This window comes from Sinomonas notoginsengisoli (assembly GCF_021554725.1).
Taxonomy (GTDB): Bacteria; Actinomycetota; Actinomycetes; order Actinomycetales; family Micrococcaceae; genus Sinomonas; species Sinomonas notoginsengisoli.
Genome location: NZ_JAIZDP010000009.1, coordinates 1 through 56752 on the forward strand (window position 1 = coordinate 1; position 56752 = coordinate 56752).

51 protein-coding genes (1 of these 51 cut by a window edge) are annotated in these 56752 nt (G+C 69.7%); 12 read left to right on the forward strand and 39 right to left on the reverse strand.

All coding sequences use genetic code 11. The features are described 5' to 3' along the window. Window positions 1–613 (forward strand): recombinase family protein (locus LF262_RS13470; RefSeq protein WP_235780915.1); only part of this gene is annotated, 613 nt, incomplete at its 5' end. Window positions 614–1192: 579 nt separating this feature from the next. Here the strand turns inward: LF262_RS13470 and bfr are convergent. Beyond that, the gene (bfr, locus tag LF262_RS13475; RefSeq protein ID WP_235780916.1) at window positions 1193–1681 is read right to left on the reverse strand and encodes a bacterioferritin; all 489 of its coding nucleotides are present in this window, start codon (window positions 1679–1681) and stop codon (window positions 1193–1195) included. Beyond that, window positions 1668–1871 (reverse strand): (2Fe-2S)-binding protein, encoded by a 204-nt coding sequence (locus LF262_RS13480; RefSeq protein WP_235780917.1) that lies wholly within the window; start codon window positions 1869–1871, stop codon window positions 1668–1670. Before LF262_RS13480 ends, bfr begins: the two co-directional genes overlap by 14 nt. Before the next feature lie 518 nt (window positions 1872–2389). Here LF262_RS13480 and LF262_RS13485 point away from each other — a divergent pair. Next, a complete protein-coding gene (locus LF262_RS13485; protein WP_235780918.1) occupies window positions 2390–3034 on the forward strand; it encodes a hypothetical protein in 645 nt (214 codons plus the stop codon). A gap of 61 nt (window positions 3035–3095) precedes the next feature. Here LF262_RS13485 and LF262_RS13490 read toward each other — a convergent pair whose 3' ends face one another. After that, window positions 3096–4367: an MFS transporter gene (locus tag LF262_RS13490; protein ID WP_235780919.1), complete on the reverse strand. Its 1272-nt coding sequence runs from the start codon at window positions 4365–4367 to the stop codon at window positions 3096–3098. A gap of 150 nt (window positions 4368–4517) precedes the next feature. On the opposite strand from LF262_RS13490, the gene efeO reads away from it, so the two are divergent. Beyond that, window positions 4518–5441, forward strand: a complete 924-nt coding sequence (efeO, locus tag LF262_RS13495; protein ID WP_235780920.1) for an iron uptake system protein EfeO — start codon at window positions 4518–4520, stop codon at window positions 5439–5441. Then, the gene (gene efeB, locus LF262_RS13500; RefSeq protein ID WP_235780921.1) at window positions 5438–6727 is read left to right on the forward strand and encodes an iron uptake transporter deferrochelatase/peroxidase subunit; all 1290 of its coding nucleotides are present in this window, start codon (window positions 5438–5440) and stop codon (window positions 6725–6727) included. The genes efeO and efeB overlap by 4 nt, the downstream gene beginning before the upstream one ends. Before the next feature lie 146 nt (window positions 6728–6873). Here efeB and LF262_RS13505 read toward each other — a convergent pair whose 3' ends face one another. From LF262_RS13505 to LF262_RS13520, 4 genes are read right to left on the reverse strand one after another with little or no spacing between them, the layout of a single operon-like run. Further along, entirely contained in the window at window positions 6874–7866 is a 993-nt protein-coding gene (locus LF262_RS13505) for a ketopantoate reductase family protein (protein WP_235780922.1), read from the reverse strand. 3 nt (window positions 7867–7869) lie between these two features. After that, window positions 7870–8754: a zinc metalloprotease HtpX gene (gene htpX / locus LF262_RS13510; RefSeq protein ID WP_235780923.1), complete on the reverse strand. Its 885-nt coding sequence runs from the start codon at window positions 8752–8754 to the stop codon at window positions 7870–7872. Window positions 8755–8790: 36 nt separating this feature from the next. Next, window positions 8791–9561, reverse strand: a complete 771-nt coding sequence (locus LF262_RS13515; protein WP_235780924.1) for an esterase/lipase family protein — start codon at window positions 9559–9561, stop codon at window positions 8791–8793. Next, on the reverse strand, window positions 9558–10307 hold the full coding sequence (locus LF262_RS13520) for an alpha/beta fold hydrolase (protein ID WP_235780925.1): 750 nt from the start codon (window positions 10305–10307) through the stop codon (window positions 9558–9560). Before LF262_RS13520 ends, LF262_RS13515 begins: the two co-directional genes overlap by 4 nt. A gap of 92 nt (window positions 10308–10399) precedes the next feature. Between LF262_RS13520 and LF262_RS13525 the strand changes: the two genes are divergently transcribed. Together LF262_RS13525 and LF262_RS13530 are read left to right on the forward strand one after the other, a co-directional pair. Then, a complete protein-coding gene (locus LF262_RS13525) occupies window positions 10400–10852 on the forward strand; it encodes a Fur family transcriptional regulator (protein ID WP_235780926.1) in 453 nt (150 codons plus the stop codon). A 67-nt stretch (window positions 10853–10919) separates the two neighbouring features. Continuing rightward, window positions 10920–12368, forward strand: a complete 1449-nt coding sequence (locus tag LF262_RS13530) for a catalase (RefSeq protein ID WP_235780927.1) — start codon at window positions 10920–10922, stop codon at window positions 12366–12368. A 115-nt stretch (window positions 12369–12483) separates the two neighbouring features. Here LF262_RS13530 and LF262_RS13535 read toward each other — a convergent pair whose 3' ends face one another. The 3 genes from LF262_RS13535 to LF262_RS13545 form a co-directional block, all read right to left on the reverse strand. Beyond that, complete coding sequence (locus tag LF262_RS13535) at window positions 12484–13077, reverse strand: TetR/AcrR family transcriptional regulator (RefSeq protein ID WP_235780928.1); 594 nt, start codon at window positions 13075–13077, stop codon at window positions 12484–12486. A 72-nt stretch (window positions 13078–13149) separates the two neighbouring features. Further along, window positions 13150–14685, reverse strand: coding sequence for an APC family permease (locus tag LF262_RS13540; protein WP_235780929.1), 1536 nt, complete (start codon window positions 14683–14685; stop codon window positions 13150–13152). A gap of 177 nt (window positions 14686–14862) precedes the next feature. Then, window positions 14863–16509, reverse strand: coding sequence for an FAD-dependent oxidoreductase (locus LF262_RS13545; RefSeq protein WP_372462781.1), 1647 nt, complete (start codon window positions 16507–16509; stop codon window positions 14863–14865). Between LF262_RS13545 and LF262_RS13550 the strand changes: the two genes are divergently transcribed. Beyond that, the gene (locus LF262_RS13550) at window positions 16454–17242 is read left to right on the forward strand and encodes an ABC transporter permease (RefSeq protein ID WP_235780931.1); all 789 of its coding nucleotides are present in this window, start codon (window positions 16454–16456) and stop codon (window positions 17240–17242) included. The genes LF262_RS13545 and LF262_RS13550 overlap by 56 nt on opposite strands. A 2-nt stretch (window positions 17243–17244) precedes the next feature. Next, the gene (gene rarD / locus LF262_RS13555; RefSeq protein WP_235780932.1) at window positions 17245–18231 is read left to right on the forward strand and encodes an EamA family transporter RarD; all 987 of its coding nucleotides are present in this window, start codon (window positions 17245–17247) and stop codon (window positions 18229–18231) included. 144 nt (window positions 18232–18375) lie between these two features. Here the strand turns inward: rarD and LF262_RS13560 are convergent, their stop codons facing one another. From LF262_RS13560 to gabT, 5 genes are all read right to left on the reverse strand, one after another. Beyond that, window positions 18376–19338, reverse strand: a complete 963-nt coding sequence (locus LF262_RS13560) for a type IV toxin-antitoxin system AbiEi family antitoxin domain-containing protein (RefSeq protein WP_235780933.1) — start codon at window positions 19336–19338, stop codon at window positions 18376–18378. A gap of 178 nt (window positions 19339–19516) precedes the next feature. Continuing rightward, window positions 19517–20254: a hypothetical protein gene (locus LF262_RS13565; RefSeq protein ID WP_235780934.1), complete on the reverse strand. Its 738-nt coding sequence runs from the start codon at window positions 20252–20254 to the stop codon at window positions 19517–19519. Window positions 20255–20350: 96 nt separating this feature from the next. Next, a complete protein-coding gene (locus tag LF262_RS13570) occupies window positions 20351–20512 on the reverse strand; it encodes a hypothetical protein (RefSeq protein ID WP_235780935.1) in 162 nt (53 codons plus the stop codon). Between the two features lie 276 nt (window positions 20513–20788). Next, window positions 20789–21679, reverse strand: a complete 891-nt coding sequence (locus tag LF262_RS13575) for a universal stress protein (protein WP_308190539.1) — start codon at window positions 21677–21679, stop codon at window positions 20789–20791. A gap of 113 nt (window positions 21680–21792) precedes the next feature. After that, window positions 21793–23154: a 4-aminobutyrate--2-oxoglutarate transaminase gene (gene gabT, locus LF262_RS13580; RefSeq protein WP_235780936.1), complete on the reverse strand. Its 1362-nt coding sequence runs from the start codon at window positions 23152–23154 to the stop codon at window positions 21793–21795. A gap of 122 nt (window positions 23155–23276) precedes the next feature. Between gabT and LF262_RS13585 the strand changes: the two genes are divergently transcribed. Further along, a complete protein-coding gene (locus tag LF262_RS13585) occupies window positions 23277–24710 on the forward strand; it encodes a PucR family transcriptional regulator (protein WP_235780937.1) in 1434 nt (477 codons plus the stop codon). Window positions 24711–24771: 61 nt separating this feature from the next. On the opposite strand, the gene LF262_RS13590 is transcribed toward LF262_RS13585, so the two are convergent. The 14 genes from LF262_RS13590 to LF262_RS13655 form a co-directional block, all read right to left on the reverse strand. Next, entirely contained in the window at window positions 24772–26217 is a 1446-nt protein-coding gene (locus LF262_RS13590; RefSeq protein WP_235780938.1) for an FAD-dependent oxidoreductase, read from the reverse strand. A 33-nt stretch (window positions 26218–26250) separates the two neighbouring features. Then, the gene (cobA, locus tag LF262_RS13595; protein WP_235780939.1) at window positions 26251–27546 is read right to left on the reverse strand and encodes a uroporphyrinogen-III C-methyltransferase; all 1296 of its coding nucleotides are present in this window, start codon (window positions 27544–27546) and stop codon (window positions 26251–26253) included. Then, window positions 27543–28523, reverse strand: coding sequence for an ABC transporter permease (locus LF262_RS13600; protein ID WP_235780940.1), 981 nt, complete (start codon window positions 28521–28523; stop codon window positions 27543–27545). Before LF262_RS13600 ends, cobA begins: the two co-directional genes overlap by 4 nt. After that, window positions 28513–29238, reverse strand: a complete 726-nt coding sequence (locus LF262_RS13605) for an ABC transporter ATP-binding protein (protein ID WP_235780941.1) — start codon at window positions 29236–29238, stop codon at window positions 28513–28515. Before LF262_RS13605 ends, LF262_RS13600 begins: the two co-directional genes overlap by 11 nt. Continuing rightward, on the reverse strand, window positions 29235–30452 hold the full coding sequence (locus tag LF262_RS13610) for an ABC transporter substrate-binding protein (RefSeq protein WP_235780942.1): 1218 nt from the start codon (window positions 30450–30452) through the stop codon (window positions 29235–29237). The genes LF262_RS13605 and LF262_RS13610 overlap by 4 nt, the downstream gene beginning before the upstream one ends. Window positions 30453–30789: 337 nt before the next feature. Next, window positions 30790–31728 carry a homocysteine S-methyltransferase gene (gene mmuM / locus LF262_RS13615; protein ID WP_235780943.1) on the reverse strand — a complete coding sequence of 313 codons (939 nt, stop codon included), beginning with the start codon at window positions 31726–31728 and terminating at the stop codon, window positions 30790–30792. Window positions 31729–32015: 287 nt separating this feature from the next. After that, window positions 32016–34220, reverse strand: coding sequence for a catalase/peroxidase HPI (gene katG, locus LF262_RS13620; RefSeq protein ID WP_235781003.1), 2205 nt, complete (start codon window positions 34218–34220; stop codon window positions 32016–32018). A 208-nt stretch (window positions 34221–34428) separates the two neighbouring features. Then, the gene (locus LF262_RS13625; protein WP_235780944.1) at window positions 34429–35055 is read right to left on the reverse strand and encodes a dihydrofolate reductase family protein; all 627 of its coding nucleotides are present in this window, start codon (window positions 35053–35055) and stop codon (window positions 34429–34431) included. A gap of 126 nt (window positions 35056–35181) precedes the next feature. Then, window positions 35182–36564, reverse strand: coding sequence for a sulfate adenylyltransferase subunit 1 (locus LF262_RS13630; RefSeq protein WP_235780945.1), 1383 nt, complete (start codon window positions 36562–36564; stop codon window positions 35182–35184). Continuing rightward, on the reverse strand, window positions 36564–37508 hold the full coding sequence (gene cysD, locus LF262_RS13635) for a sulfate adenylyltransferase subunit CysD (protein WP_235780946.1): 945 nt from the start codon (window positions 37506–37508) through the stop codon (window positions 36564–36566). Before cysD ends, LF262_RS13630 begins: the two co-directional genes overlap by 1 nt. Continuing rightward, entirely contained in the window at window positions 37505–38239 is a 735-nt protein-coding gene (locus LF262_RS13640; RefSeq protein ID WP_235781004.1) for a phosphoadenylyl-sulfate reductase, read from the reverse strand. Before LF262_RS13640 ends, cysD begins: the two co-directional genes overlap by 4 nt. Window positions 38240–38250: 11 nt before the next feature. Beyond that, window positions 38251–39999: a nitrite/sulfite reductase gene (locus LF262_RS13645; protein ID WP_235780947.1), complete on the reverse strand. Its 1749-nt coding sequence runs from the start codon at window positions 39997–39999 to the stop codon at window positions 38251–38253. 159 nt (window positions 40000–40158) lie between these two features. Then, on the reverse strand, window positions 40159–41373 hold the full coding sequence (locus LF262_RS13650) for an MFS transporter (protein WP_235780948.1): 1215 nt from the start codon (window positions 41371–41373) through the stop codon (window positions 40159–40161). A gap of 7 nt (window positions 41374–41380) precedes the next feature. Next, complete coding sequence (locus tag LF262_RS13655; RefSeq protein ID WP_235780949.1) at window positions 41381–42139, reverse strand: sirohydrochlorin chelatase; 759 nt, start codon at window positions 42137–42139, stop codon at window positions 41381–41383. 70 nt (window positions 42140–42209) lie between these two features. Between LF262_RS13655 and LF262_RS13660 the strand changes: the two genes are divergently transcribed. Both LF262_RS13660 and LF262_RS13665 read left to right on the forward strand, forming a co-directional pair. Further along, window positions 42210–42647: an SMI1/KNR4 family protein gene (locus tag LF262_RS13660; RefSeq protein WP_235780950.1), complete on the forward strand. Its 438-nt coding sequence runs from the start codon at window positions 42210–42212 to the stop codon at window positions 42645–42647. Between the two features lie 276 nt (window positions 42648–42923). After that, window positions 42924–43847, forward strand: a complete 924-nt coding sequence (locus LF262_RS13665) for a hypothetical protein (RefSeq protein WP_235780951.1) — start codon at window positions 42924–42926, stop codon at window positions 43845–43847. 129 nt (window positions 43848–43976) lie between these two features. On the opposite strand, the gene LF262_RS13670 is transcribed toward LF262_RS13665, so the two are convergent. From LF262_RS13670 to LF262_RS13680, 3 genes are read right to left on the reverse strand one after another with little or no spacing between them, the layout of a single operon-like run. Further along, complete coding sequence (locus LF262_RS13670; RefSeq protein ID WP_235780952.1) at window positions 43977–45080, reverse strand: polyprenyl synthetase family protein; 1104 nt, start codon at window positions 45078–45080, stop codon at window positions 43977–43979. Between the two features lie 10 nt (window positions 45081–45090). Next, window positions 45091–46422, reverse strand: a complete 1332-nt coding sequence (locus LF262_RS13675; RefSeq protein ID WP_235780953.1) for a geranylgeranyl reductase family protein — start codon at window positions 46420–46422, stop codon at window positions 45091–45093. An 8-nt stretch (window positions 46423–46430) separates the two neighbouring features. Continuing rightward, complete coding sequence (locus LF262_RS13680) at window positions 46431–47213, reverse strand: demethylmenaquinone methyltransferase (RefSeq protein WP_372462782.1); 783 nt, start codon at window positions 47211–47213, stop codon at window positions 46431–46433. A gap of 50 nt (window positions 47214–47263) precedes the next feature. Here LF262_RS13680 and LF262_RS13685 point away from each other — a divergent pair, with 50 nt between their 5' ends. Beyond that, window positions 47264–48583: an isochorismate synthase gene (locus LF262_RS13685; protein WP_235780954.1), complete on the forward strand. Its 1320-nt coding sequence runs from the start codon at window positions 47264–47266 to the stop codon at window positions 48581–48583. A gap of 109 nt (window positions 48584–48692) precedes the next feature. Here LF262_RS13685 and LF262_RS13690 read toward each other — a convergent pair whose 3' ends face one another. The 7 genes from LF262_RS13690 to LF262_RS13720 all read right to left on the reverse strand — a co-directional run. Further along, a complete protein-coding gene (locus LF262_RS13690) occupies window positions 48693–49499 on the reverse strand; it encodes an amino acid ABC transporter ATP-binding protein (protein WP_235780955.1) in 807 nt (268 codons plus the stop codon). Next, window positions 49496–50494 carry an amino acid ABC transporter permease gene (locus LF262_RS13695; protein WP_235780956.1) on the reverse strand — a complete coding sequence of 333 codons (999 nt, stop codon included), beginning with the start codon at window positions 50492–50494 and terminating at the stop codon, window positions 49496–49498. The genes LF262_RS13690 and LF262_RS13695 overlap by 4 nt, the downstream gene beginning before the upstream one ends. A 5-nt stretch (window positions 50495–50499) precedes the next feature. After that, a complete protein-coding gene (locus LF262_RS13700) occupies window positions 50500–51441 on the reverse strand; it encodes an ABC transporter substrate-binding protein (RefSeq protein ID WP_235780957.1) in 942 nt (313 codons plus the stop codon). A 185-nt stretch (window positions 51442–51626) separates the two neighbouring features. Next, window positions 51627–53321, reverse strand: a complete 1695-nt coding sequence (gene menD, locus LF262_RS13705) for a 2-succinyl-5-enolpyruvyl-6-hydroxy-3-cyclohexene-1-carboxylic-acid synthase (protein ID WP_235780958.1) — start codon at window positions 53319–53321, stop codon at window positions 51627–51629. Window positions 53322–53359: 38 nt separating this feature from the next. Then, window positions 53360–55411 (reverse strand): PhoX family protein, encoded by a 2052-nt coding sequence (locus LF262_RS13710; RefSeq protein ID WP_235781006.1) that lies wholly within the window; start codon window positions 55409–55411, stop codon window positions 53360–53362. 165 nt (window positions 55412–55576) lie between these two features. Next, a complete protein-coding gene (locus tag LF262_RS13715) occupies window positions 55577–56608 on the reverse strand; it encodes an o-succinylbenzoate synthase (protein WP_235780959.1) in 1032 nt (343 codons plus the stop codon). Then, on the reverse strand, window positions 56605–56752 hold the 3' portion of the coding sequence (locus LF262_RS13720; RefSeq protein ID WP_235780960.1) for a M50 family metallopeptidase. It continues 596 nt past the right edge of the window; the window shows 148 of its 744 coding nt (coding positions 597–744); its start codon lies off the right edge, out of view — the gene reads right to left on this strand; the stop codon is at window positions 56605–56607. Before LF262_RS13720 ends, LF262_RS13715 begins: the two co-directional genes overlap by 4 nt.

A 56752-nucleotide genomic window follows, 5' to 3' on the forward strand; every position in this document is an offset into this window, starting at 1 on the left:
ACTTGGACCTTTGACGGGACGGACGGCAAGGATGACACGGCTTGGATACGCGCGGGTGAGCTCGGCGGAACAGGACGCCGCCCTACAGATCCGAGACCTCGAGGCAGCGGGATGTGAGCGCATCTATCGCGATCACGGCGTCAGCGGGACCCGGGCCAGCCGACCGGAACTCGACAGGATGCTCGACCGCCTCAGCCGGGGCGACGAGGTCGTCGTGTGGAAGCTGGACCGACTCGGGCGCAACACCCGCAACCTGCTCGAGCTGCTTGACACTTTCAAAGCCAAAGGCATCAAATTCCGCTCGCTACGCGACGGGATCACCACCGACCCCGACACCGACCTCGGCAGCGCCATGGCGCAGGCCATGATCACCATCATCTCCGCCTTCGCGCAGCTCGAACGCGACCAGCTCTCCGAACGGACAAGGGCCGGCATGGCCGTCGCCGCGGCCAACGGTCGCCGGGCGGGGCGCCGCGAAGTCACCGCCAATGATCTCAAGGTCAGACGGGCCCACGAGCTTAAAGCACAAGGGCTCAAGCCGGCAGACATAGGAAGAGTCATCGGCGCCGGGCGGGCCACCGTCTACCGCTACCTCAAGTTGGAACCCGGCTGACGGGGCCAGCAAATGGGCCACGGTCCGGGCCGCGCGCGCCTGCGCGGTCCGCTCCGTCCATGAGGCGCCACACGATGCCTCTCCGGACTCTGGTGCCCCTCGCGCAGGAACGTGTGCGTCAAAGAGGCAGGCAGCCTCGGACCCTGGTTCTCCGTACCTGACCACCGGAACCTGCACCCTCGTGGCACCTACCCTTCCCCTGTTAGTACTGAAGAAGGTGGGCTCGGCCACCGACGGACAGGACCATTGCGGCTCTGGAGGTTGGCCATGGCGTTGAAAGCGTCCTCGAGCCGATGCTGTGGCTGCGCAGGCGCCTGAACTCTAGCGGGTGCGGGCCCAGGCACTTACCGATCTCTTACCCACCCCCGTCCCCGGCGACCGCGCCCGGCTGGTGGGATGCGCGGCATGAGGCCGTCCTAGAAGACGAGGACCTGCTGCCGATTCCCTCGACTTCGCCCGTACGCGCCGCCCACCCAGTGCCCGGTCCTAAGCCAAAGGACGGTGACGACCGCGCCGCGCTGGGCCGAGTAGCTCAAGCCCCGCGACCTCGCCCGTAAGGCCGAGTCAGGGCACACAGGGTCAGCCTGGACCGTCGCCGGCGGTCATTTGCTGTGCCAGGTACTGCGGGAGGCCGACCCGCTCGATGGCATCGAGTTGGCTCTCGAACCAGTCGGCGTGCTTCTCCTCGTCGAGCACCATCGCCTCGAACACCGCGGCGGTGCCGTGGTCGCCGAGCTGATGGCACTCTTCGGCGGCCGCGTTGAACTGGGCGACCGCGGCCCTCTCGGAGTCACGGCCCAGCGCGAGCATCTCCTCGGCGCTCTGCCCGCTCTGGATCGCATTGAGCCGCTGGAGGTTGGGGTGTCCATCGAAAAGCAGGATGCGGCTGATGAGCGCGTCGGCATCCTTCATCTCGTCGATGGACAGGTCGTAGAACACCTTGCCCAGCTTGGGGAGCCCCCAGTTGTCGAGCATCCTGGCATGCAGGAAGTAGGTGTTGGTGACAGTGAGCTCGAGGGTGAGCGCATCGTTGAGCATCTCTTCGATCCGGGGACTAACAGGCTGCACCTTCCACCTCCATGAGCGAGTCGACCGACTCCTTATGCTGGCACAGCAGCCGTTTCACGGTAAAGACGCAGGAGCCGCAGTCTTGCCCGGCTCCGGTGGCGCGGCACACCTGCCCGAGCGTGCGCGCGCCGTCGGCACAGACACGGCGTACGTCGTCGTCGCTGACGACTCCGCAGTGGCAGACGATCACCCGAATACCTCCTCACGGGCCGCGCCGTGCTGACGCAACCCGGGGAGGCGCGCGGCGGGGGCGGCGGGCACAGGCATGGGCAACCTCGGGCTGTGCAGAGGGCAGGGGCCCGAAGGGCTTCGGGCAAGGTGAGCCTAACCTAAGAGGAAATAGGATGCAAAAATCTTTCGCAATCGGCCCTAAGCGAGACGGTTCACGATCCGGTCCTGCTGAAGGGCTCTGGGTCAATGTGTCAAGGCCAACCACTTGAGTGACAGAAACTGTCACTCAGATGGCGAGCGGAGGCTGAGCCGCCGGACACCCCATGGATCGGCCGGTTATTCGTTCTCAACTTGCGCGTAATTCCGGGGTTGTTGGCTGTCTGGTCGGGAGCGCGGATCGTGCGCGGGTGTGATTGGTGCGCTGGTGGCTCCTCTGGCCGGCCTCGGCGAGGAGCACACAGATGACAGGTTGGCCTTCTCGGCCACTTCGCGGACTAGCCGGGGCTGGCGTACACGTGCGGATGCTAGCCTCCGCGCGTGTACATCGGACACTACGCTGCAGCTGCGGCCTTGCTCGCACTAGCCCCCGAGACCCCCGTCCTCCCCGTCGCCGTCGCGGTGGCCTGGCCTGACATCGTCTGGTCGGCCCTTGTGGCCGCCGGGGTCGAGGAGGTCCGCGTCGATCCGAAGAACCCGCTCCAGAGTACTATTCGGTTCACGTCGTACCCCTTCTCGCACTCCCTGCTGCTCTCAGGTGCACTCACACTCCTTCCGGCGCTTGGCTTCGGGCTCGCTTACGGGAACCCGTGGGTCGGGGTCGCGTTCTGGCTGGGCGCTGTCTCGCACTGGCTCCTCGACGTCCCGGTCCACCTCAAGGATCTGCCGGTGCTCGGACGTCTGCGCGGCGGCAAGGACCGGTTCGTGGGCTGGGGACTCTGGTCGCGACCCCGCCTCGCCTTCGTCGTCGAGTACGCGCTCTTCGCCCTCGTGGCGCTCGCGACGGCGCCCCGCTCGGCCCTCATTGGGCTGCTCGCCGGCGCCCTGTTGCTCCACGCGCTCAACGCCAATTCCTTCTTCGGCTTCACCAAGGCCAATCCGACCGGCACCCCACGCCGCTATGCCGCGCTCGCCTTCGGCGGCTTCGTCGCGGCCATCGCCTGGTTCACCCTCGCCTGGCAGTAGTGCGCAGGACGCCCCGCGGCCGGCCCATGCGCGAGGTGCGCGACCGGCGTCGTGCGCACCGCTACGGCTTGGGGTGCTCGGCGTCGTAACGGGCGAATCCCGGCTGGGCCGCGTGCAGCACCCAGACGAGGGCGATGCATGCCAGCGCACCGACAACGATCGCCGTGCCCTCCCCCAGCCAGGACGCCATGCCGCCGGAGAACACGTCTCCGAGGCGAGGGCCGCCGCCCACCACCACCGTGAAGACGCCCTGGAGTCGGCCGCGCATGGAATCCGGGGTGGCGGCCTGGAGGATCGTGGATCGCAAGGCCGCACTCACCGAGTCCGCCGCACCGGCGGACACCATGCAGAGGATGGCGGGAAGGATCCACCACGTGCCGCCCTCGGGCGAGGTCCGGCCAGCGGCAAGCACCACGAGACCGAACGCGAGGATACTCGCACCCCACGCCACCACAGACCACTGCACGCCCCGCCCCTGCCACCTCAGACGCGCCACGGGTCCGGAGAACAGGCCTCCGAGGAAGGTTCCCGCCGCGATTCCCGCCAGCAGGGCGCCCGCCGTCGCGGCCCCGCCGCCGAGCGCGAGCACCGCCACCGCAGGCAGGACGGCCCGGGGCATCGCGAACACCATGGCGCACATGTCGATGAGGAACGTCATGCGGATGTTCGGCCTGGTCCCGAGGAACCCGAAGCCTTCCGCAACCGAGCGGATCCCAGCCTTGCGCACCTCCCCCTCCGGCGGCAGTGACGGGAGGCGGAACAGCGCCCACATCGCCACCGTGAAGCTCACCACGTCCAAGGTGTAGGTCCAGCCATAGCCGACCGTCGCGACGAGCGCGCCGGCCAGCAGCGGCCCGGCGGCGCCTCCGAGGCCGAACGTGATCATATTCAGCGCGTTCGCCGCTGCGAGCTTCTCGGAGCGGATGAGCCTGGGGATGATGGCGCTGCGCGCCGGCATGTTGATGCCCGTACCGAGCGCCTGAATCCCGACCAGGACGTAGATGAGCGCCACGTTGTCAAGGCGCAGCCAGGCCTGGAGGGCAATGAGGGCGCTCGTGCCCCAGAGGAGCCACGAGGAGGCGATGGCGACGGTGCGCCGATCGTGCGCATCGACGATCGCGCCGCCGTACAGGCCGGCGACCACGAACGGGACGAGCGCCACGAGCCCAAGCAGGCCCACCTGGAAGCTCGAGCGCGTGAGGTCGTAGATCTGCAGGCTGACCGCGGTGACCGTCAGCTGGGATCCGAGGATGTTCAGCAGCTGGCCGACCCATATCCGCCGGAACTCGGGGCTCTCGGTCAACGGCGTCGTATCGGCCAGATAGTTGCGCACCGCAACAGCCTAGTGCGGCGCGCTCCGAGCCTCGGAGGGAATTCGTTACGCAACGTTTGCGTAATCCACGGCTTGCCCAGTACGTTCTGACTTAGGCAAGCCTCACCAAACCTTTCCTCGGCACTCTGCGCCCCGACCCTTAGGACCACCATGCCCTCCAACGCCCAGCCCACCGCGCGCCGTCGTCAGCTCCGTCCCACGCGACGCGTCCTGCAGGCGGCCGCCCTCGCGGCCGCCCTCACCGCTCCGCTCGCCCTCTCGGCGTGCGGCGCGCCCTCACCCGCAGCGCCGGCCGCCGCCCCGACGAAGTCGATCGACGCCGAGACCGCCGCGCTGCTCGAGAAGGGCGAGGGCACCTTCACGGCCTTCATCAAGAGCGAGTCGGACAAACTGCTGGAGGGCACCAAGGCCTTTGCAGCCGAGTTCGAAGAGGGCGACGTCGAGAAGGCGCGCACGCTCTACGCGAGCACGCGCATGCACTGGGAGCGGATCGAGCCCGCGGCCGAGAAGTTCAAGGAGTTCGACGCCAAGCTCGACACCCGGGAGGCGGACCTCGAGAAGGGCGAGGAGTGGACCGGCTGGCACCGTGCCGAAAAGGACCTCTTCCCGCCAGCCGGCTACACGGCCATGACCAAGGACGAGCGCGAGAAGATTGCCGACGCGCTCGTCGAGGACACCGAGGGGCTCCACAAGAACATCGAGACCGTGAAGTTCGAGTTCGAAGAGCTCGGTGCCGGCGCCAAGGAACTCCTCGACGAGGTGGCACGCGGCAAGGTCACGGGCGAGGAGGAGGCCTTCTCGCACACGGACCTGTGGGACTTCAAGGCCAACGTGGATGGCGCGAAGGCGGCCTACGAGGCGCTCAAGCCAGGCGTGGCGCGCACGGACGCGGCCCTCGTGACGGACCTTGACGCCAAGTTCGCCGCCGTCGAAGCCGGCCTCGCGCTGCACGCGAGTGGCGACGGCTACGTCGCGTACACCGACCTCACCCCGGAGCAGGTCAAGACGCTTGCCGCCCTCGTGGACGCGCTCGGAGAGCCGCTCTCGAAGCTCACGGCCGCAACCTCCGCATGAGCGGGACACTCACCGAGCCGCGCACGACGCCGCCCCTCACCCGCCGCGGACTCCTCACCGCGGGGGGTGCCGCGGGCGCGGCAGGCGTCGCGCTCGGCTGGGTCGGGCACGGTGCGGCCCAGGCCGCGCCGGCACCGTTGGCGGAGGACACCGTCCCGTTCCACGGGGAGCACCAGGCCGGAATCGTCACCCCCGCGCAGGACCGGCTGCATTTCGCGGCGTTCGACGTGGTGACCGATGACCGCGCGGCCCTCATACGGCTCCTGGCGGACTGGACCGCGGCCGCCGAGGCCCTGACCTCGGGGAGGGAGGCCGGGAGCACCGGTGCCCTGGGCGGACATCCCGCGGCGGCGCCTGAGGACACAGGTGAGGCACTCGGCCTGTCCGCCGCCCGGCTCACCCTGACCTTCGGCTTCGGCCCCAGCCTGTTCAGCAAGGACGGCGCGCCACGCTTCGGCCTCGACGGGCGCCGCCCAGCGGCCCTCATCGACCTGCCGCGCTTTCCCGGCGACGCCCTCGAACCGGCCCGCACCGGCGGCGACATCATGGTCCAGGCCTGCGCGGACGATCCCCAAGTGGCTGTGCACGCGATCCGCAACCTCGCACGCATCGGATTCGGCACGGTTCGGGTCCGCTGGTCCCAGCTCGGCTTCGGCCGCACGTCCTCGACGTCGCGCGCGCAGGAGACGCCGCGCAACCTCTTCGGCTTCAAGGACGGCACCGCGAACCTCATGGCCGAGGACACCGGCCTCCTCGCCGATCATGTGTGGACGGGCCGCGGCACCGCGCCCGGCGAGGCCTGGATGGAGGGCGGCACATATCTCGTGGCCCGCCGCATCCGCATGCACGTCGAGATCTGGGACCGCACGAGCCTGGGCGAGCAGGAGGCCGTCATCGGCCGGACCAAGGGCGAGGGCGGTCCGCTCTCGGGCGGCGGCGAGTTCGCTGCTCCCGACTTCGGAGCAAAGGGGACCAACGGGCGTCCCGCGATCGCCGCAGGCTCGCACGTGCGGCTCGCGCACGCGGACCAGAACAAGGGAGTGCGGATGCTCCGCCGGGGCTACAACTACACGGATGGGAGCGACGGGCTCGGGCACCTCGACGCGGGGCTGTTCTTCCTCGCGTTCGTCAAGGACCCCCGCACCCACTACGTCCCAATGCAGAGGGCCATGGCCAAATCGGACCAGCTCGCGGTCGAGTACCTCAAGCACACCGGCTCAGGCCTCTTCGCCGTGCCGCCCGGCATCAGGGCCGGGGGCTTCGTCGGCGAGGGACTATTCGCCTGACCCAAGCGGCGCGGTGGCGACGCACGACGACGGTCTGACGGCGCCGTCGTGCGCCTCACCTGACCTCTCGGCCACCAGAGGTGGGCGCCACCGGAGGTGGGCGCCACCGGAGGTGGGCGCCACAGAGGTGGGCGCCCAGAGGTGGGTCAGCCCATGCGTGCCGCCACCTGGCCCGGAGCGTAGTAGCGGTGACTGTGCTCAACCTCATGGACGAGCTTGACCAAGCCTTCGTTGACCGGCGCTTCGAGCCCGACCTCGCGGGCACGTGCCACGAGGGCGCCGTTGAGGTAGTCGATCTCGGTGGGCAGCCCGCGCTGGACGCTCTGGAGGGTCGATCCGAGCACCGCCTCGCGTCCGAGCCGACGCCCCATGATCCGAAGCAGCACCGAGCCGACCGGGCGGGGAGCAGAGCCGAGGACGCCGAGGAGGGACGGCGGCATGCCATCGAGCGCCCCGAACTCCACACCTTGCGCCCGGCCGACGGCAATCGCCTCGCGGATACTCTCGAGCACGATGCGTCGCAGTGCCGGATCGGCCAGCGTCGTCTGGACGCTCAGGCCAGTAATCGCCGGCATCGCATTGATCTGGTTGACCACGAGCTTGGTCCACTGGTGCCCTGCGAAGTTCCTGACCGCCTGGGCGGGGATGCCCTGATTGAGGAGGCTCGCGGCGTCGACCGCCTCCTGGCGGGGTGCGCCCTGCCCCTCCCCGAAGTACAGCGGCCCAGGCACCAGGACGCGCACCGCCCCGGGTGTGGGACAGTCGGCGCTGAAGAAGGCGATCGCGCCGATGGTCGGTGCACCGGGGTGGAGGCGGGAGGCCCGCTCGGCACCATCGAGGCCGTTCTGGACGACCACGAGCGGCACCCCTTGGAGGGAGCTGGCATTCACGTGGAGCGCCTCCTCCTCGTCCTGGGCCTTGACACACAGGAGGGCGAGGTCGGGTGGGCCCATGAGGCGCTCGCCGACGGGCACTTGCGCGAGGTGGCTGCCCCACGCCCCGGTGAGTCGGAGCCCACCGTTCTGGATCGCGGCGAGCCGGTCGCCACGGGCCGTGGCCTCGACGGCGTGGCCGGCCCGTTCCATGAGCGCCGCAATGGTCCCGCCGATCGCGCCGGCCCCGATGATCCCGATCCTCATGCGTCAGCGGCCCAGCTCACGGCCCGCCATTGCTTCGAGACGCGCGATTCGGTCGGGCATCGGCGGATGGGTGGCGAACAGCCGAGTCAGGCCCGCACCGCCCCTGAACGGATTGGCGATCATGAGGTGTGAGGTGTTGACGAGCTTCTGGTTGTCCGCCGGAAGCGGTGCCCGGCGCACACCCCCGTCGATCTTGTCCAGGGCGGAGGCGAGCGCAAGCGGATCTCCCGTGAGCTGGGATCCGTCCTCGTCGGCGTCATACTCGCGTGTGCGGGAGATCGCGAGCTGGATGAGTGATGCCGCGAACGGCGCCAGCAGGCTCAGCGCCAGCAGCGCGAACGGGTTGGCGTTGCGGTCACGGTCGTCGCCGCCGCCGAAGAACATCGTGAACTGGGCCACCGAGGTGATGACGCCTGCCACCGCCGCGGCGATCGATGAGGTCAGGATGTCACGGTTGTAGACGTGCATGAGCTCGTGGCCGAGGACGCCGCGCAGCTCCCGCGCATCGAGCAGGCCGAGGATTCCCTCGGTGCAGCACACCGCCGCGTTCTGGGGATTGCGTCCCGTGGCGAACGCATTCGGGGACTCTGTCGGCGAGATGTAGATGCGTGGCATCGGCTGACCCGCGCGCTGGGAGAGCTCCCGCACAATCTGGTACAGCCCGGGGGCCTCGGCCTCGCTCACCGGGTACGCCTGCATGGAGCGCAGGGCGATCTTGTCGCTGTTCCAGTAACTGTAGAACGTCATGGCGAGACCGAGCGCGGCGAAAATCCAGATCGGTGTCCCGCTGTGCGACCAGAGGCCCACCAGGCCGCCAAGACCCAGCAGGACCGCCCAGAGCACGCCGAAGAGGACCGCCGTCTTGAGCCCGTTGTAGTGGTTGTGCACTGTGAACCTCCTGCAGTCTCAACGATCCAGCATCGGTCAACGTTTCCACCCATCGAGAACCGCGGCGAGGAGGTCCAGGAAGGCGGGGTGGCCGAGCAGGCGGAAGTGCCCCACGACCGGCACCGAGACGTTCCGCGCGCCCTCGAGCTCGGTGCCCCGCGTCACGATCGGATCGAACTCCGCCGACACGGACACGATCCGGGCATTGACCGACCGCTCTGCCGCGAGCGCAGCGAGTGCCGGGAGCGCGGGGTTGAAGGCCCTCAAGGCGGGAGTCAGGGCGAAGCGCGAGTAGGGGTGGCCGGCGAACGGGGTCGAGGCGGTGACCATCCCGGCAGCGAGGTCCGGGAAGGAGACCATGAGCTCCTTGCCAATGAGGCCGCCCTTCGAGTGGGCGACGACCAGGGCGTCTGATACCCCCAGCTCCCGAAGCCGCGCCGCGACAAGCTCCACCGACTCGTGCAGGGGCCGCAGGTTCCAGCCAAGCTCCTCCACCACGGCGACCTGGTGCCCGCGCCCCTCGAGCCACCGTCGCAGGGGGTCCAGGAACGCTGCCGGCTCGTAGATCCCCGGGATGAGCACGACGGCGGGCGCCTGGCCCCCGCGGGGAGGCTCCGACGTCGTGCGCACCGTGGGCGTGCCCGCCGGCCCCTCGGCAATGCGCCTGCCACGCCGCGCCCTGAGGGCCGCCACCTGCCGCGCGGCGGCGTAGGCGGCGTCGAGCGCAACGCCCCAAGCGATCCAGCCGGCCCTTCGCACCCTGTGCAGCGGCGGCTTCCGGGCCGACGAGCCGTCCCCCGCGCTCACCGTAGGGCCACCCGTTCTGCCTCGGCCCGCAGGCAGGCCGCCACGGCGGCCGCCCCCCTGTACATAAGCACGTGCGCTTGGGAGGGGACGGAACAGGAGCGGGCAGCAGGAGCGGCCCGGACGAGCCGCTCGATCCACCGCTGCGGACTGATGCGGTCCCGGGCACCCCTCATGAGGAGCACTGGCGCGGTGACGAGCGGGAGTCTCTCTTCGATGCGGTGGGCCATCATGGCGGGCACCGTGGTGAGGTACCAGCGCTGGCCGCACCGGGCGTAGTCGCGCAGGATGGTCGCTGCCACCACGGGAGGCTCGGTCGCGGTGTCCCAGGCCAGCCGGAGCCCCTGGCGCACGGCGCTGTGGGCGGTCTCGTCCACCGTGGGGCCGAGGAGGGCAAGCAGCGGGATGCCGGGTCTCTGGAGGGCCATCTCGACGACCACCTGTGCCCCCATCGAGTGCCCAACGAGGATCGGGGACACCACGCCGAGTTGGTCGAGGGCGGCCCAGACGCAGGACGCGAAGTCCTCGATGGAGAGCGCACGCGTCGGCTTGGGGCTGCGTCCGAAGCCGGGCAGCTCGACAGCGTGCACCCGGTCGCGAAGCGCCAGCTCCTCCGCGAGGGGGCGGAAGTAGGCCGGCGATACGCCGATGCCGTGGACGAGGACATAGTCCCGCGGCCCGTCGCCTCCCGACCAGACCCGCACCCTGTGGCCATCGGCAATCAGGGCGCGCTCCTCGAACCCCCTCATGAGCTTCCCCTTCCGATCGAGCCCAGCTTACGAGGTCCAAGCTTAGGCTCGCCTTATTGTGACTCCCTAAAAATAAGTGCTGTAATGGGGCCATGGAAGCGAGCATCGAGCACAGCGGCTGGGCCTCGGCCCTGCGCGCCCACGGCCGCCGGGTGACCAAGCAGCGCCTCGCTGTACTGGCCGCTGTCGAGGCTCACCCGCATTCCTCCGCGGACGCCATCCTGTCCGCCGCGCGGGAGGAGCTCCCGGACATCACCCCGCAGTCCGTGTACGTGGTCCTCGGGGACCTCACCGACCTCGGGATGCTGCGCCGGTTCGAACCGCCGCACTCCCCCGCCCTCTACGAGACGCGGGTCGGGGACAACCATCACCATGCGGTTTGCTCGGTCTGCGGGCGCGTCGAGGACGTCGACTGCGCCGTAGGCCACGCCCCCTGCCTGACGCCGAGCGCGACGCACGGCATGACGATCATGATCGCCGACGTCACGTACGTGGGCGTCTGCGCGGAGTGCGCCGCGCAGGGCGCGCCCACGCCGGCCGCCTGAGGCCGCCCCACACCTTCCCTCCCACGAAACCAGTACGGCGCAGTACGCGCGGAACAGAAGGAGAGACATGACGGTCAACTACTCGACCACCCAGTCCGGCGCCCCGGTCGCCTCGGATGCGCACGCCCAGTCAGTGGGCGCCGACGGCGCGATCATCCTCACGGACCACTACCTGGTCGAGAAGCTCGCGCAGTTCAACCGCGAGCGCGTCCCCGAGCGTGTGGTGCACGCCAAGGGCGGCGGCGCGTTCGGCGTCTTCAAGACCACCGAGGACGTCTCGAAGTACACCAAGGCCGCGCTCTTCCAGCCGGACGTCGAGACCGAGATGCTCATCCGCTTCTCGTCGGTTGCCGGTGAGAACGGCTCGCCCGACACGTGGCGTGACCCGCGCGGCTTCGCCATGAAGTTCTACACCACCGAGGGCAATTACGACCTCGTGGGCAACAACACCCCGGTGTTCTTCATCCGCGACGGCATTAAGTTCCCCGACTTCATCCACTCCCAGAAGCGCCTCCCGGGCAGCCACCTCCGTGACGCCGACATGCAGTGGGACTTCTGGACCCTCTCCCCCGAGTCCGCCCACCAGGTCACGTGGCTCATGGGCCCCCGCGGCCTCCCGAAGACGTGGCGCAACATGCAGGGCTACGGCTCCCACACCTACCAGTGGATCAACGCAGAGGGCGAGCGCTTCTGGGTCAAGTACCACTTCCACACCAACCAGGGCGTAGAGAGCCTCACCGATGAGGAAGCCGAGCAGCTCGCGGGGGAGAACGCGGACTACTACATCCAGGACCTCTACGAGAACATCGCCGAGGGCAACTTCCCAAGCTGGGACCTCTTCGTCCAGGTGATGCCGTACGAGGAGGCCAAGACCTACCGCTACAACCCCTTCGACCTGACGAAGACGTGGTCCAAGAAGGACTACCCCCTCATCAAGGTCGGCACGATGGAGCTCAACCGCAACCCGGAGAACTACTTCGCCCAGATCGAGCAAGCCGCGTTCGCGCCGTCGAACTTCATCCCGGGCATTGCCGGCTCGCCGGACAAGATGCTCCAGGCGCGCATCTTCTCCTACGCGGACGCGCACCGCTACCGCGTGGGCACCAACCACGCGCAGCTGCCGGTGAACGCACCGAAGAACAAGGTCCGCAACTACAGCCAGGACGGTTCGGGCCGCATCTCCTTCAACTCGGCCTCCACCCCGGTGTACGCGCCGAACTCATTCGGCGGCCCCGCCGCGGTCGAGCCCGCGGCAGGGGTGAGTGGCGGCTGGGAGAACGACGGCGAGCTCACCCTCGCCGCTCACTCCCTCCACGCGGAGGACGGCGACTTCGTCCAGCCGGGCATCCTCTACCGCGAGGTGTTCGACGACGCCGACCGGGCCCGCATCCTGGCAACCCTCGCGGGTGCCGTCGGTGCCGTGAAGCGGGAGGATATCAAGGAGCGCGCTATCCAGTACTGGACGAACGTCGACGCCGACCTCGGCGCGAAGCTGCGCGCAGAGCTCGGCAAGTAAGGGCATATGGCGCAGTAGCTCCTGCGGAGTGGTCATTCGACCCAGAGGGCGAAGGCCCGGTGCACACGCACCGGGCCTTCGCCCTCGGTTGCCTCCAGGTGCACGGGGACCAGCGCTATCCTGCGAGGTGGGCGCCCTCGAGCTGGCCCGCGAAGGCCGCCGCGAGAAGGTCGAACGAGCCCATTACGGCCGGCCTGTCGCCGGTGATGACGAAGTCGTAGAGCAGGCCCATGATCGCCGCCACGTACAGTCGTGCGAGGGAGGCGGATCGCTTCGGTGGGACACCCCGTCCGCGCAGCCACCTCGCCAGGAAGCCACGCCAGTGCTCGAAGCTCTCGACGCCCGCTCCCCGTGGACGCTCCGCGACCACGTCCTGGACGGAGGCCTCGAACTCGAGGCGCTGGAGGTGTCGCCCCCTGTTGTCGAGGCACAGCTCGAAGGCCCTGCGGGCCCACACGAGGAAGTCCTCCGGCGCTGCGGACGCCGGACTGCCGGACTCGAGCGGCTCGTAGCGGCGCATGATACCCCGGATGATCTCGGTGACTAGCTGCTCGCGATTGCCGAAGTGGTAGACGAGAACGTAGCTGCTGATGCCGAGGCCATCCGCGAGGCTGCGGAAGGTCAGCTCCGCCAGCGTCGAGTCAAGGAGAAAGTCGAGGATCTGCTCAAGCAGCTCATGCTTTCTTTCGGGCCTCGGTGGTCTCGCCATAGCCCTATCTTAGACTCGGTCCATCATCTTTTTGACAAGACTTGCAATATCCTAGAGCAATTGGGCAAACACTCAGGTTCGGCCAAGGTCACTCACAGTCAGCTCTTCGTCCCGGCGAGGGCTTCGGCGGTGAGTGGCAAAGCGCTCGTTGAGGCGCGAGTGGCGCTGCCCGTAGGCGAAGTAGATGATGAGGCCCACCACGAGCCAGCCGGCGAAGTAGATCCAGGTCCCCACGGCGAGGTTGGTCATGAGGTAGAGGCAGAGGACAGCCGAGACGATCGGGGTCACCTTGCCGAATGGCACCCGGAACGCCGGCTTGAGGTCCGGCCGCTTCCTGCGCAGGGCGATGATCCCGAGGCTCACGACGACGAACGCCGAAAGCGTGCCGATGTTGATCATCTCCTCGAGGACGTCCACCTTGGTGAGGCCGGCGACCAGCGCGACGAGGATGCCGCAGAGGATCTGGAGACGCGCCGGAGTGGACCGCTTCTCGCTCGTGACCGAGAGAGCGCGCGGGAGCAGGCCGTCGCGGCTCATGGCGAGGACCACGCGCGCGAAGCCCATGAGGAGCACCATGATCACGGTGGTGAGCCCCACGAGGGACCCGAAGGCAATGACCTTGGCGGCGTCCGTGTTGCCCACCGCCTCGAACGCGGTGGTGAGTGTGGGCTGCTCCGCGGCGGCCAGGGTCGTGTACGGGACCATGCCCGTCAGCGCGAGGGAGACAAGGATGTAGAGGAGCGTCACCACGGCGAGTCCGGCGAAGATGCCGCGCGGGAGAGTCTTCTGAGGGTTCTTGACCTCCTCGGCGCTCGTGGCCACGACATCGAAGCCGATGAATGCGAAGAACACGAGGGCCGCGCCGGCGAACACGCCGTACAGGCCGTACTGCGCAGGTGCCGCCCCGGTCGCGAACGCGAAGAGTGACTGCTTGAGGACGGCGGACGAGTCAGCGGCGGGCGCGGGGACGGCGTTCGGGACGAACGGAGCGAAGTTCTCCGCCTTGATGTAGAACAAGCCGACCACGATCACGAAGAGGACCACGGCGATCTTGATCACCGTGAAGACGTTGCCCACGCGGGCCGAGAGCTTGGTCCCGAGCACGAGGAGCACCGTGAAGATCGAGACGATGAGGAAGGGGCCCCACACGAGCTCGACCGGGCCCAGCTGGATGCTCGGCGGGATGTCCACGCCCACGAGGGAGAATACCTTGCTCAGGTACAGGCCCCAGTACTTCGCGACGACCGCGCCGGCGGTGAACAGCTCGAGGATGAGGTTCCACCCGATGATCCAGGCGAGCAGCTCGCCCATGGTGGCGTAGGTGAACACGTAGGCGGAGCCTGCCACGGGGATGGCAGTGGCGAATTCGGCGTAGCACATGATCGCGAGGGCGCAGGCCACGGCGGCGATCGCGAAGGAGACCGTCACCGCCGGTCCGGCGAAGCTCGCGGCAGCCTTGGCGCCGACCGAGAAGATCCCCGCGCCGACCGCAACCGCGACCCCCATGATCATCAGGTCCCAGGTGCTCAAGGAACGCTTGAGGCGCCGGCCGGGTTCATGGGTTTCGGCGATCGTCGCTTCGATCGGTTTCGTGCGGAGGATCTTCATCCGGCACTCCTTGGCATTCTGGGGATCAACAAACTTTTCCACTGTACGGGTCCAACCTGTGAGACCTTCAGAAGATCTCGCGATGTGAGACAGCTCCAGCTCGCGGCATGCCTCGGCGGCATCACCCAACGTCCAGGGGCGGCTTGGCCCCGACCCCGCCCCGAACGCTCGGCTGCGTCAGCCGGCGTCTGGGGACTGGGCCTTGCGCGAGATCCGGACCATGTCCTCGCGCGGCACGACCTTGACGCGTTCGCGTTTGACCCGCTCGTCGTCGCGTAGCTCGCCCTCGCCCCGCTCGCCGTCGTCGACGTCCGGACCGCCGGTCGCGTCCGCGCCGTCCCCGCTCCATGCCTCGCCCAGCGCCCGCTCATGGGCGTCGAGCTCCTGCCAGCCCTCCCAGGTGGTGTACTCGACACCACGTTGGGCCAGGAGGTCGATGACGGCACTCTCGCTCGGGTTCTCGGCCGGGGTCAGCGAGTCACGGTCCTCGAGGAGGCAGCCGATCGTCTCGAGCGCATCACCCTTCGTGTGGCCGATGAGACCCACAGGGCCACGCTTGATCCAACCTGTCGTGTAGAGGCCGGGCATCGGGGTGCCGTCCTCGTCGAGCACCCTGCCACCCTCGTTGGGGATGACACCGCGGCGCGCATCGTACTGGATCTCCGCGAGCTCCGAGCCGCGGTAGCCGATGGCCCGATAGACCGCCTGGACGGGATAGTCCTCGAACTGGCCCGTCCCAAGGACGTTGCCCGTGCCGTCGAGCTCCATGCGCTCGAACCGGATGCCGGCCACCTTGCCCGGCGTCTCCGGCGAGTCGTAGATCTCCACCGGGCTCTGGAGGAAGTGCAGGTGGAGCCGGCGCGACGCCCCGGTGTCCTGGTCCTCCGCTATCCAGTTCGCGAGCGTGTTGACCATGGTCTTGACCTGGTTGTTGGTCTTGATTGCCTCGTCGGAGGCGTCGTCGAACTCGAAGTCCTCCGGGTACAGGACGATGTCCACGTCCCGGGCGTGCGAGAGCTCACGCAGTTCCAGCGGGGTGAACTTCACCTGCGCCGGGCCGCGGCGGCCGAACACATGCACGTCCGTGACAGGGCTCGCCTTGAGCGTCCTGTACACGTTGTCCGGGATTTCAGTGACCAGGAGGTCATCGGCGTGCTTCGACAACATCCGCGCCACGTCGAGGGCCACATTGCCGTTGCCGATCACCGCTACCTCCTTCGCCTCCAGCGGCCAGTCCCGGGGCACATCCGGGTGCCCGTCGTACCACGAGACGAAGTCGGCGCCGCCGAACGAGCCGTCGAGGCCCACTCCGGGGATGTCCAGGGGCGCGTCCTTGAGGGCACCCGTGGCGAAGATCACGGCGTCGTAGAAGCCGCGGATATCCGCCAGGGTGAGATCCCGGCCATAGACCACGTTCCCGATGAAGCGGATGTCGCCGCGGTCCAGGACGCGGTGCAGGGCGTTCACGATGCCCTTGATCCGGGGGTGGTCCGGCGCCACGCCATAGCGGATGAGCCCGTAGGGTGCCGGGTACTGATCGAAGAGGTCGATGCTCACCTCGACGTCCCCGCCCTTGACCTCGTTGGACTTGGTCAGGATGTCCGCGGCGTAGATCCCCGCTGGACCGGCACCGATGATCGCAATGCGCAGCGCACGCTTCTGGGGAGCGCGTTGCGCAGACGAGGCGGCGGTGGCTTCGGACACTTCGGATTCCTTCCGGTGGTCGGCGCGCGGTTGGGGGCGCGCACAGCCTCCTATTGTAGTTCTCGTGCAGACCTCGACGCTTCTGGGACTCGGACCCGGCGTCGCCGTTGCCGTTGTCATCTTTGCCGTGCTCGCCGCCGCAGTCCACCGCTGGGCCCTCGACGGCGGGTGGCTCCCCCCGCTCACGGCAAGCCTCCGAGCCGTGGGACAGCTCGGCGTCGTCGCCCTTCTCGTGTCCCAGCTCGGCCGGGACCCCTGGCTCGCGCTGGCGTTCGTGGCCCTTATGTTCGCGATCGCCACTGCCACGACAGGGCGGCGGGTGGATCCACAACGGTGGTGGTGGGCGGCGTTGCCGATTGCCGTCGGAGTCCTTCCGGCCTCAGCGGTGCTCCTGGCCACCGGTGTGCTCCCGTTCTCCGGCCTCGCGCTGATTTCCCTCGTGGGCCAGCAAGTGGGCGGGGCCATGACGACGGCGAGCCTCGCCGGCCGCCGAGTCGCCGCCGAGATCGCTGGCCGGCGCGGGGAGGTTGAGGCCGCGGTGGCCCTCGGGTTCGAATGGCCCGGCGCACGGCTGCTCGTGGCCCGGCACACCGCTCGCGAGTCCCTGGTGCCGCCTTTGGACCAGACCCGGACGGTGGGGATGGTGACGCTGCCCGGGGCGTTCGTGGGGATGGTCCTGGGCGGCGCAGGCCCCGTTGACGCGGCAATCGTGCAGCTCGTAGTGCTCGCCTCCCTCCTGGCCGTTGACGCCCTCGCTGCTGCGGCGGCGCTGTGGCTGTGCACCTTCCGAGGGTGGGGACGTCCCGTGCCAGCGGAATACATGCGACGGCCGCGCAGGTTGCTAGGTTCGTGACCGTGAAAGCCGATGCCTCCGCCGTGACCCGTGCCGCTCCCCCGGCCACAGCCGGCCTCCTCTACGGGATCGGCGCCTACGGCCTCTGGGGCCTCCTCCCCCTCTACTTCCTCACGCTCGCGCCTGCTGGGCCAGTCGAGATCGTCGCGGACCGCGTGGTCTTCTCCCTCGTGGTGTGCGTGGTGCTCATCGCCGCAACCCGAGCATGGCACGCCCTTCGCGACGTGCTCCGCGACCGGCGTGCCTTCAGTGCACTCGCCCTCGCGGGCGCGCTCATCGCAGTCAACTGGCTGACGTACACCTTCGCCGTGCTGTCCGGGCACACGATCGAGGCCGCGCTCGGATACTTCATCAACCCGCTCGTATCCGTGCTCCTCGGGGTGCTCGTGCTCAAGGAGCGGCTCCGTCCGCTCCAGTGGGCAGCGGTCGGGACCGGGGCGATCGCCGTCGTCGTGCTCACCGTCGCGTACGGGCAGGTGCCGTGGATCGCCCTGGCCCTCGCGTTCAGCTTCGGCTTCTACGGGCTCGTCAAGAACCGGATGGGGGCGAAGGTCGACGCCGTCACGAGCCTCACCGTGGAGACCATCGTGCTCACGCCCGTCGCGCTCGGCGTCATGGTGTGGCTCGGTGTGGCCAGCACCTTGACCCTGACCGGGCACGGCGCTGGGCATTTCTGGCTCCTTGCCGCAAGCGGCATCATCACGGCCGTACCCCTGCTGTTCTTCGGGGCCGCTGCACGGCGCCTGCCGATGACCACGATCGGGCTCCTGCAGTACATGGCACCGCTGCTGCAGTTCGTCTTCGCCGTCACGGTCCTCGGAGAGCAGATGGCGCCCGAGCGGTGGGCGGGCTTCGGCATGGTGTGGCTTGCCCTGGCCGTCCTGACGGCGGACATGCTGCTCGTTGCGCGTCGCCGCCGTTCTCGGCTTCGCGCCGCGGGCCTCGAGGCGGGGACGGCCGAGGCCGCGGAGCCCCACAGCCGGCGCTGAGACCGCCGGAGCCGGCGTTCGGCGGCATGGCAGGCCTCCGGCTGCACAGCAGGCGCTCGGCAGCATAGCAGGCGCTGGTGCGGGCCTGTTATGCCGTTTGGGGCCTGTTGTGCTCCGCAGATTAGCGGGACTTGACCGAGCGCACTATGCAGAAAGCTTCCGTGCCCGGGCGAATGCGGTTTCGAGTTTCGCAACGATGACGCCCGGGGTCATCAGCTCCGGCCAGCGCGTACGCACCATCGTCCAGCCATCGTCCATCAGCGCCACCTCGCGCTGCCGTTCGAGGAGCAGAGCCTCTGACGTTGGACGGTAGTCGAAGTACTTGGCAACTCCGTCGAACTCCAGAATGACCAAGAGCTCCGGCCAGGCGAAGTCCGCCCGGAACAGTCCATGCCGCGTGGGGATCTCGTACTGGAGGACCGGAGAAGGAATGCCGGACGCTGCGAGTGCCAAGCGCGTCCGCGTCTCCCCGGGAGACTCGGACTTCCCGTCCAGGACCGGGAGGAGGTCCTCCACTCTGCGGTATCCGCGCATCGCCCCTGTGCGCTCGGCGGCGGCGCGGACCCCCGCGAGAGTCGCTCCACGCCGGAGGGCGCTGTCTCCAACGATGGCAGCCCCTTCAAGGCTCAGCGTGCGTGCGCAGTCGGCGACTGTGCGTTCGATCCCCACCACGTTCGCGATCCGGCCGGGCGAGAGTCTCATGTGGACGAGATCGCAGCCCGGGACGATGAACGAATGCGCCCGCACGTCACTTCCATGGCTCGACTTCGATCCTGAGTAGGGGACCGTGACATGGACCTGCGGCCCGGCATTCCACGTCGTCAGGCGATGGATCCGGGCCGCTGAGGCGTGGCTGTAGACCGCTGTGCCGTTGGTCGAGAGCCAGTGGGCCTCGATCCTCAGCCGATCCTGCTCCCACGGCTTGAACCCGAACCAGACCGAGCTGCGGACGTACACGCCGCGCCGCAGCCGGACGAGCTCGCGGCGCTGCACGGCCTCGGTGAGGACTCGGTGGTCGATGCCGCGCGCCGCGAGTTCCCGAGTCGATGCGACAGTCGCGTCGGGCCATCGCGCCTCGAAGAAAGTGGTCAGCCGGGGTGCGTTCATGGTTGGAGTCTTGCGCCTCGAAGGGTGCCCGTCGCTGCGCTGTCACGCCATGTGGATACCCGGCAGCGAGCCGTCACTCCTCCTGGCAGGCCCGTACCGGCATGACAGGCGTTGGTGCGGGCCTGTTGTGCCGTTGCGGGCCTGTTGTGCGCGCGGCTCCGCATGCGCGGGCCGGAGCCTAGCCTCCCGCGCCGTCCTCCGGAGCCACGGGCCCCTCGGGAGGCCGGGGTGCCCCGAGCCGGCCGAACAGCACCGCTGCCGCCATGGTATTCCCCACCAAGTAAGCCGCGCAGGCGGCCAGGCCCACGAGGGCGATGAGCAGCACGGAGCCGCCCGAGACGTACGTGATAAGCGCCGCCAGCGCGCCCGCCACCATCGCGTTGAAGCACGTGAGGAAGAACGCGGTGCTGGAGATCGCGTGCAGAGGGATCGGCCGGCTCCGTCCCAGGAAGTAGGTGGCGAACACACCCTGGCGGTCGTCTGAGGAAGAGGTCACGAACGCGTCCTCGATCCCGGGCGCGAGCTCCCGGTAGGCGCCGCGCAGCCGGTTCATCCCCGCGATGAGCAGGTGGTCCTCCTCGCTGCCGATCGACACGCGCAGCAGCGTCAGTGACCCGAGCACCAGCAGCATCGACGTGAGCCCGATCGCCATCACCCAGAACCCCGTCCCGAACCCCGTGGCCTGCGCCACGAGGGCCAGCCCCACGAGAGACGCCGAGGAGACGGTGAGGTGGATGCTGATCCGGCTCATGAGCTCGTTCCACAGCATGCCGCGCGTGCCGAGGAGGCTCCAGTGCTCAGTGGCCAGGATCGTCGCGACCACCGCGGGCGGCACCGCCTCAGGCAGCGGCTCGTGCGGCGGCGGTGGAGCCGAGGAGACGGGAAGCGGAGGCGCGAGGTGCGGTTCGGCGCTCATGATCCATGGTGGTCCCCGGCTGCGGCGGACGTAAAGCCCACCACCACGCCGCATTCCTCAACAGGAGCGCACGACGCCGCGGGCGCTCCCCGAGCGTCAGGAGGCGGCTGGCGTCGTACGCACCATCACGGAACCAAGCCGCACCTCGGCGGAGGCGCGGACGATCCGCACGATCACGGCCTTCTCCACGACGCCGCGGACGAGTTCCTCGAGCTCGCCCGGCGGAGCGCCACCATTGATGTCGACGTCCAGCGTCACCCCGGTCGACCGGGTGAGCGCGCCGCCCAAGTCCCCGTCGGCGCGGACGCAGACGCGGGAGACGGCGTTTCAGAGCGCGGCGGCGCCGTGGAGGTCGTTGAACACGCACGTGGCACGGCTAGGTGCAGGATGTGGCCGCCGGACGGGAGGGCAACCGACACCTCGGCCGCCTCCGCCTTGTGGTGCCGGATGAAGAGCCCCTCGGTGGGAACCGCGTCGGCTTGGCGACCCGGCGCCGTCGTGATGCCCGCCGCGAAGTCCGTGGCCGCCGTCTCCCTAGCCGAGCGGGTGGGACTCGACGCGCTCGTAGTCGCGGGGGACCACCACCATGGGTACTGGCAGCGAGCGGAGCACCTTGTTCGCTGTCGAGCCGAGGAACAGCTGGTTCTTCCGCGCGAGCCGGCTCGAGCCGATCAGGGCAAGCTCCCCGTCGAGCCAGTCGATGCTGTCCACGGCCTCCTCGAACGTGCGGCCGTGGGCCACTTCGACGGCCGCCTCGTGGCCCTCGGGCAGCCGTCTGGCGGCAGCTGCGAGAACGGTGTTGGCATGGCGGTGCGCGGCGTTGATGTTCTCGCCGAACGCATCAGCCCGCTCGTCGAGCTCCACGAGCGAGACGAAGCGCAGCGGGACGTCGCGCCGCCCGGCGGCGACCAGCGCGACGTCGACCGCCGCCTCCGAGCCCTGCCGCTCGCCGATGAAGGCGGTGATCCGCTCGATTGGGTCCGTGCGCTGGTAGCCGCGCGGCGCGAGCGCCACCGGGATGGGCGAGGCGTGCAGGAGGGCGTTCGCCACGGAACCGACCGTGGAGCGCTTGAACAGGCCGTTGCTCGCCGCGCCGACCACGATCAGCGCGGCCTCGAACTCCACAGCCGCCTCTATGAGCGTGGCGGCGAAGGAGCGGCCGTGGCGGACGTGGAATGTGGCCTGAACGTCCTCGGGCACCAGGGAGAGGGCCTCGCGCTGGGCCGTCAGCGTCCGCTGCTCCTCCGGATGCACCCTGGGGCCATCTGGATTCGCGGCGACGTACGGCGCGTCCTGCGAGAGCACCAGCATGAGGTCCAGCGAGGCGTCCTGAGCGCGCGCTATCGCGACCCCCAGCGCCACCGCATCCGCACCCCGCTGGTCCGGCTGGTATCCGACGACGTAACGCATGGCCTTGCCTTCCATAGATCGAGTCGCGGCAGACAACGAAGGCGCCTGGGAATTTCCGCGCGCCCTCGTCCGGTCTGCGCTGATACCGCAGACTCTACCGGCGTTGCAGGCCAGACGGGCCGTGTCGCTCAGGCGACGGAGCGGATCGCCGCCTCGAGCACATCGAGGCCGTCGCCGAGCAGCTCGTCGTCGATGACGAGCGGCGGCAGGAGGCGGATCACGTTGCCGTACGTGCCGCACGTGAGGATGATGACACCCTCCTTCAGGCAGTAGTCGGCGATCCTCTTGGTCGCGTCGGCATTGGGCCGCTTGGCTGTTGATGCGCTTCCGCGCTCTACGAACTCGAGCGCCAGCATGGCCCCCCGGCCGCGGATGTCGCCGAGAATGCTGTCCTCCCCGAGCTCGGCCTGGAGCTTGGCGAAGCGCTCCTTGACGATGCCCTCGATCTCGCGGGCGCGGCCGCGCAGGTCCTGGGAGGCCATGGTCTCGATCGCTGCGAGGGCTGCGGCGCACGCGACGGGGTTGCCGCCGTAGGTGCCGCCCAGGCCGCCGCGGTGGACGGCGTCGAGCAGCTCGGCGCGGCCCGTGACCGCGGAGAGCGGCATGCCGCCCGCGATGCCCTTCGCCGTGGTGATGAGGTCCGGGACCACGCCCTCGTGCTGGACCGCGAACCACTCGCCCGTGCGGGCGAAGCCGGACTGCACCTCGTCCGCAATGAAGACGATCCCGTTCTCCTTGGCGAACTCGGCGATGCGCGGCAGGAAGCCGTCCGCCGGGACGATGAAGCCACCCTCGCCCTGGATGGGCTCGATCAGGATGGCCGCGATCTCGTCGGCGCCGATCTGCTTGCTCATCATGAGGATGGCGCGCTCAGCGGCCTCCTTGCCCGTGATCTGGGGGTTCTCCTCGCGGAACGGGTAGCTCATCGGTGCACGGTAGATCTCGCCTGCGAAGGGACCGAAGCCGTGCTTGTACGGCATGGCCTTGGCGGTGAGCCCCATCGTGAGGTTGGTGCGGCCGTGGTAGGCATGGTCGAAGGCCACCACGGCGCTGCGGCCGGTGGCGATCCGAGCGATCTTGATGGCGTTCTCGACGGCCTCCGCGCCGGAGTTGAACAGCACGGTGCGCTTGGCATGCTCGCCGGGGGTCAGCTCGTTGAGCTTCTCGGCGACGGCGACGTAGCCCTCGTACGGGGACACCATGAAGCACGTGTGCGTGAAGTGCTCGACCTGCTCCTTGACAGCACCCACGACGGCGGGGTCCGAGACGCCGACAGTGGTCACCGCAATGCCCGAGCCGAGGTCGATGAAGGAGTTGCCATCAACGTCGTGGATGATGCCGCCATCGGCGTCCGCGACGTACACCGGCACCGAGGAGGCGACGCCAGCGGCGACCGCCTGGGCGCGGCGCGCGGCGAGCTCGAGGGACTTGGGCCCGGGGAAGTCCTTGAGGACCTTGCGCTTCTGCTCGAGCCGGTACTGGATGTCCATGCCTGTTCCTTTCGTCCGTCCCACGATAATGCGGGCTGATCCGCCTCTTGAATAGCCGATCGCACGAGACGGAAGGAGAAGCATAGTGCGATCGGCCAGCAACCGCCTCTATAGTTGACCGCATGGCCCTGACACTGTCCGAGCTCCTCACCCACGCCGATCTGGGCCTCCGACTTGCCGGATCCGCTCCGGCTGGCCAGGACGACGAGATCCGCTGGGTGGCGGTCACCGAACTGGAGAATCCGGCACCTTTCCTCACTGGCGGTGAGCTCGTCCTCACCACGGGCGTTCGCCAGCGCACCGCGATCGAGCAGCGTCGCTTTGTGCGTGTGCTCAGGCGTGCCGGCGCCCTCGGCATCGGCTTCGGAATCGGGCTGGGCCACGACGGGATTCCCCCTGCCCTCATCGCGGAGGCCAACCGCTGGGGCCTCCCCGTTCTCGAGGTCCCCTACCGGACGCCGTTCATGGCCATCGGCAAGCTCGTGGCCGACTCCCACTCCGCGGACCACTACGCGAGCCTCGAACGGCTCATCGCCGCGCACCAGGTGCTTGCGCGCTCGCTCCTGACGGGCGGGGGGCTCCAGGACCTCCTCAAGCACCTCGGGACGATGCTCGGCACCGATCTGATCCTCACCCAGTTCACCGCCCAGCTGTACGCGTCCAGCCCTGACATCGGCCTGCCGACCATGGACCGGTGGATCCCCTACCCGGTGCCCACGGGCCGCCGGGACGCGTGCACCCTCTGGGCCAAGAAGCCCTTCGAGGACACAGGGATCATCTCGTACGCACAGAACCTCATCAGCATCGAGCTGAACAACCTCATGAAGCAGCGCCAGGCCCAGCGGGCCCTCGCCGGGCAGGTGATGACCGACGTCGTGCGCGGAACCCTCGAGGCAGACGAGGCCTCCCGTCGCCTCGCCGGCATTGGAGTGAACTCAACGAAGCGCAACGTGGTGCTGATCGCCGAATCCGCCGCCCACCACAAGAACCTGCGGGGCACTACGCTGCCGGCAGCGCTCGACGGCGCGGTGTCGGCAACCCTGGACAGCGACCTCGTGGTGATGATCGAGGACGACGGCGCCCATGCCCCGAAGCTGGGGCGTGTCCTCGCCGACCACCTCACCGAGGCGGGAATCCACGCGACAATCGGGATCGGCGGCTCCTACACCAAGCCCAATGGGCTCCGCTGGAGCTACTTCGAGGCCAAGGAGGCTGCTGGGCGGGGGCTCGACGTCAACGAGCCGGAGCGGCTCAGCCTCACCTCGCTGCTGCTCGCCAGCGAGGACGTTCCGCTGGGGGACATGGCGGGCGAGGCCATAGGCCCGCTCACCCGGTTTGACCGCCAGCACGGGTCGGAGCTGGTGCATACCCTCGAGACGTACCTGAACCTGAACGGATCCGTGGCGCAGGTGGCCGAACAGCTCAACCTGCACCGCAACACCGTCCGGTACCGGCTCGGGCAGATCGCGGAGCTCACCGGGTACGACCCGGCGGTCACGGCAGACCGCGTGCAGCTCTACCTGGCCCTCGCGGTCAAGAAGGTCGCGAAGGCCTAGCCCTCACCGTTTCGGGCACGGATCCCGATGCGGAGATCCGTGCCCGAAACGGGTCCAGGGGTCAGCCTCCTACCGAGGCTCCGTTCGAGATTCCGACCATGTCCTCGCGGGAGACGACCTTGACGCGCTCACGGGTGACCTCGCCCTTGTGCGTCACGGCCGGCTCGGCCGCCGCGCCCAGGGCCTTCTCATGCGCGTCGAGGGCGAGCCAGCCCTCCCACGTCGTGTATTCGACCCCGCGCCCGGCCAGCAGCTCGACGACGGCGTCCTCGGCCGGCTCCGCTGCGGCCGGGAGCTCCGCGCGCGCGTCGAGGAGGTGCCCGATCGTCTCGAGCGCATCGCCCTTCGTGTGTCCGATCAGGCCCACGGGCCCGCGCTTGATCCAGCCGGTCGTGTAGACGCCGGGAACGAAGTGGCCCTCGGCATCCAGGACGCGGCCGCCGTCGTTCGGAACGACACCTCGGCGGTGATCGAACTCGAGGTCCGGCAGCGGCGAGCCGAAGTAGCCGATAGCCCGGTACACGGCCTGGACAGGGTAGTCGACGAACTCACCCGTGCCGCGCACGCCACCGGTGCCGTCGAGCTCCTGCCGCTCGAACCGGATCCCGGCCACTCGCCCGGGAGTATCGGCCGAGTCAACGATCTCCACCGGGCTCTGCAGGAAGTGCAGGTGCAGCCTGCGGGACGCGGTCAGCTCCGCGGCATCCTCAGGCTGCTCGGCGATCCAGTTGGTCAGGGTGCCAACCATGGTCTTGACCTGGTTGTTCTTCTGGATCTCCCGGTCGGAGGCCTCGTCGAACTCGAAGTCCTCGGGATACAGGACGATGTCCACGTCATGCGAGTGGGACAGCTCACGGAGCTCGAGCGGGGTGAACTTGACCTGTGCGGGCCCTCGGCGGCCGAACACGTGCACGTCGGTGACCGGGGACTCCTTGAGGATCCGGTACACGTTCTCCGGGATCTCGGTCACGAGGAGCTCGTCGGCGTGCTTGGACAGGACGCGGGCCACGTCAAGGGCCACGTTCCCGTTGCCGATCACCGCCACCTCCTTCGCGTCCAGCGGCCACTCGCGGGGAACGTCCGGGTGGCCGTCGTACCAGGACACGAAGTCGGCAGCGCCGAAGGAGCCCTCCAGCTCCACGCCGGGGATGTTCAGGTCCGCGTCCTTGATCGCGCCGGTGGCGAAGACCACGGCGTCATAGTGCCGCTGGAGGTCCGTCAACGAGAGGTCTGTGCCGTAGTCCACGTTGCCGAAGAAGCGGATGTCCCCGCGGTCGAGGACCTTGTGCAGCGCGTTGACAATCCCCTTGATGCGCGGGTGGTCCGGAGCCACGCCGTAGCGGATGAGGCCGTAGGGAGTCGGGTAGCGGTCGAACAGGTCGATGCTGAGCGTGAGCTCGCCGATGGCCACGGGAGCGCTCTTGGTGAGCAGGTCCGCAGCGTAGACGCCGGCGGGGCCGGAGCCGATGATGGCGATTCGCAACGGCCGTTGCTGGGAGTTCGTCACGAGGGGTTCCTTCTGGCTTCGTCTTCGGTTGGTCTAGCGGGTCAGGGAAAGGGAGGGGGCGTCCGACGGCGCGTACGGGCTCACGCGCACGACGTCGCCGATCACGATCACGGCGGGATTCGCGACGCCGACGGCATGGGCACGGTTGACAATCCTATCGAGCGTCGAGATGGTGACCCGCTGCTCGGGGGTCCAGCCGCGCTCCACGATGGCCACAGGCGTGTGGCCCGCGAGCCCCCGCGAGCGCAGCACCGCAACGGACTCCGCCAGCCGGCGCACACCCATGAGGAGCACGATCGTGTGGTCGGGGCGGGCGGGCAGTTCAGCGAGTTCGTCATGCCCGGTCGCCACCGAGAACCCGGTCGCGAGGCCGCGGTGTGTGACCGGGATCCCGGCGGCCGCGGGCACCGACACGGCGCTCGTGACACCGGGGACCACCTCCACGTCGACTCCGTGCTCGCGGCAGAACGCGGCCTCCTCGCCTCCGCGGCCCAAGACATACGGGTCGCCGCCCTTGAGCCGCACCACGACGTTCCCCGCGAAGGCCTCGCGCACGAGGACCGCGTTGATCTCGTCCTGCGTGGCGGTATGGGCGCCGGGGGCCTTGCCGACCTCGATCACCCGAGGGCCGCCCGCGGCTGGGTCGCCGAGCTCGTCGAGGAGGCCGCGGGGCCCGAGCCGATCGGCCACGACCACGTCCGCCTCAGCGAGGAGCTGCCGCCCCCGGAGCGTCATGAGGCCAGGGTCGCCGGGACCGCCTCCGACGAGCGCGACTCGCCCCGCGCGAGGCGAGGCGCTCGCGGAACCCGGCCGGGCGGCGTCGTGCGCTGCGCCCTCCGGCACGGCACGGCGGTGCCGCCGCAGCGGCAGCTTCCCCGTGCGCAGCGCGAGAAGGATGGCGTCCTTGAGGGCCTTGGCCCTCCGAGGGTCTCCCCCGGCGTTGACGGCAACCGTGACGTCATCGACGCGGGCCACCGCAGGGGTCCACGCGGCAGAGGACTCATGGTCGGCGGCGTTGACGCACCAGATCCGGCGCCCCTCGGCGTCCGCGGCCACACGGGCGTCCACCTCGGGCCGGCCAGTGGCCGTCTGAACGAACCAGACGCCCTCCAGGTCCCCGGTCTCGTACTCGCGCCGAACCCAGGTGAGCAGGCCGGCCTCGGCGAGGCGCACGACGTCGTGCCCCGCCTCGGGTGCCACCAGGGTCACCTTCGCGCCGGCGTCGAGCAGGCCCTGGGCGCGGCGGGCGGCGACGGCACCGCCGCCGACCACGAGGGTGCCGCGTCCGAGCAGGCGCAGGGACGTGGGGTACAGGTCAATGCCGCTCATCGGGTGCCTCCTGCGAGAAGTCCACGGCGGGCGAGCAGCCGCCGTTCGAGGGGTGAGAAGACGGCCAGCTCGATCGCGATGCCGACGGCCAGGATGGTCAGGATGGCACTCATGACCACTCCCATGTCACTCAGCGTGCGGCCCTGGTCGAGGAGGGAGCCGAGCCCGAAGCCGAGCGTGCCGCCGACCGCGATGATCTCGGCGGCCATGAGCGAACGCCACGAGAACGCCCAGCCCTGCTTGAGGCCCGCGAGGTACCCGGGCAGTGCTGCGGGCAGGATCACCTGGAGCGCGAGCTCGGTCCGGGACGCGCCGAGCACCTTCGCGACCGCGCGGTACTGGGGTTGGACGTGGTCGATCCCGGCGATGAGCCCGTTGACGATCGACGGGATCGCCCCCATGAGCACCACGAAGTACACGGTCGCCTCCGTGAGGCCGAACCAGATGATGGCCGCGGGCACCCAGGCGACCGACGGCAGGACCTGCAGGCCGGAGATGAGCGGCCCGAACGCGCGGCGCAAGGGCGCGACCTGGCCGAGGATCAGCCCGAGCGGCGTCGCGACGACCACGCTGATGGCGAAGCCGAGCAGGCCGCGCTGCAGGGAGGTCCACACGGCCTCCTGGGCCTTGCCCTCGGCCCACAGGGAGCCGAGGGACCTGAGGACGTCGAGCGGGCCGGGCACGAGGTCACGGCGCTTGAGGCCGAGTGTGACGTACAACTGCCACGCGAGGACTAGGACCACGACGGCCGCGACCGGCAGGAGCACGCGCGAGAGGCCGCGGCGGCGCGTGGCCGTGCCGGACTGGAGCCTGTCGAGGCCCGCCTCGATTGCGGCCAGGTCGGCCTGCGTCTCAGGCCGGCGCACGACGGCGCCGGCCGCCTCGGGCGCGGAACTGGCCCCTCGCCCGGGACTCGCCCCGGCTACAGCGTGGGCCCCCGGCAGACGGTCCTCCTCGAGGGTCGGGTTATCTGGCATGACGTGCGATCTCCTCACGGAGGCGGGAGGTGAGCTCCGAGGCCAGGGCGGCGGCAGCAGCGGCGTCGTGCTTCGTCTCGTGGGGAACCGCCCACTCGGCGACGACTCGGCCCGGCCGCGATGACAGCAGCAGGACGCGCTGGCCGAGGCGCACGGCCTCGCGGACATTGTGGGTGACGAAGATGATGGTCCGTCCGGTCTCCCGCCAGATCCGGGTGAGTTCCTCGTGCAGGAGGTCCCGGGTGATGGCGTCGAGGGCGGCGAACGGCTCGTCCATGAGGAGGACCTGACGGTCCTGCGACAGGGCCCGTGCGAGGGCGACGCGCTGGCGCATCCCGCCCGAGAGCTCGTGCGGGCGTCGGTCCGCGGCCTCGCCGAGGTGGACGAGGTCGAGGAGCTCGGTGGCGCGGGCGCGGCGCTCGGGCTTCGGGACCCCGCGGAGCTTGAGTGCGAGTTCGACGTTCCCGCGGGCCGTGAGCCACGGGTACAGGGCGGCGTCCTGGAACATGAATGCGGCGCCGTCTGCCGGGACCTCGAGGGCGCCCGCGGTGGGGCGCTCGAGGCCGGCGATGATGTTCAGGAGCGTGGACTTGCCGCACCCGGAGGCACCGAGGAGCGCCACGAACTCGCCCTGGGCGATGGACGCGTTCACACCATCGAGGACGGGTTCCTCCGCGCCGAACCGCTTGCCGAGGTTCTCGAGGATCACGGTCATGGCTGCTCCTCCCCCAGCCCGGCGCTGCGTGCTCCGGGCTCGCCCGCGGCCGTGAGGACCTTGTTGAGCGCCCGGAGGTCGAAGAGTCCGTGGAGGTCCGCGGTCTTCGTGACGCCGGCCGCCACGCCGTCCGCGAGGAGCTTGGGGAAGGCGCCCGCGAGGGGGTCCGCGGTGAACGTGACGCTCTGCAGCGACCGCTCGAGGACGTCCGCGGGGAGTTCGCCGCCGGACGCGGCCTTGAGCCCTGCGTTGACGGCGGCGGCCTTCTCGGCGGGAGTCGCGTGGTTGAGCCAGTCGATGGCGGCCACGTGGCCCCTGAGCAGGGCTTCGACGGTCTGGGGGTGCTCGGCGGCGAACGTCTTGTTCACGAGCAGGACCGTGGTGGGGAAGAGCCCCGGCTTGCCGGTGCCCGAGCCGTCCCACAGGTCCTTCTCGTCCGCGAGCACGTGCGCGCCTGCCTGGAGCACGAGGCGGGACGCCCACGGCTCAGGCAGCCACGCGCCGTCCAGCCTGCCGTCGGTGAAGAGCTTGAGGGTCTGGGCATTGTCCGTCGGGTTGATGGTCGCGTCGCCGCCGCCGTTCGGGCGCGTCGTGATGCCGTGCCCGGCGAGGTAGGCGCGCAGGGCCACATCCTGGGTGCCGCCCAGCTGGGGCGTCGCGAGGACGGCCCCCTTGAGCTGCTCGGGGCGTGTGATCCCGGCCTTGACGACGAGCTGCGCGCCTCCCGCCGCTGCTCCCGCGATCACCGAGACGGACTCCCCGTGGCTCTGCACGAACGAGTTGACCGCCGGGTTGGGGCCGACGTAGGCGGCATCGATCGCGCCTGCATTGAGCGCCTCGATCGCGGCCGGGCCGGCATTGAACACCTGCGTGGCGAGCGACCCTGTGCCGGCGTCCTTGAGCGTGTTCGCGATGAGATCCTTCTGCACGCCCACGAGCGCCGGGGCGTGGGTGACGTTGCCGAAGTAGCCGAGCCGCAGCTGTGCCGCGGGGGTCCCGGCGGCGAGGGCCGTCGTCGTGCGCTGCTCGCCGCCGGCGAGGGCGATGGCGAACGCCGTGCCCGCGCCGAGGAGGAGCACGACGGCGGCCGCGACTCCGAGCGTGATGGCTCGGCCACGATGCGGGGGCCTCGAGTCGGCGGTGATGCGGATGGAGGCGGGGACGGTGCTCTTGGTGGTCTGGGTCTGGGTCTGGCTCTCAGGGCCTTGGCTCATGGTCAGATCCTTGGTCTCGCAGAGGTCGTCAGGTCTCGGATGGGGCCTATCGACGGGCCCGACATCGGGGCATTCGCCCGGACGTGAGGGTGGTGGCCTGCGTGATCATGGGTTCAAGCATGGGCGGGGGCCCGGTACTGGGCCAAGGGCCCGGTCATGGGCGGTCACGCGACGTCACAGGGGGTCACGAACCGGTGGGGCGCGGCGGCCGCGGCCCCCGCAAGCCATTCCGACCAGCTTTCGAACTCCGGGGGGCGGGAACATCGGCGTGTCGCGGCCGGCCCGCCGTCCCGCCCCTCTGAAGACGGTCGGAATGAGCAGGCAGCCAGCCTCGGACCTACCGGTCGATCGTCGTGGCGAGTGCTGCGATATCGGCAGGGGTGGTGCGGCAGCATCCGCCGATGAGGCGAGCCCCGAGGCTGCGCCACTGCTGGGCGTACGAGGAGAGCATCCTGGCATCGTGGGGCGAGGGAGCCCACGCCCTCGCGCCCGGATCCCAGCGCTCGCCCGCGTTCGGGTAGACCACGAGCGGCAGGTCGGTGTGCGCCGCGAACTCGGCGATCCCGCTCGTCGCCAGCTGCGGCGGCACGCAGTTGACGCCGACGGCGAGGATACCCGTGCGGCCGGTGAGTTCGGACACGAGCTCGCGAATCGTTGTGCCGTCGCTCAGGTGCGTGGCATCCCGCAGTGTGACGCTGATCCAGGCCGGAGCGCCGAGGTCCTCGACAAGGTCAGCGAGCGCCAGAGCTTCCTCGGCGGACGGGATGGTCTCGCACGCCAGCACGTCCACACCGGTGTCGACGAGGGCGGCGGCGCGCGGCCTGTGGAAGGCGAGGAACTCGTCCCGTGTGAGCCGATAGTCGCCTCTGTACTCCGAACCGTCGGCCAGATACGCACCATACGGGCCCACCGACCCCGCGATGATCAGCTCCGGCGAGCCGGGGAACTCCGCGAGGCGGCGGCGTCGTGCGCCCTCGGCAAGCCGCACACTCCTGCGGACGACGGCGCGGGCCTCCTCTTCGCTCAATCCTCGCCGGGCCAGCCCGGCAGGGGCGGCTTGGTAGCTCCCGGTCGTCGCGACGCGTGCGCCGGCGCGGAAGTACTGGCCGTGGACGGCCTCGATGGCCTCGGGGGCCTCCAGCAGGACCTTGGCGGACCAGAGCGGGTCCGCGAGGTCGTGGCCGTGGCGTTCGAGCTCGGTGGCCAGCCCGCCGTCCAGCACGATCGTTTCCCCCGCCGCGAGGGCGGCAGCGAGCACATTCGGGGTGGGAGGCATGATGGCTGAGGCCGTTCGTCAGCGGCAGCGGACGTCGGCGAGGAGGACCAGCACCGATCCGATCACGACGGCGATCCACGGCGCCGCCGATGAACGGCGCTGCGGGTGGAAAGTCGGAGCCGTGCTCATTCCGCCAACGGTATGCCTGCGCCCCGCCAGAGGACTACGATCTCAGGTCCCGATGGGTGCCGTCGGCGGGCGCACGCATGTGCGCCTGGCCTCCTCCCGGGCTCCTGGTCCGGCCGCGATGCCGCGGCCGGACCAGGGTGTTCTTCCCGGAGGCGCCGTCAGCGGAGGTCGAAACGGTCGGCCTCCATCACCTTGGTCCAGGCGGCGACGAAGTCGTCCACGAACCTCTGGGCACCGTCGGTGCTCGCGTAGACCTCGGAGAGCGCGCGCAGCTGCGAGTTGGAGCCGAAGACGAGGTCCGCGGCGGTGGCGGTCCACTTCTTCTCGCCCGTGGCGGCGTCGGAGATCTCGTAGACGTTCTCCTCCGTCTCCGACGCCCTCCACCGGGTGCCCGGGGAGAGCAGGTTGACGAAGAAGTCGTTGGTCAGGGCCCCGGGCCGGTCGGTGAAGACGCCGTGGGAGGAGCCCCCGATGTTGCCGCCGAGGACCCTCAGGCCGCCGACGAGGGCGGTCATCTCGGGCGCCGAGAGGCCCAGCATGTAGGCCCTCTCCACGAGCAGCTTCTCCGCCTCGACCTTCTCGCCGGGGCGAAGGTAGTTGCGGAAGCCGTCCGCCCGGGGCTCGAGGTACCCCACCGACTGGACGTCGGTCTGCTCCTGGGAGGCGTCGGTCCGTCCAGGATGGAACGGGACGCTCGCGGTGAAGCCGGCGTCCCGCGCCGCCTTCTCGACGGCCGCGTTGCCGCCCAGCACGATCAGGTCCGCGAGGGACACCTTCTTGCCGCCGGCCTGGCCACCGTTGAACTTCTCCTGCACCCCCTCGATCGCCTTCAGTGCGGAGTCGAGCTGCCCGGGCTCGTTGGCCTCCCAGCTGCGCTGGGGCTCGAGGCGGATCCGTGCTCCGTTCACGCCGCCGCGTCCGTCCGTCTTGCGGAAGGTCGACGCCGACGCCCAGGCGGTGCGCAGGAGCACCTCGGCCGGCAGCGCGTCCAGAAGCTGGTCCTTGAGCGCGGCGACGTCGGCATCGTCGACCAGCTCGTGGTCCACGGCGGGGACCGGATCCTGCCAGACCTGCGGCTCGGGCACCCACGGGCCGAGCATGTGCGGGCCCACGGGGCCCATGTCGCGGTGGAGGAGCTTGTACCAGGCCTTGCCGAACGCGAGCGCGAACTCGTCGGGGTTCTCGAGGAAGCGGCGCGCGATCTTCTCGTACGTCGGGTCTACCCGCAGTGAGAGGTCCGTGGTGAGCATCGTGGGCCGGTGCTTCTTCTGCGGATCGAACGGGTCGGGGATGATCTCCGGGGCATCCTTCGCCACCCACTGCCACGCCCCGGCGGGACTCTTGGTCAATTCCCACTCGTAGCCGAACAGGATCTCGAAGAAGCGGTTGCTCCACTGGGTGGGGCGGTCCGTCCAGGTGACCTCGAGCCCGGACGTGATGGTGTCCGAGCCCTTGCCGCTGCCGTAGGTGCTGAGCCATCCGAGGCCCTGCGCCTCGAGGCCGGCGGCCTCCGGCTCGGGGCCCACATGGGTGTCCGCGGGGGCCGCGCCGTGGGTCTTGCCGAAAGTGTGGCCGCCGGCGATCAGCGCGAGCGTCTCCTCGTCGTTCATCGCCATGCGGCCGAACGTCTCGCGGATGAAGTGGGCCGCGCGGGCCGGATCAGGGTTCCCCTCGGGCCCCTCCGGGTTGACGTAGATGAGGCCCATCTCGGTGGCGCCGACCACCGGCACCATCTGGTCCTCGCCGACGTAACGGTCCGGGCTCAGCCAGGTGTCCTCGGAGCCCCAGAAGATTTCCTCCGGCTCCCACACGTCTTCCCGGCCGAAAGCAAACCCGAAGGTCTCGAAGCCCATGGACTCAAGGGCCACATTGCCCGCGTACACGAGGAGGTCGGCCCAGGAGACCTTCTGGCCGTACTTCTGCTTGACCGGCCAGAGCAGGCGCCGCGCCTTGTCCAGGTTCGCGTTGTCGGGCCAGCTGTTAAGTGGCGCGAACCGCTGGCTGCCGTCCCCGGCGCCGCCGCGGCCGTCGAACACGCGGTACGTGCCGGCGTCGTGCCAGCTGAGCCGGATCATGAGGCCGCCGTAGTGCCCGAAGTCGGCGGGCCACCAGTCCTGCGGCGTGGTTAGGACCTCGATGATGTCCTGCTTGAGCGCGTCGAGGTCGAGCTTGGCGAACTCCTCGCGGTAGCTGAAGCCGGCCCCGAGCGGATTGCCGGCGGGGTTGTGGGCGTGGAGCACCGAGAGGTCGAGTTGGTTGGGCCACCAGTCGGAATTCTTCCGAGGCCCGTGGGCCTTCGGCTCGGGGGCGTCGATGGCCGGGTTCTCGCTCTCGCTGCCGGTCGACGTCGCGCTGTCGTGCATCACGGGGCATCCGCCCTACTGGATGTCGCTCATCTGCTTCCTTCCTCCCCGAGGCGTGCCCCGGAAGCGCCGAATCTGTCACCTTCTGATCCTGCGGCATGCACGGGTGCCGCATGCCGCGCTCGGAAGCGGCGGCGTCGGTGCCGTACTGCTCATGACAAGACGCTAGCAGTGCGCGGCCTTCGCCGACAGCTGGCCCGATCCTGCCTCAGGCGGCCCCGGCATCGCCGGCACGCCGGTAGATGTTGATCAAGACCCCCGAGGGCAGCGCGCGCGATGAGGCCAGCGCGAGCCGGGAGACCGGGAACCCGCTGCCGAAGAGCCTCTTTCCCAGGCCTAGCACGATCGGGTAGACCATGAGCCGGTACTCGTCGACGAGGTCATGCTCGGCGAGCGCGCGCACGAGCTGGGTGCTCCCCCACACGCGGATCTCGCCGCCCGTGTCAGCACGAAGCTGGGCAACCGCAGCGGAGACGTCCGGGCCGAGGAGGTGAGAGTTCTTCCAGCGAAGTCCAGTGAGGGTGCGGGACGCGACATACTTGGGGACGCGGTTGTAGCGCCGGGTGAGCTCGCCCTGGAAGCCCGGCGCCCCCTCGTCCCAGACGCCCCACGAGCCTGCGAAGAGCTCGTAGGTCACACGGCCCAGCAGGAGCGCCTCGGTCCGCTCCTCCCATGCCGCGACGGGGTTCTCGGACGTGCCGCTCGTGTCCGCCCGGTCGAAGTCCATCTGCCATCCCCCATACGGGAAGCCGCCCTCGAGATCCTCGTCCGAGCCGCCCGGCGCTTGTGCGACGCCGTCCAGCGTGACGAACTCCTGCACCACAATCGAGCCCATCAGCTCAGTCTAGGGACGCACGACGACGCGCGTCACCACTTGAGGCGAAGGCGCCGTCGAGCACGCCACATCCCACCCGGAGGTTCTCCCTCGCTCAACCACCGATGGTTGAGCGAAGTCGAAACCTCAGATCCAGTAGCGCTCGTCCTCGGTGTCGCCAGGGTGCTGGCGGACCATGCCAGCTGCGAGCGTGTTGCCGTCCTGCGGGTCGATGATGAGGAACGCCCCGGTGCGTCGGTGCGCGGCGTACGGCTCGAGCGGCAGCGGCGCGGCCAGGCGGATCTGGACCTCGCCGATGTCGTTGAGCTCAAGGCCGGATGCAGGTGCCACCTCGAAGGAATCGAGGTCCAGCTTCCCGGTCACCGCCCGCACGTGCCCGCGAACCGTGGAGGTCCCGTGCTTGACGAGCACCTTCGCGCCCTCGCGCAGCGGCTTCGACGACAGCCAGGCCAGCGACCCGTACAGGTCTGCCGTGCTCTCCGGCAGCGTGCTGGCGGCGGCAATCGTGTCGCCGCGGGCCACGTCGAACTCGTCCGCGAGGCGCAGCGCCACGGACAGCGGTGCGGCGGCCTCCTCAAGCGTCCGGCCCGCGACGTCGATCCCCACCACGGTCGTCTCGCGCGCGGGCTGGCCCGGGGTCACAACGGCGACCCGGTCGCCCACGCGCACCACGCCCTCGGTCACCTGGCCGGCGTAGGCGCGGTAGTCGCGGAACTCGGCCTCGTCCAGCCCCGGCGCGAGGGCGCCCTGCGGCCGGATCACGGTCTGCACGGGGAACCGGAATGCCTCGGCCTGTGCCCCGGCTTCGCCCGACAGCTCGTCCATGCTCGGCAGCGACTCGAGCAGCTCGATCAGCGTGGGCCCCGCGTACCAAGGCGTGCGATCGGACGGGTCCACGACGTTGTCCCCGTCGAGCGCGGACACCGGGACGGCCACCGCCTCCCGCAGGCCGAGCTCGGAAGCCAGCCGCGCGACGTCGTGCGCAATAGCTGTGAATACAGGCTCCGAGAAGTCCACGAGGTCGATCTTGTTCACCGCCACCACCACGTGCGGCACGCGGAGGAGCGCGGCGACGGAGAGGTGCCGCCGCGTCTGCTCGAGCACGCCCTTGCGCGCGTCGATGAGCAGCACCACAGCGTCCGCGGTCGAGGCGCCCGTGACCGTGTTCTTCGTGTACTGCACGTGGCCAGGGCAGTCGGCGAGGATGAACGTGCGGCGATCGGTCGCGAAGTAGCGGTACGCAACGTCGATCGTGATGCCCTGCTCGCGCTCGGCCCGCAGGCCGTCGGTGAGGAGCGCAAGGTCCAGGCCGCCGCGCTCGCCGCCGAAGCCGCGGTCGGCGGACGTGCGGGCCACCGCATCGAGCTGGTCAGCGAGGATCACCTTCGAGTCGTGCAGGAGGCGTCCCACGAGGGTGGACTTGCCGTCGTCAACCGAGCCCGCGGTCGCGAGTCGGAACAACGTTCCGGAAGGCACAGTCCCCTCAGCCAGCGTGGTCTCAGCAGTCATCAGAAGTACCCGTCCTTCTTGCGGTCTTCCATGGCCGCCTCGGAAATGCGGTCGTCCGCGCGGGTCGCCCCGCGCTCGGTCAGCGTCGACGCCGCCACCTCGCGCACCACGTCCGCCACGGTGAACGCATCGGAGAGCACGGCGCCGGTGCAGGACATGTCCCCCACCGTCCGGTAGCGCACCGTACGCACGACGACGTCCTCCCCCTCGCGCGGCCGGCTCACCTCACCGACGGCTCGCCACATGCCGTCGCGGACGAACACGTCGCGGTCATGGGCGTAGTAGATGGAGGGCAGCTCGATTCCCTCGCGCTCGATGTACCGCCAGATGTCCAGCTCGGTCCAGTTCGAGATGGGAAACGCACGCACGTGCTGGCCCACGGTGTGGCGCCCGTTGTAGAGGTTCCACAGCTCGGGGCGCTGGTTGCGTGGGTCCCACTGGCCGAACTCGTCGCGCAGGGACAGGATGCGCTCCTTGGCGCGGGCCTTGTCCTCGTCGCGGCGGCCGCCGCCGAACACGGCGTCGAACCTGTTCCGCTCGATCGCGTCCAGCAGCGGGACGGTCTGGAGCGGGTTGCGTGTGCCGTCGGCCCGCTCGGCGAGCTCACCGCGGTCGATGAACTCCTGCACCGAGCCGACCACGAGCCTGAGCCCGAGCCGCGCCACGGTGCGGTCGCGGAAGTCGAGCACCTCAGGGAAGTTGTGGCCCGTGTCCACGTGCAGGACGGGGAACGGGATGCGGCCGGGCCAGAAGGCCTTGGCCGCGAGGTGCAGCATGACCACGGAGTCCTTGCCGCCGGAGAACAGCATGGCGGGGCGCTCGAACTCCGCGACGACCTCGCGGATGATGTGGATCGACTCGGCCTCGAGGGCGTCGAGGAGGGGCAGGGCCGGAGCCGGCACGGCCGTGCTCGCTCCGGCTGTCTCTTCTACTTGGATGCTCATACGTGGAGTCCGCATTCTGTCTTGTCAGTGCCGGACCAGCGGCCGGCACGGGGATCTTCTCCTGGGGCAACGGGGCGCGTACAGGGCGCACAGCCGATCGAAGGGAACCCTTGGGCAAGGAGTGGATTGACGGGCAGGATGTTGTCCTCGGAGTACTGCATGAGTTGGTCGAAGGACCAGGCGGCGACGGGGTTCACCTTGACGAGGCCGTTCTTCTCGTCCCAGACCACGAGCGGCGTGTTGGTGCGGGTCGGTGCCTCGTCACGGCGCACGCCGGTGAACCAGAGCTCGTAGCCGGCAAGGGACCGGTGCAGCGGCTCGACCTTGCGCAGGGCGCAGCAGCGGCCCGGGTCGCGGGAGAAGAGGTCCTTACCCTCGGCCGCATCCTGCTCCGCGACGGTCTGCTGCGGGGTCACGTCGACGATCGTCACGCGCAGGTTCTCGGCTATTTCGTTCCGGGTCTGGTACGTCTCGGGGAAGTGGTAGCCCGTGTCGAGGAAGAGGACGTCCACGCCCGGCAGCTGGTCGGCAACCAAGGCGGGCAGGACGGCGTCGGCCATCGAACAGGCGACGGCCGCGGCCTCCACCGAGAAGTTCCTGGCCACCCAGCCGATCACCTCGCCGGCCGAAGCGTTCCAGCCGAGCTCCGCGGCGCCGGACTCGGCCAATGCCCTGAGCTCCTCGGCGGAGCGCTTCGCGGGCTTCGACTCAGCTCCACTCCGCTCAACCACTCTGGCATCCGTCACGTCAAGTCCTCCTCGTCCGCGGCATGCGCCCACTCGGCGAAGGTCTGCTCCTCGCCCACACGGTCGGCGAGGTACCGGCGGGTGACGCGCTCGACGTAGTCGGGCAGGTCCTCGACCGTGACCTTGAGGCCGCGCACGGTGCGGCCGGTGCCGGCCTCCTCGCGGGAGTCGGAGGCGAGACCGCCGCCCAAGTGGACCTGGAAGCCGGGGGTCTGGCCGCCGTCGCCGTCAGGCAGGAGCTGGCCCTTCAGCCCGATATCCGCCGTCTGGATGCGCGCGCACGAGTTGGGGCAGCCGTTGATGTGCAGGGTGAGGGGCCGCAGGAGGCGATTCGCGCCGTCGTCCGCGGTGCTCTCCGGGGTCTCCGGCCCAAACCGCTTCTCGAGCTCGTCGATCGCTGCCGAGGCGGTGTCCTTCGTGTCCACGATCGCGAGCTTGCAGAACTCGATGCCGGTGCAGGCGATGGTCGAGCGGCGCCACGGGCTCGGGTTGGCGTAGAGGCCCAGCTCCTCGAGGCCGGCCACGAGCGAGTCCACGCGGTCCGGCTCGACGTCCAGCACCACGATCTTCTGGTGTGGCGTGGTGCGCAGGCGCGCAGAGCCGTGGGCCTCGATGAGGTCTGCGAGCTTCAGCAGGGTCTCACCGGAGACGCGGCCCACGGTCGGTGTGGCGCCGACGTAGAAGCGGCCGTCCTTCTGGCGGTGCACGCCCACGTGGTCGCCCGGCGTCGTGGGCTTCTCGGCGGCCGGCCCGTCCGGGAGCGGGCTGTCGAGATACTCGGTCTCGAGGATGTGCCGGAACTTCTCGGCACCCCAGTCGGCCACGAGGTACTTGAGGCGGGCGCGGTTGCGCAAGCGCCGGTAGCCGTAGTCGCGGAAGATGCTGGTCACGCCGACCCATGCCTCCGCGGCCCGGGAGGGCTCCACGAAAGCGCCGAGCCGGACGGCGATGTGCGCCGAGGTCGAGAGGCCCCCGCCCACCCACAGGTCGTAGCCCGGGCCCAGCTCGGGGTGCACCACTGCGACGAGCGCGAAGTCGTTGATTTCGTGGACCACGTCCTGGGACGGGTGGCCCGTGATGGCCGTCTTGTACTTGCGCGGGAGGTTCGCGAAGCTGTCGTCGCCGATGTAGCGGTCCGCGATCTCGCGGATGGCCGGGGAGGGGTCGAGGATCTCGTCAGCGGCGATGCCGGCCACCGGGGAGCCGAGGATCACGCGCGGGACGTCGCCGCACGCCTCGGTGGTGCGCAGCCCCACGGATTCGAGCCGGCGCCAGATCTCGGGCACGTTCTCGATCTCCACCCAGTGCAGCTGGATGTTCTGGCGGTCCGTGATGTCCGCGGTACCGCGGGCGAAGTCGCGGGAGATGGCGCCGATCACGCGCAGCTGCTCGGTGGTGAGCGCGCCGCCATCGATCCGCACGCGCATCATGAAGTAGCGGTCCTCGAGCTCGTGCGGCTCGAGGGTCGCCGTCTTGCCCCCGTCGATCCCCGGCTTGCGCTGGGTGTAGAGGCCCCACCAGCGGAAGCGGCCGTGCAGGTCGGTCGGGTCGATCGAGTCAAAGCCGCCGGCCGCGTAGATCGTCTCGATCCGCTCGCGGACACTGAGGCCGCCGTCCTCCTGTTTCCAGACCTCATTGGAGTTGAGCGGCTCGGTGCCGTCCACCTTCCACTGCCCGTTGGGCTTGGAGGCGCGCGGCTTGGGGCTCTTGGCCTCCGTGCGGGGGCGGGTGGCAGTCTCCGTCATGCGTCCGAGGGTACGGACAGGGCCCAGCCCGCCTCTACGGCGCCGAAACGAGGGGTCACCGAGCGACGCATTTCGTCGCACTCGCCACCATCTGTGGCGGGTCCCTTGACTCCCACGCCCGCACCCACTTCGGCTAGGCCAAACGGAGGGTGGGGCGCGTCAGTGGCCGAAGGAGGTCCAGGGGTGGGTCGCGCCGTAGCGCCGGAGCCACAGCGCCAGCCCCACGCACACCAGATAGCCCGCGCCGACGGCCAGCCACCCGGCGCTGTACGCCCCGGTCGCGTCGGCCAGGACGCCCATGAGGAGCGGGCCGAGTGAGAACCCGGTGTACATTCCCGCGGCGAGGACACCCGAGGCAACGCCGATCCGGTCCGAGGGGACCACCACGAGGGTGGCCGCGTTCATGATCACGTTGGCGCCCAGCACGGTTGCCCCGTGCAGGGCCACGCCGATCCAGATGAGCCACGGCTGATGCAGGGTGCCCGCGCCGAGCAGGCACAGCACCCCCACCACGGCGCCGAGCGAGAGCGTGAACAGGAGCCCGGACGGCCGCGCCCCGCGGGCCATGCGCCGGCCCCACAGGATGCGCGAGGACACCCCGACGATGCCTGACACGCCAGCCGCCGCGCCTGCCAGCACGAGCGGGAAGTCCAGCTCGCGCACGGCGAACAGCGGCAGGTACACGTTGGTGGCCTGCATCCCGAGGCCCGAGAAGAACGCGAATCCGGCGAACAGCCACACCGAGAACGGAAGGGGACCGCCGGAGCCGTGGGCCGTGGCGGTGCGCCGGTTGGCGGGCTCGGCGGGGACCTGAGTGAACCCGTACGCGAGCAGGCCCAGCGCGATGACCGCAGCGAGCCCGAACGCGCCCTGCCAGCCCAGCCACAGCGCCACGGCCGGGAAGAACAGGCCCGAGAAGAGCTGGCTGGCCTGCACGCCGGACTGCTTGACGCCGATCCACCCGGGTCGCTTGTGCGTGGGCACACGGGTGACGATCACGCGGTTCGTGGTCGGATTCGAGATCGACTGGGCAGGCCCGGCGAGGATGACGGCGATCAGCAGCACCCAGAACGCGTTCGCGAGGGCGGCGACGACGAGCGCCACCACAGTGCCTCCGAAGATGAGCACGAGCTGGGTCCGCATCGTCGCTCGGTCGCTGAGCCGGCCGAGGGAGAAGCTGCTCACCGCCGCGGAGGCGAACACGGCACCGGCCAGAAGGCCGAACTGGGACTGGCTCATGTCCAGGCTCGCAATGATCAGCGGGCTCACAGCACTCAGCCCGTAATTGAGCAGCGGGCCTACGCCCATCGCCGCGGCAAGGACCACAAGGAGGCCGACGGGCGCCTTCTGCGGCACGGAGGCTTGACGGCTCACGCGCCGCTCACTTTTCCGGACCGGCGGTGCCGCCGGTGCCGGCCGACGCGATGGCCTCGTCAAACCGGTCCAGGACAATCTGGGCCATCACGGGCGCTGGCAGCAGCGGAGGCGTCACCGAATCGGCCCCGGCCTTCGCGAGCTGGTCGTGGAAGTAGCCCGGCGCGAGGAGGTAGGAGGCGATGACGACCCGCATGCCGTCGTCCGTCCGGGCCTGCCGCGGCTCCCCCGGCGCCCGGGCCTCCTCTGCGCGAAGATCCGCCACGGCCTCCGGCACGCTCGGCGATGTGCTCGCCCCATAGCCCGGCAGGACGCGATTCGGGATCCGGTGCCGGAGCATGTCGGCGAGGGCCTCGACGTCCCGGGCCGCCTGTGGGTTCGAGGAACCGGCGGCGGCGAGCACGACGGCGTCGTCCGCACCCAGCCCAGCCTCGCCAAGGCGCACCTCGAGGAGGTCGGCAAGCCGCTCGTCAGGCCCGAGAGGCCCCGCCGCAAGCGTCCCGGGCCGCGATGCGACTGCCCTTGCGATGTCCACCTTGACGTGGTAGCCCACGCTCAGCAGGAGGGGCACGACGACGGCGCGCGCCTGTGCGGGCAGGCCCGCCACCACGTCCGGAAGCTCGGGGCCATGCACGTCCACATACGCGTCGCGGACCTCCAGGTCCGGGCGGGCCCCGCGGACCTGGTCGATGAGGGTCAGAATCGCGGCCCGGCCCTCGCGATTGCCGGTCCCGTGGGCGCACGCAACGAGGATGTCTCGGGTCATGAGGCGAGCGTACCCGCCCGCCGTTCACGTCCCGGAAACCAGCACTCAGCCCGCGGTTAGGATGAATCCCATGAACGAGATGTTCCTGGAGAGGTTCCGCGCGCTTGTCCCCAAGTACCTCGAGGATCCGTGGCAGCCCGCGGACGGCATCTCGGGGGACGAGCTCGATGAGGCGCTCGAGGAGCATGCGTTCGCGATTCCCCAGGCGCTTCGAGAGTTCTACCTCGCCCTCGGCGGCTCCGAGCTCATGGAGGCCTACCACTACTTCTGGGACCCCGAGGAGCTCGAGGTCGACGAGGAGGGCTTCCTCATGTTCCTCGAGGACGAGGAGGAGCAGTTCACCTGGGGCATCCGCGCTGGCGACCTCCGCGTCCCCGACCCGATCGTGTACCGCAAGAACAACGCCCGCGGCGAGTGGGTGTCCGAGGACGGCACCTTCTCCGAGTTCACGTTCGACATGTTCGATTGGGTCTTCAGCGAGGACGACGCGGAAGACGAAGAGGGCTGAACCTTCCCTTGTGAAGTGATTTACCACTATCACTGGACTTTTGACACATCTGTCATATGCTGGTTTGTGGGTTCACTTTTCTAGCCTCCAGTGAATCCGGGTGCGAACGGAAAAGGGCCCTGGGAGTCAGCATTGGCCGACTCCCGGGGCCATCCGTTTACCCCCAAACGTTGAGGGGTCATGTCCCTACGTTGAGGGGTCATGTCCCTGAGCGAACGGCGAGCGGCCTGTGGATAACTCAATCCACAATCCCGCCAACGGTGCCACGATACGGGCATGACTACGCCCACTGCGCTCGAGATCATGCTCTCCTCACCATTCACCTCCGTCGAGGCCCGGCGGCATGGCCTGGACTACTTCGACCTCCTCCGACAGAACGTCAGGCACGCGAGCCGCGAACTCTATCTGCCCGGCGACGGCGAGCCAGCTCTCACAGATCGTGTCCGGGCGCATCTGGCACTGACCCCGGGCGCGTGGGCGTCACACAGAACCTCGACGGCCCTCCATGGGCTATGGCTCCCAGACTCGTCAAGTGACCAGTCAACGCTCCACCTCAGCAAGCCCGCCCATCTCCCGCGTGTCAGGCGGGATGGGGTGGTGGGGCACCGGGTCCGCGTCTTGCCCGGCGAGGTCGTGGAGCTTGGGTCCGGCATCCTCGCCAGTTCTCCGGCACGGAGCTGGCTCGAGATGGGCAACGAGCTGGGGCCCGTTGCCCTCGTTGCTCTCGGCGATCAGCTCATCCGCAGACCGCGGCCCAACTTCGAGGGGCGCAGCGAGCCCTACGCCACGAAGGAGTCGCTCGCGAAGATGCTCCGCGACCACTACAAGATGAAGGGGGTAGCGAAATGCCGCGCGGCTCTGGCCGACATGCGGGTCGGCGCCGATTCCATCCCCGAAACCCTGCTACGCCTGTGCCTGCTGGCCTATGGCTTCCCCGAGCCCGAACTGCAGATCGTCCTGAGGCCCAACGACGCGTTCTCCTTCAGCACAGACATGGGCTATCGGAACCTCAAGATCGCCATCCAGTACGACGGCGAGCATCACCTCACCGACGACCAGCGCCGACGCGATGCTCGGCGCGATGCGGCATTCCGTGCCGCGGGGTGGGTGGTGATCATCGTGACAGCGGACGACCGCAACGACGACTTCGCCCGTGTCCGCTCCCAGTTGCGCGCGCTCTTCACCGCCCGCGCAGCGTAGACGACCAGGTGGCGCAGGATTATGACCCCTCAACTTAGGGACATGACCCCTCAGCCTAGGGACATGACCCCTCAACGGGAGAAGGGCAGGAGAAGGTCGGAAGGTCGGAAGGGCGGAAGGGCGGGGGTGCTAGGCCTGGCGTTCCACCACTGCGTCCGCGAAGGCGGAGAGCGAGTCCTTGACCACGCCCTCGGGCAGAGGGCGAAGGGCGGACTTGGCGGCGTCGGCCCACTCCCGCGCCACAGCCCATGACTGCTCCGTCACGGGGTGCGCGGCGATGGCCTCGACGGCGGCCGCCAGCGCGTCGTCGCCCGCGAGGTCCGCGTCCACGAGGGCGAGGGCGCGCTGGGCGGAGGCGTCGCCCTCGGCCGCGGCCCGCCGCAGCAGCAGGACGGGCAGGGTCGGGACGCCCTCGCGAAGGTCGGTCCCGGCGATCTTGCCGGAGGTGACCTTGCCGCCTGTGACGTCGATGACGTCGTCGGCGAGCTGGAAGGCAACGCCGACCTTCTCGCCGTAGTCCACGAGGACCTCCTCGTACTCGGTGGGAGCTCCGGAGAAGATCACGCCGAACTGGCCGGACGCGGCGATGAGCGAGCCGGTCTTGTCGGACAGCACGGAGATGTAGTGCTCGAGCGGGTCCTCGCCCTCCCGGGGGCCCACGGTCTCGTGCAGCTGGCCGAGGCACAGTCGCTCGAACGTGCGCGCCTGGATGGACAGGGCACGGCCGCCGAGGTCGGAGACGAGGATCGAGGCACGGGCAAAGATGAGGTCCCCGGCAAGGATCGCCACGGTGTTGCCCCACACCTCGTGCGCTGTCGGGGCGCCGCGTCGGTACGGCGCGGAGTCCATGACGTCGTCGTGGTACAGCGTCGCGAGGTGCGTGAGCTCGACGACGGCGGCAGCCTGGAGCACCTCGGCACGCTCGGAGTCGCCCAGGTGCGCAGCGAGGATGGTCAGCAGCGGGCGGATGCGCTTGCCGCCGGCCTCCATGAGGTGCCGACTCGTGGCGTCCGCGAGCGGGTCAGAGTTGGAGATGGCCTCGCGCAGTACCTTTTCGACACGTGCCATGCTCGTGGTGATCGCAGGCCCCAGCTCGGCGTCCCCCGCGATCGCCGCGAATCCCGCCGGCAGCTGCATGCCGACGGCGATCGCGGTAGTAGTGGGAGGCGGCTCGGCGGACTCGGGGCGACCGTGCCCCGCGTGCGTCCAGCGGCTGTCTGCAGATTCAGTCACGGGGTCAAGCCTAGCTTTCGTGGGACGCTGCCCGCGCAGTGCGGGGTGGGACGGTGTTGGAAGTCGCCGGCACGAATGCCTCGAGGACTCGGATCGCCGCATCGGGGAGGGTGGTGCCGGGCCGGTCGGTGAGGTTCGCGAGGAGCCGGACCACGAAGCGCATGAGCGGCGGGACCGGCATGCCGGTGGCGAGCGCGGCCCGCATCACGGCCGGGTGACCGATCAGCGAGGCGAACGCGCGCCCGAGCGTGAAGTGGCTGCCCCACTCGCGCCGTACCCGGTCCGCGTACTGGCGGAGGCGACGGTCGACGTCGGCCTCCTCCGGCCGCGCCCGGCCCGCCGCGCGTTGGGCTGCTGATGCGTCCACGAGGGATTGGGCCGCGAACCGGGCGGACTCCATCGCGTAGGAGATGCCCTCACCGTTGAACGGGCTGACCATGCCGCCGGCATCGCCGAGGAGGGCCATCCCGGGCACCACGTGCGGGGTGCGGTTGAAGCCCATCGGCAGGGCCGCGCCCCGGATGGGCCCGACCTGGTTGGCCTGGGTGAAGCCCCAGTCCCCCGGCATGGCGGCGGTCCATTCGCGCAGCACCTGGCGGTAGTCGAGCTTGCCGAATTCCCTGGAGGAGTTCAGGATGCCCAGGCCCACGTTGCAGGTGCCGTCCCCGACCCCGAAGACCCAGCCGTAGCCGGGGAGCGGCCGGCCGTCGGCACCGGGGAGCTCGAGCCAGCCCTCCATCCAGTCGTCCTCGTGGCGAGGACTCTCGAAGTACGTGCGGTAGGCCACACCGAGCGGGCGGTCGTCGCGTTTCGCCAGGCCGTGGGACACCGCCGCCCGGGTCGAGTTGCCGTCGGCGGCCAGAACCACGTCGGCGCGGAACTCGCGCGTCTCGCCGGTCCTCTTCCCCTCCCCGTCGAGGAGGTGCGCGCGGGCACCCACCACGCGGCCGGCGTCGTCCGTCAGGACGTCGCTGACCGAGTGCCCCTCGAGGATCTGGGCCCCGGCGGCACGGGCGTGCTCTGCCAGTGCCTCGTCGAAGCCGAGGCGTGTGCGCACCAGACCGTAGTCCGGGAAGCCCTCGAGGTCCGGCCAGGGCAGCTCGAGCCGATGGCCGCCGGCGATAAGGCGCAGGCCGCGGTTGCGCCGCCAGCCGTCCTCGACGGCGTGCGGGAGGCCGAGGAGCTGGATCTCGCGGACCGCGCGGGGTGTGAGCCCGTCGCCGCACACCTTCTCGCGCGGGAAGCGCGTCTTCTCGAGCACGGTGACAGGCACGCCGGCGCGGGCCAGGTAGTGCGCTGCAGTCGAGCCGGCGGGACCGGCCCCGATGACGAGGACTTCCATGGGTGCCGTCAGTGCGCGGCGGAGCGGCGGGCGCGGCGGACCTTCGTGAGCGGCACGGCCGCTGGCGCCGTGGCCGCCGCGGGCTTGTGGGCCCGATGCACGGCGACGATGCCGCCGGAGAGGTTCCGGTAGGTCACGTCCGTCCAGCCGGCTTGGGTGAGCCACGCGGCGAGGTTGTCCTGGTCCGGCCACGCCCGGATCGACTCGGCGAGGTACACGTAGGCATCCGGGTTCGAGGACGCCCGGCGGGCCACCTCCGGGAGGGCACGCATGAGGTACTCGATGTACATGGTGCGCCAGAGCGGGTTGGTGGGCGTGGAGAACTCGGCGATCACGAGCCGGCCGCCCGGCTTGGTCACGCGCAGCATCTCCGCCAGGGCCTTGCGGGGCTCGTTGACGTTGCGCAGGCCGAAGCTGATCGTGACGGCATCGAAGGAGTTCTCCGCAAACGGCAGGCTGGTCGCGTCCCCGGCGATGAAGTCGATGTCCGGGCGCCGGCGCTTGCCCACGCGGAGCATGCCGAGCGAGAAGTCGCAGGCCACGACGTCCACTCCGGCATCCGCATACGGCTCGGAGGAGGTGCCCGTCCCCGCGGCGAGGTCGAGGACGCGCTGGCCCGGGTCCGCGTCGACCGCCTCGAGGACCACCTTCCGCCACCGGCGGGTCTGGCCGAGCGAGAGGAGGTCGTTCATCACGTCGTACCGAGGGGCCACCTCGTCGAACATGGTGGCGACCTCGTCGGGCCGCTTCTCGAGGGATGCCCTGCTGCCTGCGTTGTTCACCCGCACCATTCTGCCAAACTTCTCGGCGGCGCCCCGTCCTTGAGTACTCTTGATCCATCATGAAGCACCCCTTGCGCGCCCTCACGGTCGATCTGGGCACCACCGACCTCCCAGCGCTCCTGAGCGATCCCGACGCGCAATGCTGGATCCGCCGCGGTGAGGGCCAGGTCGGCTTCGGCGAGGCGGCGCGGTTCTCCGTCACCGGTCCGGAACGGTTCATCGAGGCCGAGGCGTGGTGGAAGCAGACCGTCCTCGAGGCCCAGATCCGTGACGACGTTCAGCATGCCGGGACCGGGCTTCTCGCCTTCGGCAGCTTCGCGTTCTCCAAGACCTCCCCATGCCCCTCGCGGCTCGTCGTGCCCGAACTGACCGTCGGCCTCCGGGACGGGCGCGCCTGGGCCACGCTGGTGACCGGCAGCGAGCCGTCCAAGGCCGAGGTGAGGGGCGCCGTCGTGCGCGCCCTCGCAGGAGAGCGGAAGCGCACGACGGCGGCGGTCGGCTCGGCGGGCAGCCTCGCCTCGGGCGGCGCGGGCCTCGCCGGGCCCGTGACCCTCGGACCGGGTGCGCTGGGGGAACAGACCTGGATGGACGCGGTGTCCGCGGGGGTGGCGCACATCGCTGCCGGGGAGCTCGAAAAGCTCGTGCTCGCGCGGGACATCGTGGTCGAGAAGGGCGCGGGGATCGCGCGCAACGAGGTGCTGCGGTGGCTCGCGGCCGCCTACCGGGACACGTGGGTCTACGGCGTGGACGGGCTGGTGGGCGCCACCCCTGAGATGCTCATCCAGGTCGCGGGGCGCACGGCCCAGGCGAGGGTGCTCGCGGGGACGCTGGACCGGCGCGAGGCGAACGGCAAGGGCCTCGACTACGCCGAGCGGGTGCTCGCCGGGTCGCCGAAGCAGCGGCACGAGCACGAGATCGCGATCCAGTCGCTCACCACAGCCCTCGAGCCGTTCTCGGAGGCCATGAACTCCCATGCCGAGCCGTTCATCCTCGAGCTGCCCAACGTCTTCCACCTGGCCTCGGATGTGAAGGCGGAGCTCGCCGACGTCGAGGGGCACGTGCCGACCTCGCTGGCGCTCATCAACGCCCTGCACCCGACGGCGGCTGTGTGCGGCACCCCGACCGAGGTGGCGGGCGCCCTGATCCGTGAGCTCGAGGCCATGGACCGCGGACCGTACGCGGGGCCGGTGGGGTGGCTCGACGCTGCGGGGAACGGCGAGTGGGGCATCGCGCTGCGCGGCGGGGTGATCGAGTCGCCTACTGCCATGCGGCTCTACGCGGGGTGCGGGATCGTCGAGGCGTCGGACCCTGCGGCGGAGCTGGCCGAGACGTGGGCCAAGTTCCGCCCGATGCTCGAGGCGCTCGGCGTCGAGCGCTAGGGCGAGCCGGCGGGCCGCATTCGCCACGCCAGGGACCCCGCAACGGCTTCCTTCCGTCGGGGTCCCTGACGGCCTTCGCGGGGTTGCAGTGCCGCGGGCGGCGCTCTCCCTAGAGGACCTTGCCGAGGAAGGCCTTGGTGCGTTCGTGCTGCGGGTTGGCGATGATCTCGCGGGGATTACCCGACTCGACCACCACACCGCCGTCCATGAAGGTCAGGGTGTCCCCGACTTCGCGGGCGAACCCGATCTCATGGGTCACCACGATCATCGTCATGCCGGACTTCGCAAGGTCCTTCATGACGTTGAGCACATCCCCCACTAGCTCGGGGTCGAGGGCCGAGGTCGGCTCGTCGAAGAGCATGAGCTCGGGCTCCATGGCCAGCGCGCGCGCAATGGCGACGCGCTGCTGCTGGCCGCCGGAGAGCTGCGCCGGGTAGTGGTTGGCCCGGTCGGAGAGCCCCACCTGGTCGAGCAGCTCGAGGCCACGCTTCCGGGCCGAGGCCTTGTCTCGGCCCTTGACCTGGACGGGGGCTTCCATGACGTTCTCGAGGGCCGTCTTGTGGCCGAAGAGGTTGAATCGCTGGAACACCATGCCGATGTTGCGGCGCTGGCGTGCGATGTCTTTGACGGTCAGCTCATGGAGCTTGCCGCCGTGCTCGCGGTAGCCGATGAGCTCGTCGTTGACCCAGATCCGGCCTGCGCTGATCGACTCGAGGTGGTTGATGCAGCGCAGCAGGGTGGACTTGCCCGACCCCGAAGGGCCGACCAGGACCGCGACCTCACCCTGCTGGACAGTCATGTCGATCCCGCGCAGCACGTGGTGCTGGCCGAAGTACTTGTGCACGTCCTGGATCCGGACGAGCTCCTTCGCCCCGGGGGCGGCGTGGTGGATGCTCTCGGGCGCCGGTGCGCTCATCGTCCGCTCTCCTCGATGTCCTTGCCGGTCACGGTCGGGCCGCCGGGCATGGTGCCCCCGGGGCCAAGGCCAGCGGCAGCGGCCTTGGCCGCCGCACCGTTCACTGGGGCCTGGACCAGGTTGTCGACGCCCCTGCCGTAGTACTTCTCGATGTAGTGCTGGCCGACCATGAGGATGCTGGTGACCACGAGGTACCACGCGGCCGCCACGATCAGCAGTGGGATCGGCAGGTATGTCCGGTTCGCGAGAGTATTGGTCACGAACGTCAGGTCCAGGGTGAACGGCACAGCGAGGACAAGCGAGGTGGTCTTGAGCATGCCGATCGTCTCATTGCCCGTCGGGGGGACGATCACGCGCATGGCCTGCGGCAGCACAATTCGCCACATGATCTTGGTCCCCCGCATGCCGAGCGCCTCCGCAGCCTCGACCTGGCCCTTGTCCACGGACTTCAAGCCCGCACGGAAGATCTCGGCGAGGTATGCGGACTCGTTCAGGCCCAGGCCCAGCACTGCGGCCCAGAAGGCGTTGAGCAGGTCCTGGGTGGTGAAGCTGAGCAGCTCCGGGCCGAAGGGGACACCGACGCTCAGCTTCGGGTACAGCACCGAGACGAGTCCCCAGAAGATGAGCTGGGTGTAGACAGGGGTTCCGCGGAAGAACCACACCCAGAACCACGACGACCAGCGCAGGATCGGGTTGTCCGACTGCCGCATGAATGCGAGGACGACCGCGAGGACGATCGCGAGGACCATCGACAGGACGGTGAGGAGGAGCGTCCACCCCACGCCCCGCACCACGTTCACATCGAGGATGTAGAGCGCAAAGGTGTCCCAGTGGAAGTTGGGATTAGTGGCCAGGCTCTGGATCGCCAAGGCCGCGACGATGAGGATGACGGCCGCCCCGACCCACCGGCCGGGGTGACGCACCGGCACGGCCTTGATCAGCTGCGGCGAGCCGCCCTTCACGGCCTCTGGGGTTTCGGCCCTATGAACAGTCATGGCACTCACGACGAGACAGACGGGTTGACTTCGGACTTGGAGACAGCGCCCTCGGAGTTGTTCCACGTCGCGAGGATCTTCTTGTAGGAGCCGTCGCCCATGAGCTTGGTCAGGGCCTTCTGGACGAGGTCAGTGAGCGCCGTGTCGCTCTTTGCCACGGCGATGCCCTGCGGGGCGGCGTCGTACGTGTCGCCGATCTTCTCCACCCCGCCGTTGGTCTGCTGGATGGCATAGCCGGTGATCGGCGAGTCCGCGGCCATCGCGTCGAGGCTACCGCTCACGAGGCGGGTATTGAGATCGGTCTGCGCCTTGAGCGAGACGATGTTGATGGCCTGCTTCCCGGACGCCGTGCACTTGGCGTTGCGGTCCTTGAGGTCTGGATCCTCCTGGACGGTGCCCGTCTGGACGCCGATCGTCTTCCCGCACACGTCGTCCAGCGAGAACTTCTTCGGATTGCCCTTCTGCACGGCCCACGCGGTGCCGGCATTGAAGTAGCTCACGAAGTTGACGGCCTGGAGGCGCTCCTTGTTGATGGTGAAGGAGCTGATGCCGAGATCGTACTTGGGGCCGAGAGCGGGCAGGATGCCGGTGAAGTCTGCTGTCTGGACCTCGACCTTGAGGCCCAGAACGGCGCCGATCGCCTTCGCGAGGTCTACGTCGTAGCCCATCGGCGTGTGGTTGTCCGCGCCCCCGAGGAACTCTGCCGGGGCGTAGGTCGTGTCGGAGCCGACCACGAGGGTGCCTTTGGACTTGATGGGAGCCGGCACCTGCGATGCGAGCGAATCATCCTTCGCGACGGACGTGGGGTCGAATGACGCTGACGACGCCGACGACGCCGGCTTGCTCCCGCCACCGGTTTCGGAGGCGTTGGTGCAGGCCGTAAGGGCCAGCGCGCCGACGGCGAGGACGGCCGCGCCCTTGACCGCGAGCTTCGCGGAGAAAGTCATATGTCTGCCTTCACTTGGAGGTGCGTGTCGGAAGTGCTAGTGCGACGACCCATCCTACCGTGTCACCAGCAGGATGAGATGTGCATCACAGACAACTAATGTTTCACCATTGGACAATATCGGAGAGCCCGAATCAAGCCCGGGGCGAGGAGATGGTTCTGGAATTCCAGACTGGGCCGGTCCGGCTAGGACCGGACGCCGACCGCGTCGACCACCGCAGCGCGGATCCGGCCATGCAGCGCCCTGAGCCCGCTCCGGTCAACGCGCGCCTCGATGATCTCACGCCCAGCCCGCCGGGGAGCCGAGAGCGCGTCGGCGGCCTCCGCCGTCGTCCGCACGAGTGTGTGCCGTACCCCGTACGCGGCGGCGAGCGCACGCAGGTCGGCGCGGTGCGGTGTCCCGAAGAGACGTTCGACCGCGACTCCCGCCCCCGGGTGGCCCGGCTCGCGGCCCACCCTGCCGTGCTCGAGGAGGCCGAAGATCGCGCCCCCGGAGTCGTTCAGCACGACGGCGCGAACATCGGGTTCCGCCTCCCCCTCCCCGATGAGCAGGCCGCCCGCGTCGTGCAGGAGCGTCAGGTCCCCGAGGAAGACGGTGGTCTCGATGCGACGGCCGAGCCAGAGCCCACTGGCCGTCGAGACGGTGCCGTCGATGCCCGCCAGGCCCCTGTTGGCGAAGACGCGCGCGGCTGGCTGGGGGGCAGGGGCGGCCGCGAGGTCCACGTCCCGGATGCCGTTCGACGAGCCGAGCATGAGCTGGCCTCGGGCGTTCTCCCACACGAGCTGCGCGAGGCGCGGCCCCGTGAGCGGCGCGCCCGGGCCGGTGATGATCCGGTCCACCGCCTCCTGCGCGGCGGCGCCGGCGAGGAGCCACGCATCGAGCCAGCCCTCGGCGCCGCGCCCGGCAAAGCCGGAGAGGACGTCGAGGTCGTCGATGAGCCGCTCGCGGCGGCGCCCCTCGCGGAACCAGGCGGCGGGGCGTGCGTGGTACAGCGCAGTCTGGACGCCTTCCCGTGCGAGGAGCTTGGTGACAGGCCGAGAGAGGGTGGGGCGCCCGAACAGGACGACCCGCTCGATGGCGTCCCCAGGCGGCCCGTCGAGCAGGAGCCGGTACGGACCCACAGCGTGACCGCCGAACCGCGCGTTCGAGGTCGGCTCCGCGAGGAGCGGCAGCCCGTGCGCGGCTGCGAATGCCTCCGCGAGCGGCCCCGCACCATGGCCCGCGAGGACCGCCGTGCGCCGGGGCGGTAGACCGCCGAGGGCCGCGACCGGAGGGCGGCGGTACGCATACGGCTGCACCGGCGGCGCGTCCCATCCGCCCAGCGAGGGCTCCCAGCCCTCCTGGGGAACGAGCGGCTCGCGGAAGCACAGGTTGAGCTGGGCTGGGCCCGCCGGAACGCCGTCGAGTGCGCCGGTCGCCGCGGAGAGCGCCGTCCGCACGGAGGACGACGGCGACGCGCCCGCCTCGACCGTCGCCGCGAAGCGCACGTGCTCGCCGAAGAGGTCGAACTGCTCGGTGGTCTGGTTGGCCCCGGTGCCGTGCAGATCCTCGGGCCGGTCTGCGGAGAGCACCACGAGCGGGACCTCCGCGTGGTTCGCCTCCATCACGGCGGGCACAAGATTCCCCACGGCCGAGCCGCTCGTGGTGACGACCGCCGTCGGCCGTCCCGAGGAGAGCGCGGCGCCGAGCGCCGTGAAGCCGCCCACCCGCTCGTCGATCCGGACCACGAGCTCGAGGTGGCCGCGCCCCTCCGCCTCGGCGAGCGCGTACGCGAGCGGCGCGCTGCGGGACCCGGGGCAGACGACGACACAGCGGACGCCGCCCGCGAGCAGCTCGTTGACTGCTTCGCGGGCGGCGTCGATGGAACTGAGGGGACTCACCTTCCCATCGTAGGGTTTCGGCTGGGTTCAGCGACCGATCACTTGGCGTGGACGGACGGAAGCACCTGAATGATGCTCGGGCGCGGGGCGCGCACCTGGCCTGCGGCGGGGGCAGTGCCCTGGGCAACGTAGTCCGGGAAGAGCGAGTTCGGTGCCTCGAACGAGCCCTCCTCCCCGGGGTGCTGGACCGCGACGTAGACGTGGCGCTCCTCGTCGTGGACGATCGGGCCGCAGGTCTCCGCATCGCGCGGGACGGCGAGGAACTGCTCCACCCTTCCACGCTCGGGGCCCTCGAGCGTGACCTTGAAGAGGCCGTCGTTGTAGCCGATCGCACTCGGGGCGCCGTCCGTGGCGAGCCACATGTAGCCGGAGGAGTCGAACGCGACGTTGTCCGGGCAGGAAATCGGGGAAACCTGGTCTGTGGGGTAGCCCGCGAAGTACGTGGACTGGTTCTTCGCCGGATCGCCGCAGACGAGGAGCAGGTTCCAGCCGAACGTCGTGGCGGTCTGGTCGCCGCCGTCCTCGGTGATCTCGACGATGTGCCCGTCCCGGTTCTGGCGGCGCGGGTTGGCCTCGTCCGCTGGGGCGTTGGAGCCCTCGCCGCGTTTGGAGTTGTTCGTGCAGACCACGTACACCTTGCCGGTGGTCGGGTGCGGCTCGACATCCTCGCAGCGGTCCATCTTCGTCGCGCCGGCCTTGTCTGCCGCCAGACGCGTGTAGACGAGGACCTCCTCGACGCTCATGCCCGCGATCGCGGACGTGCCGTCGACGACGAGCGGGAGCCACTCGCCAGCACCGTCGAACGCGCCGTCGGACGGGAGCTTTCCCGTGCCGTCGATCTCGGCGGCCGGGGAGTGGCCCGTGAACTTGGCGACGTAGAGGTTGCCCTCGGAGAGGAGGGTCATATTGTGTGCACGGTCCGCGGGTGTGCCTCCGTCGCGATAGGTGTTCTTGGAGACGAACTTGTAGAGGTAGTCGAAGCGCTCGTCGTCGCCCGAGTACGCGACGACCTTGCCGTTCGCGGCGATCCGGACGTTCGCGCCCTCGTGCTTGAAGCGGCCCAGAGAAGTGTGCTTCTTCGGGGTCGACGTCGGATCCATCGGGTCCACCTCGATGACCCAGCCGAAGCGGTTCTCCTCGTTCTCGTAGCCGGCGTTGCGGGTATCGAAGCGCGGGTCGTCAAGCTCCCAGCCGCGACCCGTGGCCCTGTCCTGGAGGCCATAGCGCTTCTGCGCGGCAGACCTCCCGGCGGAGCGGAAGTAGCCGTTGAAGTTCTCCTCGCCGGAGAGGATCGTGCCCCACGGCGTGGTGCCGCCGGCGCAGTTGCCCAGCGTGCCCCGAACCTTGCGCCCGGTGGGATCCGCCACGGTCTTCACCAGAGCCGAGCCCGCTGCGGGGCCGGTGAGCTCATACTCCGTGTTGAGGAGGAAGCGGCGGTTGCGCGGCGCCCCCTTGACATAACTCCATGCGCTGTTCTTGTCGCGGCGCGTGAGCTCGACCACGGAGAGGCCGTGGGCTGCACGGGCGACGGCGCGGACGCGGGCCTTCTCGCCGGCGAGCTGTGCCGCCGGGAACATGATGTCCTCGTTGGTGTACTCGTGATTCGTGAACAGGACTGCGCGGTGGCCGTTGTCGCCGTCGATACGGAGGATGTCCGTGTAGTCGTTGTTGTAGCCGAACTGCCTGGCCTGGGCCTCGGCGGTCTGGTCCATGACGTCGAACTCGGGCGAGTCGCTGAAGAGCGGGTCGCCCCAGCGGATGATCGGCTGCCACGAGTAGCCGGACGGCACGGTGAACTCGTCCACGAGCTTGTTCACAGGCTTGATCGGGGTGAAGTCGAGCTGGCTGTTGACGGCCTTGGCTCCCGGGGCGAGGCGCTGGCCCGCGGCCTCGGCCTTGCCGCCGGTGAACGCGAGGGTGAGGGCGCCGGCGAGCCCGAGGCCGAGCGCGGAGCGGCGGGAGATGGCCCCGGCTGCGATGTCGCGGAAGTAGCTGTTGGCCGAGGTGTTGCAGACCTCGCCGAGGCACGCGTTGTCGCACTTGAGCGCGCACGTGACGGCGCTTCGCTTGCCGCGGACATGGTCCAGCATGGGCAGGAGGGGACGGCGGGATTCAGACAAGGGGAACGTCCTTACTGGTGCGAGCAGATTGACTGTCCGACCAGACGACCATTCCCAGCAAAAATTCAGCCGATGCATAGGTTAACTCAAGGTGAATGGGCTAGCGAGGTTCGTCACAGTGAACGGGGCAGGGCCTCAATGGCCCACTTGCCCCCTCGCGAGCACCGCGTGGCAGCGGCGCAGCCGCTCGAGCCACCACTCGCGGCGGTCGATGGGCGCGGCGAACCGCTCGAGCAGCTCCGGGTCCGGTGTGGCCCGCTCCGCGAGGGAGTCCGCCGACACGAAGCCGGCCTCGGGCACGAGGGGCGAGGCGACGACGTCGTGCGCCAGCAGCGCTCCGGTGCCCAGCCCGCACGCGTGGGGCAGCGACGGCAGGGCGGCCGCGAGGGCGACGCCGGCAGCGAGCCCCACCGAGGTGTCGATCGCCGAGCTCACCACGGCCGGCAGCCCCGCCTCGCGGACGATCTCCAGCGCCCGCCGCACCCCGCCCAGCGGGGCTGCCTTGACGATGATGAGGTCCGCGGCGTGCGCTCGGGCCACGCGCAGGGGGTCCTCCGCCTTCCGGACGGCCTCGTCCGCGGCAATCCGCACGGGAGTCCCCCGCGCTTCGAGCAGCGCGCGGACCTCTGCCAGCCCATTGATGCCCGGCACCGGCTGTTCGGCGTACTCGAGGCTGAACTCGTTGAGCCTCGACAGCGCCTCCACCGCCTCCGGAACGGTCCAACCCGCATTGGCATCCACGCGCAGGTCCGCCTCGGGGAGGGCATCGCGGATGGCGGCGACCCGGGCAACATCATCTGCGAGGGCCTGCCCCCGCTCGGCGACCTTGACCTTGACCGCGCTTACGGGCCCGAACGCCGCGAGCACCTCGCGCACCTGGCCGGCCGGAACCGCCGGGACAGTGGCGTTGACCGGCACGCGAGCGCGTACCGGCTCGGGGAACCCCTCCCAGGCCGCTTCGATCCCGGACGCGAGCCAGCGCGCGGCCTCGGCGTCACCGTACTCGAGGAATGGCGCGAACTCACCCCACCCCGCGGGGCCGCGCAGCAGCAGCGCCTCGCGCTCGGTCACGCCGCGGAACCTCACGCGCATCGGCAGGCGCACGACGGCGGCGCTCGCCTCGAGCTCGGAGAGGTCCGGTAGCCCAGCGGCCGGGGCAGTGCTCATGAACCCACTGTAACGACAGCACCGGCGAGCACCGCCCACGAGGCAACGCCCGCCAGGGCGATCACCGCCGCGAACGTGAACAGCCACACGGCGGAGGGCACCCCGGTCCTGCGGGCGAGGTTGTACGCGTCCGAGCTACCCAGC

What these genes read in the sequence shown, in the direction of transcription:
- efeO (WP_235780920.1), top strand. Translation starts at nt 4,518, where the DNA reads ATGCCCTCCAACGCCCAGCCCACCGCGCGCCGTCGTCAGCTCCGTCCC.
- efeB (WP_235780921.1), top strand. Translation starts at nt 5,438, where the DNA reads ATGAGCGGGACACTCACCGAGCCGCGCACGACGCCGCCCCTCACCCGC.
- LF262_RS13505 (WP_235780922.1), bottom strand. Translation starts at nt 7,866, where the DNA reads ATGAGGATCGGGATCATCGGGGCCGGCGCGATCGGCGGGACCATTGCG.
- LF262_RS13520 (WP_235780925.1), bottom strand. Translation starts at nt 10,307, where the DNA reads ATGAGGGGGTTCGAGGAGCGCGCCCTGATTGCCGATGGCCACAGGGTG.
- LF262_RS13525 (WP_235780926.1), top strand. Translation starts at nt 10,400, where the DNA reads ATGGAAGCGAGCATCGAGCACAGCGGCTGGGCCTCGGCCCTGCGCGCC.
- LF262_RS13530 (WP_235780927.1), top strand. Translation starts at nt 10,920, where the DNA reads ATGACGGTCAACTACTCGACCACCCAGTCCGGCGCCCCGGTCGCCTCG.
- LF262_RS13535 (WP_235780928.1), bottom strand. Translation starts at nt 13,077, where the DNA reads ATGGCGAGACCACCGAGGCCCGAAAGAAAGCATGAGCTGCTTGAGCAG.
- LF262_RS13540 (WP_235780929.1), bottom strand. Translation starts at nt 14,685, where the DNA reads ATGAAGATCCTCCGCACGAAACCGATCGAAGCGACGATCGCCGAAACC.
- LF262_RS13545 (WP_372462781.1), bottom strand. Translation starts at nt 16,509, where the DNA reads ATGACAACGGCAACGGCGACGCCGGGTCCGAGTCCCAGAAGCGTCGAG.
- LF262_RS13560 (WP_235780933.1), bottom strand. Translation starts at nt 19,338, where the DNA reads ATGAACGCACCCCGGCTGACCACTTTCTTCGAGGCGCGATGGCCCGAC.
- LF262_RS13565 (WP_235780934.1), bottom strand. Translation starts at nt 20,254, where the DNA reads ATGAGCGCCGAACCGCACCTCGCGCCTCCGCTTCCCGTCTCCTCGGCT.
- LF262_RS13575 (WP_308190539.1), bottom strand. Translation starts at nt 21,679, where the DNA reads ATGGAAGGCAAGGCCATGCGTTACGTCGTCGGATACCAGCCGGACCAG.
- gabT (WP_235780936.1), bottom strand. Translation starts at nt 23,154, where the DNA reads ATGGACATCCAGTACCGGCTCGAGCAGAAGCGCAAGGTCCTCAAGGAC.
- LF262_RS13585 (WP_235780937.1), top strand. Translation starts at nt 23,277, where the DNA reads ATGGCCCTGACACTGTCCGAGCTCCTCACCCACGCCGATCTGGGCCTC.
- cobA (WP_235780939.1), bottom strand. Translation starts at nt 27,546, where the DNA reads ATGAGCGGCATTGACCTGTACCCCACGTCCCTGCGCCTGCTCGGACGC.
- LF262_RS13600 (WP_235780940.1), bottom strand. Translation starts at nt 28,523, where the DNA reads ATGCCAGATAACCCGACCCTCGAGGAGGACCGTCTGCCGGGGGCCCAC.
- LF262_RS13605 (WP_235780941.1), bottom strand. Translation starts at nt 29,238, where the DNA reads ATGACCGTGATCCTCGAGAACCTCGGCAAGCGGTTCGGCGCGGAGGAA.
- LF262_RS13610 (WP_235780942.1), bottom strand. Translation starts at nt 30,452, where the DNA reads ATGAGCCAAGGCCCTGAGAGCCAGACCCAGACCCAGACCACCAAGAGC.
- mmuM (WP_235780943.1), bottom strand. Translation starts at nt 31,728, where the DNA reads ATGCCTCCCACCCCGAATGTGCTCGCTGCCGCCCTCGCGGCGGGGGAA.
- katG (WP_235781003.1), bottom strand. Translation starts at nt 34,220, where the DNA reads ATGCACGACAGCGCGACGTCGACCGGCAGCGAGAGCGAGAACCCGGCC.
- LF262_RS13625 (WP_235780944.1), bottom strand. Translation starts at nt 35,055, where the DNA reads ATGGGCTCGATTGTGGTGCAGGAGTTCGTCACGCTGGACGGCGTCGCA.
- LF262_RS13630 (WP_235780945.1), bottom strand. Translation starts at nt 36,564, where the DNA reads ATGACTGCTGAGACCACGCTGGCTGAGGGGACTGTGCCTTCCGGAACG.
- cysD (WP_235780946.1), bottom strand. Translation starts at nt 37,508, where the DNA reads ATGAGCATCCAAGTAGAAGAGACAGCCGGAGCGAGCACGGCCGTGCCG.
- LF262_RS13645 (WP_235780947.1), bottom strand. Translation starts at nt 39,999, where the DNA reads ATGACGGAGACTGCCACCCGCCCCCGCACGGAGGCCAAGAGCCCCAAG.
- LF262_RS13655 (WP_235780949.1), bottom strand. Translation starts at nt 42,139, where the DNA reads ATGACCCGAGACATCCTCGTTGCGTGCGCCCACGGGACCGGCAATCGC.
- LF262_RS13660 (WP_235780950.1), top strand. Translation starts at nt 42,210, where the DNA reads ATGAACGAGATGTTCCTGGAGAGGTTCCGCGCGCTTGTCCCCAAGTAC.
- LF262_RS13665 (WP_235780951.1), top strand. Translation starts at nt 42,924, where the DNA reads ATGACTACGCCCACTGCGCTCGAGATCATGCTCTCCTCACCATTCACC.
- LF262_RS13675 (WP_235780953.1), bottom strand. Translation starts at nt 46,422, where the DNA reads ATGGAAGTCCTCGTCATCGGGGCCGGTCCCGCCGGCTCGACTGCAGCG.
- LF262_RS13680 (WP_372462782.1), bottom strand. Translation starts at nt 47,213, where the DNA reads ATGGTGCGGGTGAACAACGCAGGCAGCAGGGCATCCCTCGAGAAGCGG.
- LF262_RS13685 (WP_235780954.1), top strand. Translation starts at nt 47,264, where the DNA reads ATGAAGCACCCCTTGCGCGCCCTCACGGTCGATCTGGGCACCACCGAC.
- LF262_RS13690 (WP_235780955.1), bottom strand. Translation starts at nt 49,499, where the DNA reads ATGAGCGCACCGGCGCCCGAGAGCATCCACCACGCCGCCCCCGGGGCG.
- LF262_RS13695 (WP_235780956.1), bottom strand. Translation starts at nt 50,494, where the DNA reads ATGACTGTTCATAGGGCCGAAACCCCAGAGGCCGTGAAGGGCGGCTCG.
- LF262_RS13700 (WP_235780957.1), bottom strand. Translation starts at nt 51,441, where the DNA reads ATGACTTTCTCCGCGAAGCTCGCGGTCAAGGGCGCGGCCGTCCTCGCC.
- LF262_RS13710 (WP_235781006.1), bottom strand. Translation starts at nt 55,411, where the DNA reads ATGCTGGACCATGTCCGCGGCAAGCGAAGCGCCGTCACGTGCGCGCTC.
- LF262_RS13715 (WP_235780959.1), bottom strand. Translation starts at nt 56,608, where the DNA reads ATGAGCACTGCCCCGGCCGCTGGGCTACCGGACCTCTCCGAGCTCGAG.